Source organism: Chromobacterium alticapitis (assembly GCF_002924365.1).
In the GTDB taxonomy this organism is placed as follows: Bacteria; Pseudomonadota; Gammaproteobacteria; order Burkholderiales; family Chromobacteriaceae; genus Chromobacterium; species Chromobacterium alticapitis.
In genome coordinates, this window is the sequence record NZ_PQWB01000097.1 from 1 (window position 1) to 57,368 (window position 57,368).

A 57,368-nucleotide genomic window follows, 5' to 3' on the forward strand; every position below is an offset into this window, starting at 1 on the left:
GCCTTCTTGGCTACCGGAGCGGAAGCGTCGGCCTTGGCGGCTTGAGCCTTGGAAGCTTCAGCCTTCTTGGCGGCGTGGTGCTTCTTGGCGTGGTGCTTGTGAGCCTTCTTGGCTACCGGAGCGGAAGCGTCGCCCTTGGCGGCTTGGGCCTTGGAAGCTTCAGCCTTCTTGGCGGCGTGGTGCTTCTTGGCAGCGTGCTTGTGAGCCTTCTTGGCTACCGGAGCGGAAGCGTCGGCCTTGGCGGCTTGGGCCTTGGAGGCTTCTACCTTCTTGGCGGCATGCTTCTTCACGCCGGTTTTCCTCACTGCCTTCTTGGCCGGAGCGGAGGCGTCAGCCTTTGCAGCCTGGGCCTTCTGGGCGGAAGCGACGACTTTCTCAGCCTTTTTGGCATGATGGATCTTGGCCGGGGTTTTCTTTTCGGCTTTCTTCGCGGCCGGGGCTACCTTGGCGGCCGGGGCGGAAGCCGGAGCAGCGGATTCGGCGGCGAAACCAGCGGCGGAACTCAGGCCAAATACGGCGGACAGGGCAAGCAGGCTCAGTTTTTTCATGATTCGTCTCCAGATCAGTTGCGGAGGGAATCTCTCCGCCAGGCACCGTGTTTGGTGTTTCCTTGAGGCGTATCCTAGCCTTGCCCCATCCCGCCGTCTGTTAGTCCCATGTAAGGCCGTGTAACGCTACGTACATGCCGCAGGATCAGTCTTTGCGCCGCGCCAGCACAATCTGGTACACGCCGCCGAAAACCGTGCGCTTGCTCCAGTCAAAACGGCCGGCCTCGCGCGCATAGCTGTCTATCCCATTGCGCCACAAGGCCTCGGCGAACGGCTCCAGCACCCGGTTCACCCACTTCAGCAGCCAGCCGATGGGCTGCCAGGCCCGAGGCTTGTGGTAGTCGACGAACATAGCCCGGCCGCCTGGCGCCACCTGGGCCAGCATATTGTCTACGATGGCGGACTTCATGTTTTCCGGCACCTCGTGCAGCAGGAAAAAGCTGCATACCAGGTCCTGCTTCTGCTCCGGCTGATAGCGGGCGGCGTCGGCGCGCACCACCGCGGCCTGGCTGACCGCGGCCAGCTTGCCTTCGGCCAGCTCGATCTGAATCGGCGTGATGTCGGTCAGCGTGAAACGGCCCTCCTCGCCCGCGCGCGCGGCGGCGCGCTGCACCAAGTCGCCGTAGACGTGGGCGACCTGCCATACCTTCTCGCCAGGCTGGATCTCGTCCAGATACGCGCGCATCAGCCGCTGGTCGTTGCCGAACAACAGGGTGCGCACCACCAGCTTGTGATCCAGCAGCCTGGCCTTGCGCGGATTGACGTAGGCCCAGTCGTAGACCTCGGTCATATAGTCCGGAACGTCTTGGTAGTAGGGATCGCCTGTGCTGGCGCGCGTGTGCAGTGTGGTCATGGTGGGTTCCCGGCATGGATGAGTGATGGAGTCAGCTTAGCAAGCGGCGCGGCAAGCCGGCTTGAGCCAGACCAAACCTTGGCCCGGCCACGCGCAAAGCATATTCCATCGTCTTTTTATAGGCTCAAACTGCCTGGTTTGGCCGCCGCCGCCAAGCAAAAGGCCCAGCAGGACGCCGGGCCTGGGTGGATTCTTCCGCAGCCGGGATCAATCGGCCAGGGTCAGCACCACCGGGGTATGGTCGGACGGGCGCTCCCACTTGCGCGGCGCCTTGTCTATCTCGCAGGCGAGCGCGCGCGGTTTGAGCGCATCGCTGACCAGGATGTGGTCGATCCGCACGCCCTTGTTGCGGCGGAACATCATCTGGCGGTAATCCCACCAGCTGTACTGCTTCTCCTCCTGATTGAACAGGCGGAAGCTGTCGGACAGGCCCAGGCCTATCAGACGGCGGAAGGCGTCGCGCTCGGGCGTGCTGCACAGCACTTGCTCATGCCAGCCTTCCGGGTCGTAAACGTCGCGGTCTTCCGGCGCGATGTTGTAGTCGCCCAGCAAGAGCAGGTTCGGATGCGCGGCCAATTCGGCGGCGACGTGCCCTTCCAGCTTGGACAGCCATTCCAGCTTGTACGGGTATTTGGGCGAGTCCACCGCCTCGCCGTTGACGAAGTAGGCGCAAATCGCGCGCACCCCGCCGATGGTGGCGGTGATGACGCGGCGTTGCTCGTCGACATAGCCGGGAATGCCGGACACCACGTCCTCGATTTCCAGCGGCGCCTTGGCCAGGATGGCTACGCCATTGTAGGTTTTCTGGCCGAACCAGACCGCGCGGTAGCCGGCGGCTTCTATCTCAGCCAGCGGGAAGACGTCCTGATCCATCTTCAGCTCTTGCAGGCATAGCACCTCCACGCCGGTATCGGCCAGCCATTGCAGCACCTGCGGCAAGCGGACTTTCAGGGAGTTGACGTTCCAGGTGGCAAAACGCATAGCCGGGCTCTCCAAATGACGGACTAAAGGCCGACACCATAACAGCCGCGCGCGGCGCTGTGCAGGCCCTGGGCAAAAAAAACGCCCCCGCTGCGCGGAGGCGTGGAATAGACACGATATCACTACCCTGATATGCGTCTGGCTCGCTTGCTGCTCCGGAAGACAACCCTGAGCAAAAGATTAGAGCCGGACGATGCCAGGCGAGTTCCAAAGGTTCTAACTATTTTTTACGCGGACTCCGCCGCCATGCCGGAATGGCGCAGCAGGGCGTCGATTTCCGGGTCGCGACCGCGGAAAGCGCGGAACGATTCCAGCGCCGGGCGGCTGCCGCCGACGGCCAGGATTTCGTCCCAGAACTGGCGGCCTACCTGCGGATTGGCGCCGCCGGCCTCCTCGAATGCGGCGTAGGCGTCGGCCGACAGCACTTCCGCCCACTTGTAGCTGTAGTAGCCGGCCGCGTAGCCGCCGCCGAAGATATGGCTGAAGCTGTTGGGGAAGCGGTTGTAGGCCGGCGGACGGTTGACCGCCACCTCGTCGCGCACCTGCTCCAGCAGCGCCAGCCAGTCCACGCTGTCAGGATTGCCGGCGGTGTACAGCTGCATGTCGAACAAGGAAAACTCCAGCTGACGCACCATCTGCATGCCGGACTGGAAGTTCTTGGCGGCGATCATCTTGTCGTACAGCTCGCGCGGCAGCGGCTGGCCGCTTTCGCTATGCGCGGTCATGCCCTGCAGCACGTCCCATTCCCAGCAGAAGTTTTCCATGAATTGGCTCGGCAGCTCCACGGCGTCCCATTCCACGCCGCTGATGCCGGCCACGCCGGCCACCTCGATGCGGGTCAGCAGGTGGTGCAGGCCGTGGCCGCACTCGTGGAACAGGGTGATCACCTCGTCGTGGGTGAAGTAGGCCGGCTTATCGCCCACCGGACGGCTGAAGTTGCACACCAGATAGGCCACCGGGGTCTGCACTTGCTCGCCCTTGCGGCGGCGGCCGCGCACGTCGTCCATCCACGCGCCCGGGCGCTTGCCGTCGCGGGCGTAGAGGTCGAGGTAGAAACCGCCCAGCAGCGCATCGCCCTGGAAGATTTCAAAGTAGCGCACGTCCGGGTGCCAGGCGGCGACGCTGCGCTCGGCGAAGCGCACGCCGTACAGGGTGCCGACCACGCTGAACAGGCCTTGCAACGCCTTGTGCTCGGGGAAGTATTGCTTCACTTCGTGCTCGGAGAAGGCGTAGCGGGCGACGCGCAGCTTCTCGCTGGCATAGCCGATGTCCCAGGCCTGCAGCGCGTCCAGCCCCAGTTCGGCGCGGGCGAAAGCCTCCAGCTCGGCGCGGTCCTGCTCGGCGTAAGGCTTGGCGCGACGGGCCAGGTCGCGCAGGAAGGCTATCACTTGCGCCGGGCTTTCGGCCATTTTGGTGTACAGCGACAGCTCAGCGTAGTCGGCGAAGCCCAACAATTGCGCCTCTTCGGCGGCCAGCTTCAGTTTTTCGCGGATCAGCGGACCGTTGTCCTGTTCGGCCGGGCCGAACTCGGACGCGCGCTTGGCGTTGGCCTCGTACAGCTTCTCGCGCAAGGCGCGGTTGTCGGCGTACTGCAGCACCGGAAACAGCAGCGGGAACTGCAGGCCCAGCTTGTATTTGCCCGGCTGGCCGTCGGCCTCGGCCATCGCGGCGTACATGGCCAGCGTGTCCTCGGGGATGCCGGCCAGCTCGGCTACGTCTTCGATGTACAGGCTGAAGCCGTCGGTGGCGTCCATCACGTGCTGCGAGAACTGGTTGGATAGCTCGGCCAGGCGGCTGGACAGCTCGGCGAAGCGTGCCTTCTGGGCCTCCGGCAGCTCGGCGCCGGCCAGGCGGAAATCGCGCAGGTCGTTTTCGATCACTTTCTTCTGCGCCGCGCTGGCGGCGGCGAAAGCGGGATTGGCCGCCACCGCCTTGAAGCGGGCGAACAGGTCCAGGTTCTGGCCCAGCTCGGTGAAGAAGGCGGAGACACGCGGGATTTCGGCGTTGTACGCCTCGCGCAGGCCCTCGGTATTGCCCACCACGCCGTTCAAATGGCCGACCACGCCCCAAGCGCGGCCCAGCTTCTCGGTCGCGTCGGTCAGCGGCTCCACCACCGCGTCCCAGCTGTCGCCGCTGGCAGCGACCACCGCATCGATGGCCGCGCGGGCATCGGCCAGCAGCGCGTCCAGGGCCGGGGTGATGTGCTCCGGCTGAATGGCGTCGAAGCGCGGCAGATCGGAAAAGTCGAGAAGAGGGTTCTGGCTCATGGCTTCAACGTCCTGTTTAATGGGGCGGATATGATAAAGGAATTTGCGCGCCGCCGCGCGCGGCCGGCACAATGCATGCTTACCGAGATAAGGACGAAACGATGAAAAGCAATATCCGCCAATACGACGGCCACTCCCCAAACATTGCAGAAGGTTGCTACATCGATCCGGCCGCGGTGGTCATCGGCGAGGTGACGCTGGAAAAAGGCGCCTCGGTCTGGCCTTGCGCGGTGGTGCGCGGCGACGTCAACCATATCCATATCGGCGAGAACAGCAATGTGCAGGATCACGCCATGCTGCACGTCAGCCACAAGACGGCGGCCGATCCGGCCGGCGCGCCATTGATCATCGGCAAGCATGTCACCATCGGCCACCACGTGACGCTGCACGGCTGCACCATAGGCGACGAGGTGCTGATAGGCATCGGCAGCATCGTGCTGGACCGCGTAGTGGTGGAGGACCGGGTGCTGGTCGGCGCCGGCAGCCTGGTGCCGCCGGGCAAGCGGCTGGAATCCGGCTATCTGTACCTGGGCAACCCGGTGAAGCAGGCGCGGCCGCTGACCGACAAGGAGCTGGCCTACTTCCGGTATTCCGCCGAGCACTATCTGCGCGTGGCGGACAAGCACAAGGTCAATCTAGAGGACTGAATAATGGAAAACGCGCCGCAAGCCGAAGAACTGGAATACGTGGGTTTCTGGGCCAGGGTATTGGCCAGCCTGGCCGACACCGTGCTCCTGCTGATCGTATCGGCGCCGCTGCTGTGGCTGCTGAGCGGGCGTGAAGCGGCGTCCATCGGCGGCATGCCGGACCTGGCCGAACTGAGCGGCGCCGGCTCGCTGACGGAGCTCCTGGTCAACTACCTTCTGCCGGCCGTCGCCGTCATTCTGTTCTGGATACACAAGAGCGCCACGCCGGGCAAGATGATGCTGGGCGCCAAGGTGGTGGACGCCGACACCGGCGCGCCGTTGACGCCGGGCCAAGCGGCCTTGCGCTACCTGGGCTATTTCGTCTCCATCATCCCGTTCTGCCTGGGCCTGCTGTGGGTGGGCGTGGACGCGCGCAAGCAGGGTTGGCACGACAAACTGGCGCGCACGGTCGTGGTTCGCCGCAAAACCGCGCCGGCCGCGTTCCCTAATCGGCGCTGACGCTTAAGAACTTGTTCACGCGTTCTTAGAGTCCGGCTTTTTTAGACTCGTTGTTCGAGAAACCGCGTCTCCGCTGCGCCCCCAACGCTTCAAGCCTGCCGCCGGGAGGCAGCCCCGAGCGTTTAAACGGCCCTTGCTTGCCCCGGCAATGAAAGCTGTTCAAAACCATGCCGATCATGAATAGGCGCTAAACCGGCCGCAGCGCGGACGCCGCCATCGGCATGTCTCGCTCCGCCGCAACCGGCTGCGGCGAGGGCAACCGGAACCAGGCCATGGCCTGGCCCAGGCCGCCGGCAGACTGCGCCAGTTGCAGCATCAACGGCTCCGCCGCCTCCATCTGGCTTTCGATATCGTGCGCCAGGCTGGCCAGCTCGTGGCCGTGCTGGCGTATGGTGCCGCCGGCGCGGGCCTGCAGCTCGCGCGCGGTGCCGATGTCTTCCATCAAGACGCCCAGCCGGCCCAAGGCGCCGTCCACCAGGCCCAGCGCGGCGTCCAGCGCCTGCTGCGAGGCCTGGCTCTCATGGCTGGCGCTGCCGGCGGCGGCGATGGCCTCGCCCAGCGCGCCCTGAGCGCGCTCCATCTTGCGCAGGCTGTCGAAAATCGCGCTGGTGGCGGTAGCCGTGCTTTCCGACAGCTTGCGCACTTCATCCGCCACCACGGCGAAGCCGCGCCCCGCCTCGCCGGCGCGCGCCGCCTCTATCGCCGCGTTCAGCGCCAGCAAATTGGTCTGCTCCGCCACATCGCGGATCAGCGAACTGATCTGGGACACCGCGCCTACCGCCTCGCTCAATTCACGCATTTCCAGTGTGGCGAAATCGATGCGCTCGGCTAGCTGGCGCATCGATTCGGCATTGCACTCGCCCTGACGCCGCGCCTGGCCGGTCGCCGTGGCCGCGCTGCGCGAGTTGTCCAGCGCCGCCTCGATATGCTGCGCCACCTGCTCCGCGTGATCGGCGATCTGGGCCGCGGCATCGTTGCACAGCCGGCTCTTGCCGGTCTGCTGCTGGCTGGCGTCCGCGCTCTGCCGCGTCAGCAGCTGCAAGCGCTGGCTGTCGCGCAGATTGTTGCCGGCATGCAGCCTCACCTCGTCCAGCAGGCCGGTCAGCCGATCCAGAAAGCGGTTGATGCGCGCAGCGGCGTGCGCCAGTTCATCCTTGCCCTGATCGGGCAGCCTCACCGCCAGATTGCCCTCGCTCAGCGCGTCGGCCGCCTGCGCCATCGCGCTCAGATGGCGCTTCAGGCGACGCGCCATGGTCAGCTGGATCAGCACCACCAAGGCGCTGGCCAGGGCCAACGGCCCCAGGATCAGCGGCGCCAGCCAAGCCAGCGAAGATGCCAGCGCGGCCTTCTCCTGCCGCAGCTCGCCGTCGCGGCGGGCCACTTGGCGGTCTATCTCCGCCGCCAGCGGCGCCAGATCGCTCAGATAGGCCTGCTCCGGGATGGACAGCGCGTCCTGCGGCGCCGTTTCCGCGATGCGGATGGCGCTGCCCAGATTGCGGCCGTATTCCTGCCAATGCCCGCGCAGCGCGCCGGCGAAAGCCTGGCTGTCGCCCGCCGGCAGGCTGGACAGTATCTCGTCTTGCAGCGCGGCCACCTGGCCTTGCGCCTGCTTCAGCCGCGTAGCGGTTTCCGGCAGCAGCGGATCGGCCCGCGAAAAAGACAAGGCGATGGCTTTCAATTGCTGCAGATTGCTGCTCAATTGCTGTAAATGATTGTAATGATCGACGTGGCGGGTGAAGGCGTAAAGCTGCTGGCCGGTGACCGCCATCACCAGCGCCAGACTGGCCAGGGTGAAGGCTATGGTCAGCCACAGGCGTTTGATCAGAGACATGACAGGCGCTGCTTGATGCGGGGAAACGCGGCCAGTTTAGCCCTTGATTGTGACAAAAAGATTGCAGGACATATAAGCAAACCCTGGCATAGAGTATTCACACTGGGTTACAATCCGCCCGCCTCCAGCAGGGGATCAGCGGCGTCCGTCCGCCCCCTGCGGCATGCGCCTCGCGCCCGCCGAACCAGGCCGCGCCCGCCCCCAGCCGGCGCGCATCCGATAAGACCGGGACACCCGGCTCCATGGACAACTCAGGCATGCCGGCCCTGGCGCGCGCGCCAAGCCGAATGTTGCCACTGTCCGTACAACGTAAACGACAGGAGATTCACCCTTGCAACAACAACATACTCGTCACATCGGCCCCGTCGCGCTGATGCTGACCGGTCTTGGCTCCATCATCGGTTCCGGCTGGCTGTTCGGCGCCGCCCACGCCGCGCAGATCGCCGGCCCCGCCGCCATCGTCGCCTGGATAGTCGGCATGGTGATCATTCTTTCCATCGCCCTGAGCTACGCCGAACTGGGCGCCATGTTCCCGGAAACCGGCGGCATGGTGCGCTACGCCCGCTACTCCCATGGTTCCCTGCTCGGCTTCATCGCCGCCTGGGCCAACTGGATCGCCATCGTATCGGTGATTCCGATCGAGGCCGAAGCCTCGGTCCAGTACATGAGCACCTGGCCCTACGCCTGGGCGCAGAACCTGTACCACAATGGCGAATTGAGCACCGTCGGCCTGTCTTTCGCCGCCGTGCTGGTCATCGCCTACTTCCTGCTCAACTACTGGGGCGTGAAGCTGTTCGCCAAGGCCAACAGCGCCATCACCGTGTTCAAGGTGATCGTGCCGGCCGTGACGGTGGGCGCGCTGGTCTACAGCGGCTTCCACTCGGAAAACCTGAACAACCCGGCGCTGGGCGGCTTCGCGCCGTTCGGCTGGGCCAGCGTGATGACCGCGGTGGCCACCAGCGGCATCGTGTTCAGCTTCAACGGCTTCCAGAGCCCGATCAATCTGGCCGGCGAAGCCCGCAATCCGGGCAAGAGCGTGCCCTTCGGCGTGGTCGGCTCCATCCTCTTGGCCGCGGTGATCTACGTCGCGCTGCAAGTGGCCTTCCTCGGCGCCCTATCGCCGGCGGAACTGGCGCACGGCTGGAAGGGCCTGGACTTCAGCTCGCCGTTCGCCCAGCTGGCCATGGCGCTGGGCCTGAACTGGCTGATGATGACTCTGTACTTCGACGCCTTCGTCAGCCCCAGCGGCACCGGCGCCACCTATATGGCGTCCACCTCGCGGATGATCTACGGCATGCAGCGCAACGGCACCATGCCGGCCATCTTCGGCCGCATGCACCCGCTGTACCACATCCCGCGTCCGGCGATGTGGTTCAACCTGGCGGTGTCCTTCGTGTTCCTGTTCTTCTTCCGCGGCTGGGGCACGCTGGCCGCGGTGATTTCGGTGGCGACCGTGATCTCCTACCTGACCGGCCCGATCAGCGCCGCCGCGCTGCGCCGCTGCGCGCCGGAACTGCCGCGCCCGCTGCGTCTGTCCGGCATCGGCGTGATCGCGCCGTTCGCCTTCGTCTGCGCCTCGCTGGTGCTGTACTGGGCGCGCTGGCCGCTGACCGGCCAGATCCTGTTCCTGATCGTGGCCGCGCTGCCGGTTTACATCTGGTACCAGGCCAAGGCCGGCTGGCCGGACTTCAAGCGCGAGCTGAAGGGCGCGATGTGGATGGTGCTCTACCTGCCGGTGATGGCTCTGCTGTCCTGGATAGGCAGCGCCGAGTTCGGCGGCCTCAACATCCTGCCTTACGGCGTGGACATGGCCGTGGTGGCCGCGGCTTCGCTGGGCTTCTACTTCTGGGGCGTCAACAGCGGCTGGTACACCCGCTACCTGCGCGACGAACACGACCCGAAGCTGGTGGAAGCCATGCAGCGCGAAAACGAGCCGGCCGGCAAGCTGGCGCCGCAACGCGGTTAAGCGCTCGCACTCAGCTGGCAACAAAAAAGCCGACCCCAGGGTCGGCTTTTTTGCATGACGGCTGCGGATTCGCTTACAGCGCGGCCAGGGCGGCGGCGTAGTCCGGCTCGTCGGCGATCTCGCCCACCAGCTGGCTGTGCAGCACCTGGTCGTTCGCGTCCAGCACCACCACGGCGCGCGCGGTCAGGCCGGCCAACGGGCCGGAGGCCAGCTTGACGCCATAGGCCTCGGCGAAGCCCGGATTGCGGAAGGTGGACAGGTTCACCACGTTCTCGATGCCTTCCGCGCCGCAGAAGCGCTTCTGCGCGAACGGCAGATCGGCGGAAATGCACAGCACCACGGTGTCGGCCAGCGCGGCGGCCTTCTCGTTGAACTTGCGCACCGAAGTGGCGCAGGTGGGGGTATCCACGCTGGGGAAGATGTTCAGGATCTTGCGCTTGCCGGCGAAGCTCGCCAGCGTCGCCTCGGCCAGATCGCCGCCGGTCAGTTGCAACGCCGGAGCCTGTTCGCCCTTGGCCGGCAGCTTGCCCGCCACTTCCACCGGATTGCCGCGCAGGGTTACGGTTGCCATGTCTTGCTTCCTCGTCTGGGTTGATGATGGCCATAGTGTGGAGCAAAGCCGGCGAAATTCAACCCTGAACCGCGCAGGGTCGAGCCTTGAGAGAAATGACAATGTTCTTGAATTGCCGGCCGATCTGCTCCACTCTGGCGGTATCAACGCCAAGGAAGCCCATATGACCATTCCGCAACGCAACACCCCGTCCCGCCGCGAGTTTCTGCTGGCCGCCGCCGGCACGCTGGCCGCGCTGGCCCTGCCTACGCTCTCGCCGCTAGCCCGCGCCTCGTCCGCCCACGCGCTGCCGCCGCTGCCCTATGCCGACAACGCGCTGGAGCCGGTGATCTCCGCCAGCACCCTAGGCTTCCATTACGGCAAGCACCACAAGGCCTATCTGGACAATCTGAGCAAGCTGACCGCCGGCCGCGACTACGCGGACTTGTCGCTGGAAGACATCATCGTCCGCTCGTCCAAGCAGGCCGGCGACGCCGCCATCTTCAACAACGCCGCCCAGCTGTGGAACCACAGCTTCTACTGGAACAGCCTGCGGCCGCAGGGCGGCGGCACCCCGCCGCAACAGCTGCGCGAAATGATAGAGGCGTCTTTCGGCGGCGTAGACGCCTGCAAGCAGCAGCTGGCCGGCGCGGCCATCTCGCAGTTCGGCAGCGGCTGGGCCTGGCTGGTGCAGGACGGCGACAAATTGCGCGTGGTGAAGACCGGCAACGCCGACAATCCAATTACCGCCGGTTTGACGCCGCTATTGAATGTGGACGTGTGGGAACACGCCTATTATCTGGATTACCAGAACCACCGCGCCGACTACGTCAACGCGGTGCTGGACAAGCTGATCAATTGGGATTTCGCGCAGCAGAATCTGCAAGCCTGAACAGGAGGCGGCCATGCCGACTAGCCCCGTAGACGCGCTGGTTTTCGATGTATTCGGCACCGTGGTGGACTGGCGCGAAGGCGTGGCGCGCGACGGCGCCGCCTTCCTCGCCCGCCATGGCGTCCCGGCCGACGGCCACGCCTTCGCCGATGCCTGGCGCCGCCATTACTCGCCGGCGATGGAGGGCGTGCGCAGCGGCGCGCGTCCCTTCGTGCCGCTGGATACCCTGCACCGGGAAAACCTGCTGGCCATCCTGCCGGCCTTCGGCATAGACCCCGGCACGGTGCCGGAAGACGAGCTGCAATGGCTGATCCGCGCCTGGCACCGGCTGGAGCCATGGCCGGACAGCGTGGAAGGCCTGACCCGGCTGAAAGCGCGGTACATCATCGCGCCGCTCTCCAACGGCAACTTCCGCCTGCTGCTGGACATGGCCAAATACGCCGGACTGCCCTGGGATGCCATCATGGGCGCGGAATTGGCCCAGGCCTACAAACCGCAGCCGCAGGCCTATCTGCGCACCGCGGAACTGCTGGACCTGCCGCCGGAGCGCATCTGCCTGGCGGCGGCGCACAACGGCGACCTGGCCGCCGCGCGCCGCTGCGGCTTCAAAACCGCCTTCATCGCCCGGCCGCGGGAGTTCGGCCCGGACCAGAAAACCGATCTGGCCGCCGAGCAGGATTGGGATTGGGTGGCGGGGGATATCGTCGCGCTGGCTAGCATGCTGGGGGCCTGAGCTGCCTGCCGCATGCTTCCTCATCATCCGCGGGCATGGCCTTCTGCCAACCCGCGCTACGTTTGCGAAACCTTGTAGCGCGGGTTGGCCGCTCAGGCCATACCCGCGATCCATTTAGCGACCCCAGCCCCGCAGCCCTCTGCCATTCTCAGCTCGCCCGCTCCTGCGCCCTGCTCAATCAATCTCCCATGTGGCCGAATCCCCCACGGCCATGGCCCTTGGCCAAACCACGCTACGCCGGCCTTGCCTATGGAAAACGGGGCCGCTGTCGCCGCCCCGTTCTGATTTACGCCTGCTCCCCGCCATCCACCCGCCGCCGCGTCTGCAATATCGGCGGCGCCCAGGTTTCGCCGGGACGCTTCTTGCGCGTGGCCAGGGTCAGCTCGGACGGCGCGAAGATGTTGATGTTGTGGGTGTTGGGCGTGGTGATCAGGTACTGCGCCTCGGTGGCCTTGAGGAAGCCGGCCACGCGGTCGATGTTGAAGATGTCGAGGTGGGCGAACGGTTCGTCGATGAAGACGAAGCCGGACGGGTTGGACTCGTCCATCATCAGGCCGATCAACAGTATCAGCGACTTCATCACCTGCTGGCCGCCGGAGGCCTCGCCATCGTTCATGCCCATCATGCCCTTCTGGTCGAAGTTGAACTTCAACACCAGCCCGGCTTGCGCCAGCACCGTGTCGTCGTTCTCCAGCTTGGGCAGCTCCACTTCCACCTGGATGCCGGCCAGCTCGCCCAGCCGCTTCACGTTCTGGCCGTAAGCGCGCACGGTGGCGCGCAGCTTGCCGATATAGGCGGCGCGCGCCTCGTCGGTCAGTTCGCGCGAACGGTCTACCTCGCCCTGGCGGCGCTGCCGCTCTTTATCCAGCGAAGTCAGGTCCTCCACCAGCTTGTCTTTCAGCGCCAGCACGGAATCGTCCTGTTCCCAGTCGCCGCTTTGCAGTCGCTCTTCCAGGTAGTTCAGCTGATGCTTGGCGTCGGCGGCGGTGTCGAATTCATCCTCCAGCTGCGCCACATGCTCCGGCGCCAGCGCATCGGCCGGCAACCGCTGCGCCCACTCGCGCAGTTCGGCAATCAGCCGCAGCAGCTGGCGGCGCGCCTGCTCCACGTCCTGCAGCTTCTGATTGTATTTGGACAGGCTTTCCATCTCGCGCTGGCAGACGCGGTCGTGCGCCAGCCGCGCGTCGCCGTAGCGCTGGTCGGCGGCGTCCTTGTCGGCGCCAGCATCGGCCAGGGCCGCGCCCTGACGGGCGATCTCGGCCTCCAACTCGGCCTTGCGCGACTCCAGCGCGGCGAATTCGTCGGCGCGGCTGTCCAGCTGGCGTATCGCATCCATGCCGCCCAGATACTCGGCCAGTCCGGCCGCCTCGCGGGTGACGGCCACCAGCCGCTCTTCGTCGGCCAGGATGCGCACGTTCAGCGCCTTCAGCTCGTCGCGCACCGCCAGCAGCCGCGACTGCCGCGCCGCTTCGCCAAACGCGTATTCATGCATGGGCACGCCGATGTGGCGCGCGCCGCGGCGTTCGCGGAAATAGCCGTCGCGGGTGATCCAGTCGCCGTCGGCGTTGGCGCCTTCGTTCGCGTTTTCCACCCGCGCCACGCTGTTCATCTGCCGGTACAGCCATTCCGGCGCGTCGGCGGAGAAACGCACCACCTCCAGCAGGCTGCCCTTGGCGGCACGCGGCGGCGCGGCGCGCTCCGGCACCACAAAGTGGCGATAGCGCAGTTTCTCGCCTATCTTCCACGCCTCGCGGCGGTCGGATTCCTTGTCCAGCAGCACCACGTGGCGGTAGCCGCGCAGCAGGGCTTCCACCGCGCCTTGCCAGTTGGAATCCATCACCTCGACGATATCGGACAGCATGGCATGGCCGATGCCGGCCTCGTCCAGCGCCGCCTTGAACTGGCGCACGTCCTCCGGAGAGCGGCCGCGGCCGATTTCCAGCGCCTGCAGATGTTCCGAGCCTTCCTGGCGCTGCTTTTTCAGCGCGCGCAGGCCGTCTTTCAGCTGGTCCGACTCGGCGCGCAAGGCAGCCAGCTTGTCGGCCAGCAGCGCGGCGTCGGCGCCGTACTCCTTACCGGCCAGAGCCTGTAGACGGTCGCGCTCCTTCAGCTGGCCGGCCACGCCGGCATGCTCGCCCTTGGCCTTCATGAAGGCTTCCTGCACCGCCTGACGCACGGTTTCCGCCGCGGCGCGCGCTTCGCCCGCGCTGACTTCCGCCGCCTTCAGCTTGGCCACCAGATCCAGCGTGTCGGCATGCTCGGCGCGCGCCTGGTTCAGCACGTGGTAGCCGGCGCGGTAGTCGTTCCACTGCTTGCCGAAGGATGCCTTTCCGTCCAGATAGGCCAGCACCGGCAGCGCCTCGTCGCGCAGCCGCTTGATGCCGGTTTGCAGCTGCTTCCATTCCAGATAGCGGTTGGCGCGGTTCTTCATCGCCTCCACCCGCACCTGCAGCGCTTCTTCCTGACGGCTCAGCGCCTCCAGTTCCAGCTCGGTGGCGCGCTGCTCGTCCCGCGCGCGCTGGTAGTTGTCCAGCACGTCCTTGTCGCCGAAGACCTGGAACACCAAGTCCAGCAGCTGGCGCGGGCTGTATTCGGTCAGCTTGTCGGTATCGCCCTGCTCCAGCGCCAACACCTCGCCCACCGCGGCGGTCAGGCCGGCGGCCTCCAGCCGGCGGCGGTATTCCTGCACGCCCAGCCATTGCGCCTGGCCTTCGGCGTGTTCCAGCGCGATGTCGCCGTCCAGGATGGCGTAATGGCGCACCCAGTCTCCGCCCTGCTTCTTGATGCGGCACAGCAGGGTCACGGACTCCGACACGATGGGGAAGAATGGCGTCGGATACAGGCCTCCGCTAGGCCGGCGCGGGTTGTCCACCACGCCGCGCAAGTAGGCGAAGGCCTCTTTGTTGTTGCGCACATAGCGCTTGTAATCGCGCTTGCCGGAGCACTTGATCGCCAGCAGCGTGCGCAGCGCGTCCAGCAGCGTGGTTTTGCCGGAGCCGTTGGGCCCGATGATGGTGACGATCTGCGCGTCCAACGGCACGGTCAGCCGCTGCCAGAAGTCCCAGTGCACCATTTCCACCGATTTCATCTGGAACATCAGCAAGCCTCCCCGTCCGCCGCGTCGTCCGCCGGCAAGTCAAACAGCGGGCCGGCCGATGCGATGTCGTCGTCCGCGCCGGCTTCCATCTCGTCGTCGGCGCGCTTGTTCACCAACCCGTCGCGCCCCTCGCGCCGCAGCAGCACGTCGGCCAACGCGCCCTCGATGATGCGCGGCGCCAGCTGGGCGTAATCTATCATCAGGTCCAGCATCGGCCCCTCGTCCAGCCAGCGGTTGCGGCGCACGACGAAGCCCAGGTTGACCAGCCGGCCCAGATTGGCGCTGAAACGGGTGCGGCCGCCCAAGGCTTTGCCGAAGTCCGCGTACAGCGCGTCCTCGGAAATGCCGGTGGACACCGTCTCGCCCGTTTCCAGCGGTTTCTGCGCGCCGAACATGTCGCTCTGGTTTTCCTTGCCGGCCTCGACGCGGGCGATCTGGCGCTCGCGCTTGGGCAGGATGATCAGCGCCCACAGGATGACCAGCAGCGCCACGCCGTCGCGCGGCAGGCCCAGATTGTTGTTGAGCCAGGCATCTCCCGAACCAAACACCGGCTCGGTCATTTCCGGCAACAAAGCCACGGCGATGTGCTCGGCGTACGGGTTCTCCACCAGGCGCAGGCCGATGGCGGCCAGGCTCTTGTCCAGCTCGGCGCGGAAGATGTCGTCCAGCAGCGCCTTCTTCGCCAGCGCGTCGCCGCGCGGCACCACGCGGTGCGCCAGCAGCCGCGCGGTGAGGGTTTTGATTTCGTGTTCCATATTATTTCTTGGCTTGCGCCACGCTCTGAACCAGCATCAGCGCGGCGGAGGCCGCCAGCGCGGCATCGCGCGGGTCGGCCAGATCCTGATTGAAGCGCGGCAGCAGTTGCCGGTAATGGGCCAGCAACGCTTGCACTTCCGTATTCTCATCGCCGCCAAGGCGGGCTTCCATCCTGGCTACCGTTTCAGCCAGTTCCTGCCGGGTAATCGTCGGCTTCATTTCACCAGCTCCTGTGCCTGGTCGCGCAGCAGGCAGCCCCTCTCCCCAACCCCTCCCCCGCCAGGGGGGGAGGGGCTTTGGGCGGCTATCGATATGCCACGCGCCGCAATACTTATGCGCATAAGCGTCGAACCTCCCCTCTCCCCTCGCGGGATGCGCATAAGCGTCGAACCTCCCCTCTCCCCTCGCGGGATGCGCATAAGCGTCGAACCTCCCCTCTCCCCTCGCGGGAGAGGGGCCGGGGGAGAGGGGGGCGAATGCGAGCATGGCAATCCCGCGTGCATGCATTCAGCTCTTCCCCATCGCCACCAGCCTGGCATCGGACAGCGTCGCCACCTCCGGATGGTCCGGCGCTATCACGCCATCTCCCCCCTGCAGGCTGAACGGCAGCTTGGCCAAGGCGGCGACGATGCTTTGATCATTGCTGGTTTCCGGGTCGCCGATCAGAGACAGCAGTGACAGCCGGTACGCCGTTTCGTTGTAGCTGTCGGCCAACACCGCCTGGCTGATGTGGACGTCCGCCGCGCCGCTCATGCCCAGCTGCAGCAATGCGTCGTACATGTCCTCGGCTTCCATCAATCGTTCCATTTCCGGCGCGTCGGCCAGCGGCGCGGCCTCGCCGCCCGGCAGCACGTGCGCGCCGGCCTTGGCGCGCTCGCGGGCCAGCAACTCGAACTCGGCCATGTCCGCCAGCTCCGGCGTGGACAGGAAGGCCGGCTCCGGGCAGATGGACCATGCGCCGGCCAGCTTGCCGGCCAGCGTGGCCGCGCCCTGGCGGCGCAGCCAGTCGGCGATGTCGGTGGACGTGAGGCCGGAATTGCCCAGGTGCACGCGCTGCGCGGCCAGTTGCGCCAGCCGGCGCTCGAAAGTGCCGGCCAGCGCCAGCATGCGGCTCTGCGCCAGCGCGATGGCCTGGGCCTGGTTCAGCACCGCCAAGCTCAAGCTGTCGTCGCCGGTCAGGCTGCGCACCACCTCGGTGGACTTGGCCACCCAGCGCCACACGGCCTCCAGCCGGTGCTGCGCGGCGCGGATGCGGAATTCGGACTGCGATTCCAGCGCCTCTTCGAATTCGAGGTACAGCTCGTTCAGCCGCGCCAACAAGTGCTTGAGCGCCTCGTCCGACACCTGACCCACCGCCTGGCCGGCCGCCACCTGGCTGGTCAGATAGCCCAGCTCCACGTCGTCGCCGGCGAAATCCACCATGGTGGCCAGGGCAGCCAGCGCCACGCGCGCGCCCTCGGACAGCTGGTAAACGCCGCCGTCGCTGTCGTAGACCAGCAAATCGCCTTCGCGCAAGCGCCCCAGAATGGTGGCCAGTTTGGTATCGTTAAGGTAAGCGAAACGCTGGGCGATTTCCTGCGGCGTCCACATGGGCGCTTCGGCGCGGCCGCCCAGCTCGCGCAGCACCAGGAGGCGCATCAGCACTTCCTCGTCGCCGCCGCGGAACAGCGTGACGAAAACGGACAGATAGCCCCAGGCGCCCTGCAGCCGCGACACGGCCTGCAGCGAGCCGGGCTCGATGCCTGGCTGGAAGAAATCGGACAATGAATCCAAGCGCGCTCCACATACGGAGTGAATCGAAGCGCAGATTGTCCCGACGCCCCGCCGCTTCGTCAACGCGGCGGCGCGTTTTATCCAGACTGCGCGCCCAAGAATAAACCGAGGAGACACCATGCATATCCAACACCACCCGCTGCTCTCGCCCAGCCTGGGCACGCAGCGCGCGCTGACCAGCTTTCACTTCGGCCAGCCTGGCAGCGGCGAAAAAGTCCATATCCAGGCCAGCCTGCACGCCGACGAGCTGCCCGGCATGCTGGTGGCCTGGCACTTGAAGCAGCGGCTGCGCCTGCTGGAAGACCAGGGCGCAATCCGCGGCGAAATCACCGTGCTGCCAGTATCCAACCCGATAGGCTTGGACCAGAACCAAAACGGCCGCCTGCTGGGCCGTTTCGAGCAAATGAGCGGCCAGAACTTCAACCGCCACTACCACCCCATGGCCGAACCGGTGTTCGCCGCGCTGCGCCACCGCCTGGGGCCGGACGCCAAAACCAATACCCGGCTGATCCGCGAGGCGATGCGCGCCGAGCTGGCGCGGCAGCGGCCGCAGACCGAGCTGCAATCGCTGCGTCACACGCTGCACAGCATGGCCTTCGACGCCGACATCATGCTGGACCTGCACTGCGACAGCCGAGCCGATCTTCACCTGTACACCGGCACGCCGCTATGGGACCAGTGCGAGCCGCTGGCGCGCTACCTGGGCGCTTGCGCCAGCCTGCTGGCCGAAGACTCCGGCGACTACCCCTTCGACGAAGCCTGCAGCCAGCCGTGGTGGCAGCTGCGCGAGCTGGCTTCCCGCGCCGGCCTCGCCACGCCGATAGAAATGGCCTGCCTGGCTGTGACGGTGGAGCTGCGCGGCGAATGGGACGTCGACCACGAGTACGCGGCCAAGGACGCCGACGCCATCCTCCACTTCCTGCAGCGCCGCGGCGTGATCAGCGGCGACGCGCCGGCCCTGCCGCCGCTGCGCTACCCGGCCACGCCGCTGGCCGGCTCGGAAGACCTGCTGGCGCCGCACGCCGGCGTAGTGGTGTACCGCGCCGAGCCGGGCAGCCTGCTCAGCCCGGGCGACCTGGTGGCCGACGTGATAGACCCGGTGAACGACGTCGCCAGCCAAGTGTGCACCGAGCACGGCGGCGTGCTGTACGCCACCAGCGACCGCCCCTACGCCACGGCGGGCCTGGGCATCGCGCGCGTGGCCGGCAACACGGCCTACAAGACCGGCAAGCTGCTGACCGCGTAACGGAATTTTCGGCGGCGGCGGCGATCGAAATGATTTTGTCCCGCCCCGCTTATTCCGCATGAAAACATTTGCCCCCCTGCTGCTGTCCCTGTCCCTCCTGCTGCCCGCCGCGGTTTCCGCGTCCTCCGCGCCGGCGGCGGAAGCCGTGTTCGCCGAACTGGCCAGCCAACCCGACTACCAGGCCGCCTGGCTCAGCATGTTGGCCGGCGCCAGGCAAACGCCGGAATGGCTGCGCGAAGCCCGCGCCGTCAGCGCGCCCTACCAGGCCGCATCCATCGGCGGCAAACGCTACCTGGCCGGCGAGATGTGCAAGCCGCATGATTGCGCCAACCACCGCTTCCTCGGCCTGTTCAGCGCGGACAAGCGCCGCGCCATGGGACTGCTGGTGACGGTGGCGGACACGCCGGAGGCGATGGATCACCCCGCCAAACACGCCAGCTACCGCTGGCTGGGCAAGCCGGACAAGGCGCAGCGCGATTATCTGATGAAACAACTGAAACAGGACCCCAACTGGAAATGAAACCGCAAAACCTCATACTCGCCGCGCTGCCGGCGCTGCTGCTGGCCGCCTGCGCGCAAAACCCCGCGCCGCAGCCGCAGGCTGTCGGCATGGCCAATCCGGCCTCGGTCTATTGCGTGAAGCAAGGCGGCAAGCTGCTGCCGCAGAAGGACGCCGCCGGCAACGAATACGCGCTGTGCCAGTTGCCGGACGGCAGGACGGTGGAGGAATGGACGCTGTTCCGCTCGCAACAGCCCGCCGTCAGCGCGTCCTGATCAGTTTATCCACAGCTATCCGCTAGATTTTAAGTTATCCACAATCTTGCGGACGCCGCAAAAAAACAAACCCGCCGGCTGACCGCTCCGGCGGGTTCTGTTCCCCCTTGGCAGGGATACGCTTATTTTAGACTACCGGACAGGAAGGCCTTCAGCCTTTCGCTCTTGGTGTTGCCGAACACCTCGTCCGGATGGCCCTCTTCCTCCACCCGGCCCTGGTGCAGGAACATCACGTGGTTGGACACGTTGCGGGCGAAGCCCATCTCGTGCGTCACCACGATCATGGTGCGGCCTTCCTCGGCCAGCGCCTGCATCACCTTCAGCACTTCGCCCACCAGCTCCGGGTCCAGCGCCGAGGTCGGCTCGTCGAACAGCATCACTTCCGGCTCCATCGCCAGCGCGCGGGCGATGGCCACGCGCTGCTGCTGGCCACCGGACAAGTGCGCCGGATACTTGGCTTGGGCGCGCTCGTCCAGGCCCACCTTGGCCAGGTATTTCTTGGCGCGGGCGACGGCTTCCTCGCGCGCCAGGCCCAGCACATGCACCGGCGCTTCGATAACGTTTTCCAGCACCGTCATGTGGCCCCACAGATTGAAGTGCTGGAACACCATGGCCAGCTTGGTGCGCATGGTTTGCAACTGTTTCTGGTCGGCCGGCACCAGCTCGCCCTGCTTGTTGCGCGACAGGCGGATTTCTTCGCCGTTGAGGGCGATTACGCCGTCGTTCGGCTTCTCCAGGAAGTTGATGCAGCGCAGAAAGGTGCTCTTGCCGGAGCCGGACGAGCCGATGATGCTGATCACGTCGCCGGCCTTGGCCTTCAGCGAGATGCCTTTCAGAACTTCGTGATCGCCGTAGCGCTTGTGAATATTGCTGATGTTCAGCTTGTCCATCTAGATAAATCCCCAGTCTTTCTCAACTCTTGGTCGGGCGCAGGTAAGCCATCCAGCGCGCTTCGGCCTTGCGGAACAGGCCGACCAGAATAAAGGTGATGCTCAGATACAGCAAGGCGGCCAGGCCAAACGCGTTGAAGGAGTCGTAAGTGGCGGCGTTGACGTCGCGCGCGACCTTCAGAATGTCCGGCACCGTAGCGGTAAAGGCCACGGTGGTGGCGTGCAGCATCAGGATCACTTCGTTGCTGTAGGCCGGCAGCGCGCGGCGCAGCGCCGACGGAATGATGACGCGGCGGTACAGCGTGAACTTGCTCATGCCGTAGGCGCGGCCCGCCTCGATCTCGCCGTACGGCGTGGCCTTGATCGCGCCGGCGAAGATTTCCGTAGTGTAGGCGCAGGTGTTCAGCGCGAACGCCAGGATGGTGCAGTTGTAGCCTTCGCGGAAGAAGTGGTTCAAGAAGCCCACTTCGCGCACCACGTCCAGGCTGTACATGCCGCTGTAGAAGAACAACAGTTGCACGTACAGCGGCGTGCCGCGGAACACATAGGTATACAGCCACACCGGGCGCGACAGCCACTTGATCTTGGAAACGCGGGCCACCGCCAGCGGTATGGACACCACGAAGCCGAAGCTGATCGACAGCACCAGGAGCCACATGGTAACAGCCAGGCCCGACAGGTGATAGCCGTCGCTCCACAGGAAGGTCTTCCAGAATTGCTGGATGATGTCGATCATAGCTCCGCCTCCCTCACACCCATCGAATAGCGGCGCTCCAGCCACATCAACACGAAATTGGACACGGTGGTCAGCAAGAGGTAGATCGCCCCCGCCACCAGCGTGAAGAAGAAGACTTTATACGTACTCTTGCCCGCGTCGACCGACGCCTTCACCACATCGGCCAGGCCGATGATGGACACCAGGGCGGTGGCTTTCAGCATCACCTGCCAGTTATTGGAAATGCCCGGCAGCGCGAAGCGCATCATTTGCGGAAACTGCACGCGGTGGAATACCTGCCAGCCGCTCATGCCATAGGCGATGCCGGCCTCGATCTGGCCCTTGGGCACGGACAAAAAGGCGCCGCGCAGCGTCTCGGTGAAATAGGCGCCGTAGATGAAGCCCAGCGTGAAGATGCCGGACACGAACGGGTCCAGATCTATCTGGTCCATATGCAGCGCGTCGGTGATCTTGTTCATGCCGATCTGCAAGCTGTAGAAAATCAGCAGCATCAGCACCAGATCGGGCACGCCGCGCACCAAAGTGGTGTAAACGGTGGAAATCCCGCCCAGCACGGGATTGTGCGAAAGCTTGGCGCCCGCGCCCACCAGACCGATGACGAAGGCGAGCAGCAGCGACAGCACCGACAGCTCCAGCGTCACCAGGGTCCCCTGCCAAATGATGGGACCGAATCCTTCCAGAAACATGATGTTCCCCTTGTCGAGCGGCCGCTTCCTTCAGCTTATATTGCCGAATGGAAAACGGCCCTCCAGATCACTGCGCCCCGGCGAAGCGGGGCGCGTCACGACTGTAGACGGGCAGCAGCGCCGCCCGCCCGCTGGCGGCATCAGCCGCCGTACACGTCGAAGGAGAAGTATTTTTTCTCGATCTTCTTGTAGGTGCCGTCTTTCAGCATGCCGGCGATCGCCTTGTCGATGGCGGCCTTCAGATCGGCGTCGTCCTTGCGCAGGCCGATGCCGGCGCCTTCGCCCAGGGTTTGCGGATCCACCAGGTCCTTGCCGGCGAAGGCGAAGCCCTTGCCTTCAGGCTTCTTCAGGAAGCCCATGTCGGCCTGCACCGCATCCTGCAGCGAGGCGTCCAGGCGGCCCGCGGTCAGGTCGGCCAGCACCAGGGTCTGGTTCTGGTACGGAACCACTTCCACGCCGGCCGGCGCCCAGTGCTTCTTGGCGTAGGACTCCTGGATGGTGCCCTGCTCCACGCCCACGCGCTTGCCCTTCAGCGAAGCCGGAGTCGGCATCAGGCCGGAACCCGCCTTGGCCACCATGCGGGTCGGCGTGTTGAACAGCTTGGCGGAGAAGGCGATTTCCTTCATCCGCGCTTCGGTCATGGACATGGACGACAGCACGCCGTCGAACTTCTTGGCCTTCAAGGCCGGGATCATGCCGTCAAAGTCGTTTTCCACCCAAACACACTTGGCCTTCATGCGTTTGCAAATCTCGTTGCCCAGGTCGATGTCGAAACCCACCACCTGGCCATTCGGCGCCTTGTATTCAAACGGCGCGTAACTGGCGTCCACGCCGAAACGTACTTCCTTCCAATCCTTGGCGTAAGCGCCCACGGATGCGGCCATCAGGCCCACGGCCAGCGCAGCAAGTGCCTTCTTCATGTGATTCTCCTCATCAAAGCAATGCGAACTCTTGTTTCATTGTCCGGCGCAAGCGCCAGTCATTTGTCACCCAGGCGCCCCCGCGCCCGGAACGGAACTGCAAACTGCCCATGATTTCGGCCGCGCCCGCTGAGGGCTGGCTGAACCCATGTTATATGGTTAGAGCAATTTGTCTAGCAAGCTGGTTTTTCTCGCCATGCCACGATCATTTCCGCGCCATATGACGCTACGGTTAGCAGATTCCATGCCACGTCAGCGTTGCCAATTGCAGTCCGTTTGGCTTTTTTGCCTGAGGACAAAATACAACATCCAATCCAACCACCTGAGGAGTAACGACCTTGATCGGGATTGGTGTACAAGATTGCGACAAAAATGAGCGAAAATCGGCCAAATCCATGAATTTTGCCCAACTTGAATAAAAAAACGGGCTGGATATGCCTCCAGCCCGCCATTTACCACATGAAGATGACAGTATCGTTACTTATCGTCCGCGCTCGCCGCCGGCGCTTCCGGCGCGATCAGCTTCTGCTTGGCCGCCGCCGCCTGTTGCTGCAAAGCCTCGGCCTCCTTGCGCGCCTCGGCCCGCACCACATCCAGATAGGACATGATGGCGAAGGTCAGTTCGCGGGTGCCTTCATGGTTCAGCGCGGAAATGCTGAACACGCGCGGCGCCTTGACGTCGAAGCCGAAGGAATCGTCCGGCTGCGCCTGCGGCCAGCCGTAAGCGTTCAGGAAGGCCGATACGGTCAGTTCCCGCTCATCCTCCGGCAGCATGTCCACCTTGTTCAACACCAGCCAGCGCGGCTTGCTGTACAGCTCCTCGTCGTACTTCTTCAGCTCTTCGACGATGGCGCGCGCCTCGCGCACCGGATCCACGTCCGCGTCGAACGGGGCGATGTCCACCACATGCAGCAGCAAGCCAGTGCGCTGCAAGTGCTTGAGGAAGCGATGGCCCAGGCCGGCGCCTTCGGCCGCGCCTTCGATCAGGCCCGGAATGTCGGCGACAACGAAGCTGCGGGTGTCGTCCATGCGCACCACACCCAGATTGGGGTGCAACGTGGTGAAGGGATAGTCCGCCACCTTGGGACGCGCGGCAGACACCGCGCGGATGAAGGTGGACTTACCGGCATTGGGCATGCCGAGCAAGCCCACGTCCGCCAGCACCTTCAGCTCCAGGCGCAGCGTGCGCTGATCGCCCTGCTCGCCCGGCGTGCACTGGCGCGGCGCGCGGTTGGTGGACGACTTGAAGTGGATGTTGCCCAGGCCGCCCTTGCCGCCCTTGGCGATCATGATGCGCTGGCCGTGGTGAGTCAGGTCCGCCACCACCTCGCCGGTGTCGGCGTCATGGATCACGGTGCCTACCGGCATCTTCAGCTCGATGTCGTCGCCGCCCTTGCCGTAGCAGTCCGCGCCGCGGCCGCGCTCGCCATGCTGCGCCAGGTACTTCTTGACGAAACGGTACTCAACCAGCGTATTGACGTTCTCGTCTGCCACCGCGAACACGCTGCCGCCCTTGCCGCCGTCGCCGCCGTCCGGGCCGCCGAAAGGCACGAATTTTTCGCGGCGGAAGCTGGCCACGCCGTTGCCGCCGCGCCCAGCCATCACTTCGATCCGAGCTTCATCGATGAACTTCATTGCACTTTACCTCTGTCTTGCGAGGAGTCAGGCGTCAGGGTTGGCCATGCCAGCCCTCACGCCTTGCCCCTCGGTATGAAAAAAGCCCTATCGAAGGATAGGGCTTTCTCGGATGCTGGAAAGCGAATTATTCGCCGTCAACACCGGTGTACGGAATCACGTTAACGGTCTTGCGCTGTTGCGCGCCCTTAACGGTGAATTCAACGTAGCCATCAACCTTGGCGAACAAGGTGTGATCCTTGCCCTGACCAACGTTTTCACCAGCGTGGAAGCGGGTGCCGCGCTGACGCACGATGATGGAACCAGCCGGAATCAGTTCGCTGCCGTAAACCTTAACGCCCAAGCGTTTGGCTTCGGAGTCACGACCGTTGCGGGAGCTACCGCCTGCTTTTTTGTGTGCCATGACTGTTTATCCTTACTTCGAAATCGCGTCGATGCGGATTTCGGTGTAGTTCTGACGATGACCCTGGTGTTTCTGGTAGTGCTTACGACGACGCATCTTGAAGATGCGGATCTTGTCGCCACGACCGTGGGAAACAACGGTAGCCTTAACAGTGGCGCCAGCAATCATCGGCGCGCCAACCACAACCTGTTCACCGTCAGCAATCATCAGCACTTCTTCAAGTACGATCTGGCTGTCGACGTCTGCAGGTATCTGTTCTACTTTGAGTTTTTCACCGATGGCAACCTTGTACTGCTTGCCGCCGGTTTTTATGACCGCATACATTCGCATGAGCTCCTGATAAATGAATCCCTCGCTAATACGCAAGGGAGCCAGAGACTATACCGAGCCCACAACAACATGTCAATGATTTCATCGACTTATGCCGCAGTCACAGCGGCATGGCGGCTGTGGCGGCTTTTCTGGTAAGATTCGGCTCTTTGGCGTACCCATCGCAACGATTAAACTGGTTGAAAACGTGTCCACCCCGCTTTTCCGAACCCTGATAGCAGATGACATGCAGACGGTAGACCGCGTCATTCGCGACCGCCTGCACTCCGACGTCGTACTGATCCGCCAAGTGGCGGAATACATCATTAGCGCCGGCGGCAAGCGCTTGCGCCCGGTGCTGACCCTGCTGTCGGGCCGCGCGCTGGGCTACCAGGGCGAGCACCTGTTTGAGCTCGCCGCGATGATAGAGTTCATCCACACCGCCACCCTGCTGCACGACGACGTGGTGGACGAGTCCGACCTGCGCCGCGGCCGCAAAACCGCCAACGCGCTGTTCGGCAACGCCGCCAGCGTCCTGGTGGGCGACTTCCTCTACACCCGCGCCTTCCAGATGATGGTCACCACGCGCAGCATGGACATCCTGGAAGTGATGGCCGAAGCCACCAACATCATCGCCGAAGGCGAAGTGCTGCAACTCCTGAACATCGGCAACACCGACGTCAGCGAGGACGATTACCTCAAGGTGATCCAGTACAAGACGGCCAAGCTGTTTGAAGCCGCCGCCCGCGTGGGCGCGCTGATCTCCGGCGCCGCGCCGGAACAGGTCAAGGCCATGGCCGACTACGGCATGTACCTGGGCACCGCCTTCCAGATCATCGACGACGTGCTGGACTACAGCGGCGACGCCGAAACCATAGGCAAGAGCCTGGGCGACGACCTGGCCGAGGGCAAACCGACGCTGCCGCTGATCTATACCATGCGCAATGGCAGCCCAGAGGCGGCCACGCTGGTGCGCGACGCGCTGGAACACGCCAACCGCGACCGTTTCCACGACGTTTTGAATGCGGTACAATCCTGCGGCGCGCTGGAATATGCCAAGAATGAAGCCGTGAAAATGGCCGAACAGGCCATTGCCTCCTTGCAGAACATTCCCGAATCGGAAACCCGCCAGGCCCTGATAGAGCTGGCCCGCCTGTCGGTGGACCGCAGCGCCTAAGCGCCCCAGTTTCTCAAAGTGTCTCCGTAGTTAAATGGATATAACGGCCCCCTCCTAAGGGGCAGTTACAGGTTCGATTCCTGTCGGGGGCACCACCCACACTTCCAAAGCAGTCCGAGAAAGTCCAAAAACCCGCGCCAAATAAGGCTTTGCGGTTTTTTTAGGCTATGTCCCAATAATGTGTTGCAAGGGACGCCCCACCGCCTCCTGCAAGCAGTGGCAAGGCTGAATGGTTTGCTGATAGCGCTCCAGCATCCGTCGCCACCCCAGATAGTGCTCAAGGTATTTGGTGGCAACCCCGTGGAATCGCGCCATCCAAAGTTTCAAGCGGCTATGGTAGGCATTCACATGCTGAATATGGAACGCCCCCTCGCGTACCCGCTGTCCCGCCTTGGCATGCACGACTTGATGGGTGATGCCATGTTGCTTGGCAAAGGTCGAGTACACGGCAGCACCGTCCGAACACTGGATGGCATCGCTATCCACCAAGGGTGGCTAAAGCCGCTGCCACATGAGCGCCATTGAGCCTCTTCAGCTTGAAGTCCGCCGTATGCCCCTCTCGGTCCCGCATCACCATGATGGGAATCTGATCCGGCCCGGTTCCCCGGGTTTGGCCAACGCCACCCCGCTGGCGCGACACGCGTGGGAGGTGTCGCTGCCCTTTGAATGATTCCAGAATGCATCTTGGTTTCCACCAGGCTGCGGCGATGGTAGCCGCTCCAACGTTTCCAGATCGCCCTGCCTAGTCGCTTGGTCGCCCGCAGAATCTCGTTCCGAGCCAGCACACCCAGCGAGTTTCCTTTCCATGGTTTCGCATTCTTGCGTGTCGGAATGCACCCGATCGCGCCCCGTGCGGCAATCGCCTCATGGCACGCCTTGGTATCAAAAGCGCCATCCCCACTCACGCAGGCTATCGGCTCATCGGCCGGAATTTTCGCCAATAGCGAAGGCAGCATTTGCGCATCGCCCTGGCGGTTGTCGGTCACCTCAATGACGCGAATTTGCGGGTTTCCGCATCGATGCCCAGATGCACCTTGCGCCATTGCCGGCGATATTCCGCGCCATGTTTCTTGGTTATCGCTGAACGAATCTAAAGATTCGCACGCAGCCCACTCGCCTTCGCCCAGCATCTTGATGCCTGTGCTATCCACCAGCAGATGCAGCGCGCCTGAACTTTTCTGATAGGGAATTTGGACCTGCAGCGACTGCTGTCGCCTGGACAGCGTGCTGTAGTCGGGGACGCGCCAGCCCAAGCCCGCCAACTTGAGCAGGCTTTGGATGAAACCGATGGTCTACCGCAAAGGCAGTCCAAACAGGTTCTTGATGGTGAGACAGAACTGAATAGCCACATCGCTATAGGTCTGTGTCCGTCCGCGCTTGCCCCGTGGAGTCGCCTGCCATGACATGCTCGTGTCCAGCCAGACGGACAGAGAGCCGCGTTGGATCAGGGCGCGATTGTAGGCATTCCAGTTGGTCGTTCGGTAGCGTTTTGGAGCGGGCTTGGTCATGCCACTATCTTACCAAGCCGCGGTGGGGGAGGGTTTGTGCAACCGCGCCGCCTCCGGACAAAACGCTTTACCTGCTGATGCACCCGGATGTGCGCCGCGCGCCCAGGGTGTGCGCGCTGGCGGACTTCATCATTGACGCCCTGCCCGGCGCGCTGGCGTAAACCCGCTCAGCGCCACGCGCCCCAAAACAGCCACAGCACGATGGGGCCGCCCAGCAACAGCCATTTCAGCAAGTAGTAAGTGAAGCGGCTCTGCGCCTTGATCTTCTTGCCGAACAGACGCACTTGCTGGATATAGCGGAAGGCGCGGTTCAAGCCGCCGGTGCGGTCTCCCTCCTGGTTCGGCGAATTAGCCGCCCCCACCAGTACGCGGCTGACGATGCGGTTGATCCAGCGAGCCGGGGCGAACCACATCGGCCGCTCGATATCGCAGAACAGGATGATGCGGTTCTGGTCCGTGGTGTTTTCGGCGTAGTGCAGATAGGTTTCGTCGAAAATCACCGCCTCGCCGTCGCGCCAGCTGTACTTCTCGCCATCCACATCAATGTAGCAGCCTTCATCGTTGGGCGTAATCAGGCCCAGGTGATAACGCACCGAACCGGCGAATGGATCGCGGTGGCGCACCAGCCGGCTGCCCGGCGGCAGCGCGGTGAACATCGCCGCCTTGATATGGGGGAACTGCTTCAGCAACTGAGTGGTGTAGGGGCACAACGCCTGCGCCGAAGCATGGTCCTGGCCGTACCACTTCAGGTAGAAACGCTTCCAGCCAGTCTTGAAGAAAGAGTTGAAGCCCAGGTCGTCATACTTGTCCGAGGCCTTGATGTTGCCGCGGTCGTACAAGGCCGCCGCCTCCTCGCGGATTCTCTCCCAGTTGGCGGTCAGCGCCTGCAGTTCCGGGAAGCGCTCCAGCGGCAGGTATGGCTTGGGCGGCACCTTGGAGAACAGGTACATGAAGCAGTTGATCGGCGCCATGATGGTGGAGTGGTCGCTCAACTGGCGCCAGAAGCCCAGCCGCACCCGGCCGCGCAAATGGACATAGGCGGTGGACAGGATGAACACCGCGACGATGGTCAGTTTGAAGTAAGGCATCCTCTCTCCTTTCACTGGCTTGGCGACGCCGCCGCAACAAGCTTCAAGAAGCCAGACTATAACCGCGCGCCTACCGCGCGGCCAAGCTGGCCATAAGCCCGCCTTGGGACGAAATCCATGACAAAGCCCCGGAGCTTTCGCCGCCGGGGCTGGGTGAGGCCTAAGGCCCGATCAGAACAGCTGGTCTTTGACGTTTTCCACGGCATCCTGCGCCGCCGGCTTGGCGCTGTCGTCCGCCGGCGCGCTGGAGTCGTCTCCGCCGCCCGGCACGCTGCCGCTGTTGTCGATATGCAGCTCCGGATTGGTCTTCTGGAATTCCTCGTAATAATACTCGTCGCCGCCGCGCTGGCCGGCGCCCGGTTTCACCACCATGCCCTGCGGCATCGGCAGGTCCACTTCCGGCTGTCCCTTGAGCGCGTTGCCCATGTAATTGATCCAGATGGGCAGCGCGGCAGTGCCGCCGTAACCGTAGCGGCCCAGCGAGCGCGGCTGGTCGAAGCCCACCCAGGTAGCCGCCACCAGATTCGGGTTGTAGCCGACGAACCAGGCATCCTTCCAGTCCGAGGTGGTGCCAGTCTTGCCGGACAGGTCGCTGCGGCCCAGGCTCATGGCGCGGAAGCCGGTGCCGTAGCGCACCACATCCCCCATCATGGAGCGCAGGATGAAGGCATTGCGCGGATCAATGGCCTGTTGCGCGTTTTGGCCCGCCACCGTGGGCACGGTCTTGGCCAGTACGCGGCCGGACGGGTCTTCGATGCGATCTATGAAGTAGCCCTTGGTCCGATAGCCGCCATTGGCGAATACCGAGTAGCCCTCCGCCATCTGCAGCGGCGTCACCGAGCCGGCGCCCAGCGCCATTGGCAGGTAGGCGGGATGCTGCTTGGCCGAGAAGCCGAAACGCTGGATGTATTGCTGGGCGTAATCGGTGCCTATGGCCATCAGCACGCGCACCGACACCAGGTTCTTGGAACGAGTCAGCCCCTGGCGCAGCGTGATCAGGCCGGAGAATTTGCCGTCGTCGTTCTTAGGCTCCCACATCTGGCCGTTGACGCCGGGCACCGACAGCGGCGCGTCGTTGATCATGGTGGACGGCGTGATGCCGCGCTCGATGCCGGCCGAGTAAATGAAGGGCTTGAACGAGGAGCCGGGCTGGCGCCAGGCCTGGGTCACGTGGTTGAAGCTGCGGCGGTTGAAATCGAAGCCGCCCACCAGCGATTTGATGGCGCCGGTGCGGGTGTCCAGCGACACAAAAGCGCCTTCCACTTCGGGCATCTGCACGATTTCCCAATAACCTTTGGGATTAGCCTGGACGCGAATCACCGCGCCGCGGCGGATCTGCAGCGGCTGCGCGGCCTTGCCGCTCAGCGCGCGGCGCGCGAAATCCAGCCCCGGCCCCTTGATCGCCGCCGTCTTGCCGCCGCGCATATAGGCCTGCACCTCGCCCGGCTCGGCGGACAGCACGATGGCCGGCAGCATGTTGCCGCTGTCGCGCAGCTCGCCCATGGCCTCATCCAGCGCCTCGATCGCGTCCTCGCCATTGCCGGAAGGCAGGTCCAGATAGCGTTCCGGACCGCGGTAGCCGGTCTTGCGGTCATAGTCCACCAGGCCCGCCCGCAGCGCGTCGTAAGCCCACTGCTGGTGACGGCTGTCTATGGTGGTGTACACCTTGAAGCCTTCGGTGTAGGCCGCCTCCTTGTAACGTTCGTACATTGCCTGACGTACCATTTCCGCAACATACTGGCCGGGCTGGCTGGTATCCGCGGCCTGGGTGGCTAGGCGCAGCGGCTCGGCCAGCGCTTCTTGGTACTGCGCCTCGGTGATGAAGTTCAGCTCGCGCATGCGGCGCAGCACATACTGCTGACGCAGCTTGGCGCGCTCGGGGTTGACCACTGGATTGTAGGCGGAGGGCGCCTTGGGCAGACCCGCCAACATCGCCATCTGGGCGACGCTGAGTTCGCTCACCGACTTGCCGTAATAGGCCTGCGCCGCCGCGCCGAAACCATAGGCGCGCTGGCCCAGATAAATCTGGTTGAAATACAGTTCGAGAATCTGGTCCTTGCTCAGCGTGTGCTCGATCTTGAAAGCCAGCAGCGCTTCGTTGAACTTGCGCGTGAAAGTTTTCTCGCTGGACAGGAAGAAGTTGCGCGCCACCTGCATGGTGATGGTGCTGGCGCCGGAACGGGTGTGGCCGGATACCAGATTGCCGACCGCGGCGCGCAGGATGCCGAGGTAATCGATGCCGCTGTGCTGGTAGAATCGCTCGTCTTCCGCGGCCAGCACCGCTTGCTTCATCAGCTGCGGCACTTCGTGAATGCGCAGGAAGGAACGGCGCTCCTCGCCGAATTCGCCCAGCACCTGGTTATCGGCGGAATAAACGCGCAAGGGGATTTTCGGACGGTAATCCGTGATGACATCAAGGCTTTGCAAGCGAGGGTAGGTTATGATGACGGCAATGGCTAGCGCGCCCGCCAGCAATACCACACCACCTAGAAACGCACCCGCCATGATTGCAAGAAATCGTCTGAGCATATTTACGATGGGCTTTCATTGGAAAGCGGATTATAACGTCTTGTGAATGCCAACAAGACAAACAATAGCGGCAACAGTTCGAAAAACTGTTGCGGCAGAGCGGATCGAGGCGAAGATGTTATTGGAAAAATTGCAGTTCGGGCTGCCTTGGCTCGAACACCTGGGTTTGGGGAAAGCCCATAATTCGCCCATGCTGGGCCTGGACATCAGCAGCACCGCCGTCAAGCTGGTCGAGCTGTCGCGCAATGGCAAAAACTGCCAGGTGGAGCGCTACGTGATCGAATCGCTGCCCAAGGACGCCGTCAACGACGGCAACCTCGTGGATATCGAAGGCATCGCCGAAGCGATACGCCGCGCCTGGAAACGGCTGGGCAGCCCGATCCGCAACGTGGCCCTATCCATCCCGACCACCATGGCCATTTATAAAAAGTTGCTGGTGCCGGTCAGCCAGACCGTGGATCTCGACGAAATCATCGAAAACGAGGCCCATCAGAGCATCCCCTTCCCGCTGGAGGAAGTCAATCTGGACTACCAGGTGCTGGGGCCGTCGGCCTCCAGCATAGACGATCTGGAAGTGCTGCTGTGCGCGGCGCGCAAGGAGAAGGTGGAGGAACGCGTGGCCGTGGTGGAAATGGCAGGCCTACGCGCCCAGGTGGTGGACGTGGAGTCCTTCGCCATGATGACTGCCTTCGAGCAGATCCAGCAGCAGCTGCCGGACCACGGCATGAACCAGACCTTCGCCCTGTTCGATATCGGCGCCACCCGCATCCACTGCAACATCATCCGCAATGGCCAGCAGATCTACTATCGCGAGCAGATGTTCGGCGGCCATCAACTGACGCGCGACATCCAGCGCCGCTACAATATCAGCTTCGAGGAGGCCGAGGCCAGCAAGCGCAGCATGGCGCTGCCGGACGGCTACGAGTCCGAACTGATGCATCCCTTCATCGATTCGCTGGCCCAGGAAGTCCAGCGCGCGCTGCAATTCTTCTACACCACGGTCAGCGTGTCGCAATACCTTCGCGTGGACTACATCCTGCTGGCCGGCGGCTGCAGCATGCTGCCGGGCCTGGACGACGCGGTGGCCGGCCGCACCCAGATCAGCACGATGATCGCCAACCCTTTCACCACCATGGTACAGTCCGGCTCCATCCGGCTGAAGGAATTGTTGATGGACGCACCGTCGCTGCTGATTGCCTGCGGATTGGCGCTCAGGAGGTTCGACTGAATGATACGGATCAATCTCCTTCCCCACCGCGAACAGAAAAAAGCGGCGCATCGGCTGCGTTTCCAATTATTCGCCGGCGCCACCTGCGCCGGCGCGCTGCTGCTGCTGGGCGCCGCCTACCTTCTGATGGGACATCAATTGTCTGAGCAGCAGCAACGCAACCAATTCCTGCAGGGCGAAATCTCCAAGCTGGACGGCCAGATCAAGAATATCGGCAAGCTGAAAAAGCAGCGCGACGACCTGTTGGCGCGCAAGCAGCTGGTGGAGCGGCTGCAAGAAGGCCGCAACGGCGCGGTGCACCTGTTCGATCAGCTGGTTCGGCAAACACCGGACGGCGTCTATCTGAAATCATTCAAGCAAAATGGCAATCAGGTGGTGCTGACCGGCAACGCCCAATCCGGTGCCCGCGTATCCAACTTCATGCGCCAGCTTGGCCAGTCGGAAACCTTCGACTCGCCGGTGCTGGTTGAGGTCACGTCCAGCACCGCCAGCAATCAGCGCGTCAACGCCTTCACGCTGAACGCCAGCCTGCGCCAAGCGCCGCCAAACACGCAACTCGCGGGCGGCAAACCCGCCGGAGCCAAGCCATGACGCTGGACGAATTACGCACGCTGGACCCCAAGGATATCTCCAACTGGCCGCGGCAGGCCCAAGGTCTGGCCCTGGCCGCGCTGCTGTCCGTGCTGCTGGGCCTGGGCTACTTCTTCCTGCTGGGCGATCAACTGGACCAGTTGAACCAGGCCAAACAACAGGAGCAACTGCTGAAGCAGACCTTTGTCGACAAGAAACGCCAGGCCGTCAACCTCGACGCGCTGGAACAGCAGCTCAAGGAAATCGACGCCTCTTTCGGCGCGCTGCTGAAACAGCTGCCAACCAAATCGGACATGGACACCCTGCTGACTGAAATCAATCAGGCCGGCATAGGCCGCGGCCTGCAGTTCGAACTGTTCAAACCGGGCACGGAAATCCGCTCGGCCGAGATGGCGGAAGTGCCCATCACCATCCGCCTGTCAGGCACGTATAACGACCTGGCCGCCTTCGTCAACGACGTGGCCCAGCTGTCTCGCATCGTCACCATCAGCGACATCAGCCTCACGCCAGCCACCACCGGCAACCGGCTGACCATGGACGCCACCGCGCGCACCTACCGCGCGCTGGAGCCCGGCGAGCGCACCGGCCTGCCGGCTCAGAAGTAAGGGCGCCCGCGATGATGAAAATACTGACGCTGATCCTGCCCGCGCTGTTGCTGAGCGGCTGCGGCGGCAACAATGACGACGACCTGCGGGCCTGGATAGCCTCCAACAGCCAGGGACTGCGCGGCCAGATCGAGCCGCTGCCGCAGGTGCAGGCCTATAAGCCGTTCACCTACCAGGCTTATGACCTGCAGGATCCGTTCAATCCGCAGAAGCTGGAAGCCGGCCGCAACCGCAACGCCGCCAACGCGCCAGACCTGAAGCGTCCGCGCGAGGCGCTGGAGAACTACGATCTGGACAAGCTGGCCATGGTCGGCACGCTGCAACGCGCCGGCAAAACCTTTGCGCTGATCCGCACGCCGGAGGGCGCGATCTACCGCATTCAACCCGGCAACTACATCGGCCTCAATTACGGCAAGGTTCTCGCCATAGATGAAGGCGAAGTGAAGCTGGCGGAAACGGTGGAAGATCTGAATGGAGAATGGGTGCAGCGCGACAGCAGCCTGCGCCTGGCAGAACAAGGGCAGAACAAATGAACAAGAAATCCATCGCCCTGCTGGGCGGCCTGGCGATGACACTGGCGGCCGTCCGCGCCTTGGCCGGTCCGGCCATCACGGCCATAGACGCCAGCAAAGTGGACGGCGACCTGCAAACGGTGCTGATCACCTTCGATGGTCCGGCGGTAAAGCCCAATAGCTTCGCGATGTCCAACCCGCCGCGCATCGCGCTGGACTTCGCCGGCGCCGAGGTCAAGCTGGCCAAGCCGTCCATCAATGTGGACAGCCCGCTGTTGAAATCCGCCATCGCCGTGGAGGCCCCCGGCCGCTCGCGGCTCATCCTCAACCTGGGCCGGCTCGCCTCCTACCGCAGCCAACTGAAAGACAACAAGCTGCTGCTGACGCTGGACGGCTCGATGTCGCCCAGCCAGGGCGCCACCCCGGTCGAGTTGGCTGCGACAGCCGGCGCGGCGCAGCAGGCGGTGGCGCAAATCGCTTCCGCGGCCAACCCCGCCGCGCTGGATTTCCGGCGCGGCAAGAACGGCGAAGGCCGCATCGAGCTGACCCTGCCCAGCCCCAATACGCCGGTGGACGTCCGCCGCGACGGCAAAAATCTGGCGGTGGACATCATAGGCGCCACCCTGCCCCGGCAGCAGGTGCGCCGGCTGGACGTCACCGACTTCGGCACGCCGGTGGCCAAGGTCGACGCCAGCAATCTGGGCAACAACATCCGCATTCAGATTCAACCACAGGGCGACTGGGACTACTCGTCCTATCAAACCGACGGCAAGATGGTGGTGGAAGTGAGGCGCCCCGCCGCCGACCTGGCAGCCGCGGACAACAGCAAGCCCGTGTACAAGGGCGACAAGCTGTCGCTGAACTTCCAGAACATCGAAGTGCGCACCGTGCTGCAGGTGATCGCGGAGTTCACCGGCCTCAATATCGTCACCAGCGACTCGGTCAGCGGCAATATCACGCTGCGGCTCAAGGACGTGCCGTGGGACCAGGCCCTGGACCTGATCCTGCAAACCAAGGGCCTGGACCAGCGCCGCAACGGCACCATCATCCAGATCGCCCCGCGCGACGAATTGCTGGCCCGCGACAAGCAAATGCAGGAGGCCCGCCAGCAAATGGCCACGCTGGAGCCGCTGCGCTCGGAAACCTTCGTGCTGCGCTACCGCTCGGCCGATGATTTCAAGAAAGTGCTGGACGGCGACAACACCTCGGGCAAGAAGGAAAGCATCCTCTCCGACCGCGGCAGCGTGCTGATAGACCCGAAAACCAACACCCTGATCGCCAACGACATCGGCTCGGTGATAGACAAGATCCGCGACATCATCGCCAAGACCGACATCCCGGTGAAGCAGGTGCTGATCGAGGCCCGCATCGTCGAAGCCACCGACAACTGGGAGCGCGATCTCGGCATCAAACTCACCTACGACAGGGTAGATTCCAAAGGGATCATTTCCGGCAACCCGCTGGGCGTCAACGTCAACAACGTCACCAACCTGAACACCAACCAACCTTACGTGATCCAAACCACGCCAGCCGGCGTCAACCTGCCGATCACCAATCCATCCGGCACGCTGTCCGCGCTATACAACGTCGGCCACTCCGTGATCCTGGGCCTGGAGCTACAGGCGATGCAGGCCGAAGACAAGGGCCGCATCATCTCCAGCCCTCGGGTGATGACCTCTGACCGCGAAGAGGCCACCATCGAACAAGGCCAGGAAATTCCATACCAGGAAGCCAGTTCCAGCGGCGCCACTTCGGTATCGTTCAAGAAGGCGGTGCTCAGCCTCAAGGTCAAGCCGCAGATCACGCCGGACAATCGCGTGATAATGGACATTACCGTCAACAAGGATTCGGCCAACTTCCAGCAGACCGTGAACGGCACGCCATCGCTGTCCACCGAGAAGATCATCACCCAGGTGCTTGTCGACAACGGCGGCACCGTGGTGCTTGGCGGCATCTACCAGCAGCAGTTGAACGACGTGGTCAACAAGGTGCCGCTGCTGGGCGATATCCCGGTGCTCGGCGCGCTGTTCCGCAGCACTCAGAAAGTAGACAAGCGTAGCGAATTGCTGATTTTCATCACGCCCAAAGTGATCAACGACCTGATCGCCACAGGCAACTGACGCGGCCAAGACAGAGCTGCCGGCTATCAGCTACAATGCCTGCCATGGAGAAACTGGCAGGCAATTTTTTTCTGGTCGGCCTGATGGGCGCGGGCAAGACCACCGTAGGCCGCGCGCTAGCGCGCCGCACCGGCAAGACGTTCTACGATTCCGACCAGGAGATCGAAGCGCGCACCGGCGTGCGCGTGGCCACCATCTTCGACATTGAAGGCGAGCTGCGCTTCCGCAACCGCGAATCCTGCGTGATCCGCGATCTGGCCCAGCAACGCGACATCGTGCTGGCCACTGGCGGCGGCGCCGTGCTGCGCGAGGAAAATCGCCGCGTGCTGGCCGCCCATGGCACCGTGATCTATCTGCGCGCGGCCATCGACGATCTGCTCGCCCGCACCCTGCACGACAAAAACCGCCCGCTGCTGCAGATCGCCGATCCGCGCGGCAAGCTGGAAAGCCTGTTCAATGAGCGCGATCCGCTATACCGCGAGATCGCCGACATCGTCATCGACACCACCCAACAAAACGTCAATCTGCTGGTCGCCCGCCTGGTAGACCAATTATTGACCCCGCCCCATCCTCGCAAGGAAACCGATTCGTGATCACACTCGACCTGATCCTGCCCGATACCCGATATTCGATACACATTGGCCACGGACTGCTGGAACAGGTCGATCTCTTGCTGCCCCACCTGCCGATTCCCAAAGTCGCCATCGTCAGCAACGAAACCGTCGCCCCGCTCTACCTCGCCCGCCTGCGGCAGGCGCTGGAAGCGCGCGGCGTGCAATGCCTGAGCGTGACGCTGCCGGACGGCGAATCGCACAAGAACTGGCAAACGCTGAACCTGATCTTCGACGCGCTGCTCTCGGGCAACGCCGAGCGCAAGACCACCCTGCTCGCCCTGGGCGGCGGCGTGATCGGCGACATGACCGGCTTCGCCGCCGCCTGCTACCAGCGCGGAGCGCCATTCATCCAGATCCCCACCACTCTGCTCGCCCAGGTAGACTCCTCGGTCGGCGGCAAAACCGCGATCAACCACCCGCTGGGCAAGAACATGATAGGCGCCTTCTATCAGCCCAAGGCCGTCATCGCGGACATGGATCTGCTCGCCACGCTGCCTGACCGCGAGCTGTCCGCCGGCTTGGCCGAAGTCATCAAGTACGGTCTGCTCGGCGACGCCGGCTTCCTCGCCTGGCTGGAAGCCAATATGGCCAAGCTGCGCGCGCGCGACAGCGCGGCCCTGCAATACGCGGTGAAACGCAGCTGCGAAATGAAGGCCGCCATCGTCGCCGAGGACGAGAAAGAAAACGGCGTGCGCGCGCTCTTGAACCTGGGCCACACCTTTGGCCACGCCATCGAGGCTAGCCTGGGCTATGGCGCCTGGCTGCACGGCGAGGCCGTGGCCGCCGGCATGGTGCTGGCCGCGGCGGCCTCAGCCGAACTGGGCTGGCTGAGCCAGGATGCCGTGGACAGGGTGCGCCGTCTGATCGAAGCCGCCGGCCTGCCGACGCGCTCGCCGCGCATGCCGCTCGAGCAATGGCTGGCGCAGATGGCGCATGACAAAAAGGTGGAAGCCGGCACTATACGCTTCGTATTGCTGCGCGAACTGGGCCAGGCCGTGATACAACCTGGCCTGGAAACATCCCTGCTGGAAAGAATTCTGCTGGCAAACAGCTGATTTTTCAGGCTGTTCCGGCGGCTACGGAATTATACGGATTGCGGGCCGCCTTCCCCATCAGAATAATCAACAGACTACATAAGATGTTGTACCACGAGGGGGAGAACAAAATGGACGTCTTTACGGCGCTGGCCAGCAGTTTGGCCATGATGCTTGCCTACTATACGCTGCGCCACTTCTGGCGCCGCCTACGCTACGTCAAGCCCGCGCACCGCGGCATTGACCCCATAGGCGAGGCGGAGGTCTACCTGGCCTACGGCCGCACGCGCGAAGCCGTGCGCGTGCTAAAAGATTCATTACGCGATGATCCGAACAACCTCCATGCCAAAGTCGCATTGCTGCGCGCCTACTCCAGCGCCCGCGACAGCGAAGCCTATGTGTTGCTGGCCCGCGATGTGCAGGCCCAAGTGCAAGGCCAGCCCGTCTGGCGCACCATTCAGGAAAACGGCCGCGAGCTGGCGCCGCAGGAACCCTTGTTCGCCAAGCTGTAACGCTGCAGCAAGAAAAAGGGCCGCGATTCGCGGCCCTTGTCTCATGCAAACTGCCCTCTACTGGGGCTGAAGCTCGCTGAATTGCAGGCTATGCAACTTGGCGTACATGCCGCCGCTCGCCAACAGTTCGCCGTGGCGTCCCTCCTCCACCAAGCGCCCCTGGTGCATCACCACGATCCGATCGGCATTTTCAATAGTGGATAGCCGGTGGGCGATGACGATCGTCGTGCGGTTACGCATCAGATTTTCCAAGGCCGCCTGCACCAACCGTTCCGACTGGGTATCCAATGCCGAGGTCGCTTCGTCCAGAATCAGCAGCGGCGCATTCTTCAGCAAGGCTCGGGCGATCGCCAGCCGCTGACGCTGGCCGCCAGACAGCCTGGCGCCGTTTTCGCCGATCTCGGTATCCAGGCCATCCGGCAAAGCCTCGATGAACTCCAGCGCGTTGGCTGCGCGCGCCGCCTCCACAATCGCCTCCCGCGATGCGTCCTCCCTGCCGTAAGCGATATTGGCCGCCACGGTATCGTTGAACAGCTCCACATGCTGGCTGACCAAAGCAATGTTCGCGCGCAGCTGATCCAGCGGGATCTCGGTCAAAGGCACGCCGTCCAGCAACAGGCGGCCGGCAGCAGGCTCATAAAAGCGCGGCACCAAGCTTGCAAGCGTGGTTTTGCCGCTGCCGGACGAGCCGACCAGCGCCACGGTTTCGCCTGGCTGGATCGCCAGGTCTATGCCGGACAAGGCCGGCCTTTCCACATTCGGATAACTGAAGCTGACGGCATCGAAGCTCAGCTGTCCACGGACCGCGCCAGCAGCGCGCGAACCGTGATCCGGTTCGCCCGGTTCGTCGATAAAGGCGAACACCGACTCAGCCGCAGCCAGGCCGCGCTGCATCGCCTGCGATACGCTGGTAATGCGCTTGACCGGCGCGAACAGACCCAACATGGCTGTCATGAAAGCCATGAACTGGCCGGCAGTCAAGCCACCGTTCTGCGCGCGCATGCCGGCGAAGTACAGAATGGCTGCCAGGGCGCAGGCTATCATCAGCTGGGTCACGCCCGTATTGGCCGAGCTCGCAGCGCTCTGCTTGACCTGATTGCGCCGCAACGCCTCCGCCGCGAAGATGAAGCGTGCCAGTTCGCGTGCCTGGCCGCCATAGACTTTGATCGCGCGCTGGCACTGTATGCTCTCCGCCAGCACTTGCATCATCTGCGCCATATGCTGCTGGTTCTGCTTGGCCAGGCCGCGCAAGCGCTTGCCCACCAGCCTCATGCAATAGCTGACGGCGGGCAGCACCACCAGGCAAATCAGCGTCAGTTGCCAGTCTATATACAACAGCATGCCCAGCAGCCCGAGGGCGGTCACCCCGTCGCGCACCGTCACGGTGATGACATTAAAACCTGCCTCAGTCACCTGATTGACATCATTGGTGATGCGGGACATCAAGCGGCCAGACTGATGCTCGTCGTAATAATGGGCGGGCAACCGCACCAGCTTGGCGAACATCTGCTGGCGCAGCGTCTGCACCAGATGGCCAGTCAGCCAGCTAGCCGTATATTCATTGACAAAGCCGGCCACGCCGCGCATCAGAAACACGCCTACGATGGCCAGTGGCACCCAGGCGATGACATGAGGGTCTTTTTTAACAAAACCGCCATCTATCAAGGGCTGCGTCAAATAGGCAATGGCGGACTCGGTCAAAGCCGCCACGACCATGGACAACATCGACAGCAGCAATATCTTCCAATAGCCCAGCAAATACCCCAGCAAGCGGCGATAAATGGCCCAGTTGTACTGCAAAGATTGCTTCAACTCGCTCTCCAAAAACTATGCGGCAGATGCTCGCAGGCTCAACCAGTCTCGCCCCGAAGCCAAAGCCTTAGCCAGATTCTGGCACAACTCGGCCTTTTGCTTGAACACATCGTTATAGCTGATGTTTCCGATATGGAACCAGGTGTCATCCACCATCTCCACGCTAGCCTGTCCGCCAGAATAAGGGTCCACGACATCCCAAAACTCTCGATTAGCAAAGGCAAGCTGCTCTCGTTTCAAATGGGAGTAGACCGGTTTCCAATTGCGCCCCCCGGTGTCCAGGCCATTGGAAAAGTCATAGAGGAAATTCAAATCACGGCCTGCCACATGCGCATAATCAAATGCGCAATATCCTGCCCATAGCTGCCACGCCCAATCACTGGCATTGATCAGGCCATAAACTGGCTGCTTGCGTAGCGATTTAAAACAAGAACTAGGTAAAACCGGAATCATGTCATGGTCGATGAAGGCAAAAGAAACTGGCTTGATCGCCTTGACCACATTATGGTAGGCCCAGTTCATGGCGAAGCCATGCGATCGATTGACGTGGCGCGTAGGATTTTCCGGCAGCCCAAGATAGGGAACGTCATGCGCCGCACACACTTGGGCGATCCTAGCTCTCATGTCAGTATTGCGGGAATTGTCGAATACGACCAGCTGCATATCGCTAATGTTTTGCCTTGCCATCTGCAATTGCCAATCCAGCGCCCAAGGCTGCTCAAAGGCGACAACAAGGCCTAATCCCTTGTCAAATCCAGCGCAACGTGTCAGAAACGCATCCACACCGTTTACCGATTGATGGACATAATTACGCAGCCAAATATCATTGCGCAACTGTTTGAATGCATCGCTGAGCGGCAACATCTCCAGCCACTCCCTGCCCGCATAAAGAGAAATTTCACGCATATTTAGCTCTATTCATCTATTTTCTGAACTGGCGACGCTGCACGCTGAACACTTCTAGTGCATATTTCAGCCATCAATGCGCCAGCCATAAACAGAAAAAGCTGCAACATATGATCTTTGTTCACACTCTCGATCAACATGCGTCCCAAATAACCTGTTGTCAGCAATATCAGGACCAAGCCCAGTATTTCGTTTTCTTGCACAAAAGCGCGACAACCAAAATGAATAAAAACTACTGCCACGCACAGCCATAGAAAAATGCCTGGCACACCCAGACTTATTCCCCAATCAATAAAGCCGCTGTGGCTATGACCCACACCATTCGGATATCCCACCTCAGTTAGTGCACGAGAGAATGCATCTCTGGAGAATCCATACCCCAGCGGCCGCTCAATAATCAAATCCAAACCGCTATGAATCCAAGCGATGCGCTCATATGCAGAACCATCCACTTGCACACCATCCGTCCTCTTGGGCAAGGGTCCCCGCCGCAACCATGCCTGACTTTCTGTATAATTCCATCCTGCCTTGGCCGAGACGACAAAAACCTGGTTGCGTGGATCTTTTTTATATGAGTACCCCGCGACCCCCCCCACGACAAGTATCACAGAAAGCCCCGTCAGCAACACCTTGGGCCCACTCAATTTATGCTTGGAAAACAATAGATAAACAATAAGCATGGATAGGCTCAAATAAACCATGCCTATCATGCCATTGCGCGCCCCAGCAAACAGACTAACTTGGACCAGCAAGCCTATGCATAGTAACAATACGGAGGGGCGCAACAACCAGCGCTGTCGCCAAGCCCCGCCAAAACACAGCGCCGTGGCGAGGAAAGCCAGCACCGCGTTCAGATAGAACGTCAACTCCAGTTTGGTCTCGGTGGTAAAAGTTTCCATATAGGGCCAAGAGCCCGTCAGCCAATGTTGATATATCGCGTGCCCAAGCTCCGCCGTGGACAGTGCAACACCTGACAGGATGACGGCCTCCAGGATTGATAATGGCAAACGTCGGGAAAACAACAGCATCCCGGCGACGCACCACAGAGCGCCCACCAGCAGCTGACTCTGAATTTCCGACCAAGAGCGCTCCAGCCAGCCCGAGAGGAAATAAGCCTGCAAGATGGCATAGGTCAAAAACAACCCCAGCGCGAACAAGGGCGGATACAAACGCTTGTCCAGCGTGCGAAGCGCGGGCAAGCCCAAGCTCAGCATAAGAAGCAGTAATACGTAACGCAATGCGACCGTATGAGGAACGCTGGCCAGCGTCAAAAATGCCAAGCTCAGCATCAGAGTGAGTACATCTCGCGGCCTCAGCCCAAACCACAACTTCATTTCAATAGCCCTACAACTTTTTGAATCACATCCTGCGCATCGATTGCCTGCATGCACAATGCCTGCCGGCAAGCGCCATCCTGGCGGCCGAAGCGGCGCTCGCATCGACGGGCCCAGGCTACAGGACGATGATGCACGGTCTGTTGGCTGCGGCAGGGAAACCAAGCGGGGCCGGCTCCGACGCAGGGAAAACGAGAGAAGAACCGGCTGCCGCCAAACAGCGTCTCGCTGCCGGGTCCAAACAGCATTAATAAAGGCGTACCCACCACTTTGGCCAGATGCGCGATCCCGGTATCGGGACAGACGCAGGCGCTCGCCCTTGCTAGCACACCTCGCAACTGAACCAGATTGAGATTGCCCGCCATTACCAGATCATCAGCCTGCGGCAAACCCTTCAGCAACGCCTGTTCGCCCGGCCCGCATGACCACAATACGCGCAAGCCGCGCCCGCGAATGGCCGCAGCCACCTCGGACCAGCCTTGCTCCGTCCAATAGCGGGTAGCCGAACTAGCCCCCACATGCAATACCACGTAGCCAGCTTCCGGCAACGGCGGCAATTCGACAGCCGGCAGCGGCCAGTCTTCCAGCCGGAAAGGCTGCGGCGGCTCGCCTTCGATCAGGCGCGGCGCGGTGTCGGTCCAGGCCTCGGCCTCATCGGCGTATGGCACAGCCTGATCCAGCAACCAGTTCTTATAGGCTGGCCGCTCGCCGGCGAAGCCGACAATCCAGCGCGCGCCCAACGCTCTGGCCAAAAAGCTCAAGCGGTTCTCACCCATCAGGTAGGCCATGTCGAAACGCGGTTCGGCGAACAGTCTGCGGATGGAGGTGAAATCACGCGGATGCCAGGGCAGCGCGCGGATGCCGTAAGGCCTGTCCGCATACAGCGGCGCCTGCCCCGGCGGACAAGCCAATACGATGTCAGCCCGGGGAAATTGCTCCCGAGCCTTGGCGAGCAGGCTCGTAGCCATCAAGGCATCGCCAAGCAAGAACTGATGCAGGATCAGCACGCGGCCGACGCGTTCCCGCCGGGGCTGTCTGCGCAGCGGTTGCAGCAGCAGACGGCAAAACAAGGCGGAAAAAATCAATAAACGTCCAGGAAAACGGCCTGGCTTCACGTACTTCTCCTCATGCGGCCAGCAAGCGGCCGTACACTTCCAGCATTCGTCCCACCATCGCAGACTCGGTCAGAGGCAACACGGCGTCCCTCGCCTCGCGTCCCATCTCCGGCCAACGCGGCCGCGCCGCCAGCCAATCGCCCACCAGAGCCTGCCATGCGGCATCATCGCCCGGCCGAGCCAGCCAGCCGGTTCGGCCGCTTCGCAGCAGTTCGCCCGCGCCGCAGCGCGTGCTGGTCAGCACCGGCAGGCCGCAGGCCATCGCCTCGGCCACCACCAGGCCGAACGGCTCGTAGACGGACGGCAGGATGAAGCCATCCGCCATGCCGTAATAGGAGCGGACATCGCTCTGGCTGCCGACGAAAATCACCCGGTCGGCCACGCCCAGCTCGACTGCGAGCTGGCGGTAGCGGTCTTGATGCTTGTCGCCTCCCACCACTACCAGATGCACCGCGGCATGCGGGACGAGCGCGCGCAGGGCCTGCGCCACGCCTTTGCGGGCGAAGCCGGAACCAACATATGCCAGCACCGGCGCGTCGGCGGCGAGGCCAAGCGCGGCTCGCATGTCAGCCCGGCCCGCTCTCGCGTCCTCTGGATTGAAATAAACGCTGTCTATGCCGTTATGGATGACGAAGCAGCGCGACTCGGGCAATCCGGTGTAGCGCATGACGTCCTGCTTGACCATATCGGAGATGCAGATCACGCCGCGGAAATCCGGGTGGCGGTACATGGCCTGCTCGGATCGGCGCATATAGTGGTGGTAAGGATTGCAGGCGATGGCCAGCCGCGCGCGCCAGCCCCCCTGCTCCACCCGCGTCGCCAGCCAGGCCTCGTGCACGCCGTCGTCGGCGCGATAGACATGGCAGCCAGGGATGCGCTCATGCGACTGCACCAGCTCCGCGCCCAGCGCCTGCCAGGCGCGGCGCGCGGCGCGGGCGAAGCTCCAGTCCCGCCACACGCTGCCCAGATAGAACGGATCGACCTGAACGGCCTCTACGCCATCCAGCGCCTCCCAGCGCCGATTCACCAGCACCGGTCGCAGCCAATCGCTGCCGGCCAGCTGGCGGATCACGGCGCTGACGATGCGCTCCGCGCCGCCGGCCGGATTATACTTCTGACGGACGATGGCCAAGCGCTTCATGCGGTCTCCTCCAGCACGGCATCCACGGCGTCCAGCACCTGGCGCACGCTGATCGTCTCCAGACAGGCGCTGCGCCATCCGCCTCCGCAGCCGGCATTGCCGCAGGGCCGGCAGGGCAGGTCCGCGCGGACTACCCGATGCGGCGTCCGCCAAGGGCCCCACTCGATGTCGCCGGAGGGGCCGAACAGCGCCACGCAGGGCGTGCGCATCGCCGAAGCGATGTGCATGGGCACGGAGTCCACGCCGATGTACAGCCTCGCGCCGCCTATCGCAGCCGCCAGTTCCTTCAGGCTCAGTTGGCCGGCCAGGCTGGCAACGGGATATTGCAGGCGTGACTCGATGGCGGCCACCATCGCCAGTTCTTCCTCGCTCGGCGCCGCGGACAAGACCACCCGTTGCCCGCGCGCGCTCAAAGCGTCGATCAGCTCGGCCATGTTCTCCACGGTCCAGCTCTTGAACGACCAGCGCGAGGTAGGATGCACCAGGATATAGGCGCCCGACGCCAGGCCGCGCTCGGCCAACTTGGCCCGCAGCGTCTCTTCCGCATTCGCGCCTGGCACCAAGGTCAGCGCGCGCTGATCTTCGGCCGGATACACGCCGATGCGGCGCAAGGCGTCCAGATGGATTTCTATGGTGTGGCGGCGGTTGCCCGGCACCGTCAGATAGCGGTGGCTGAAGCTTTTCTTGAAGAAGCGGCCATAAGGGCCGCTCGGCCCCACCGCCCAGCGCGGCTTCAACCAGCGCGCCAGCCAGGCGCCCCGATTGTGCTCGGTCAGCGTGATCACCAGATCGTAGCGGCGGGCCCGCAGCCGGGACAGCAGTCCCCACTCCGCGCGCAGTTGGCCAAGCGGCCCCAGCTTCTTCCAGCCGCGGTCTATGGTGTGCAACTGGCAGATGCCGGGATGCAGGCTCAGCATCTCGCGGGTATCGTGATAGACCAGCGCATCGATTTCGGCATGAGGCGCCTGCGCCTGCAGCGCAGAAAACACGGGCGAGGTCAGCAGCACATCGCCATGATGGCGCAATTTGATCACCAGCACGCGGCGAAGCGAGGCAAGGTCGATGGTATCGTTGAGCATTTTTTCATAAAAAGAGCCAGGCAAATGCCCAGCTCAGCATCCAGCTGCCGCAATGGGGGCAGCGATTTCATCAAGGGTCGGACGGAAAAGTCCGCGCCAAGCCGCACTGGCGGACAATACGCTCAATTCGATATTTCAGGCGATTGTTCCGACAGATACAGCAATTTGAGTTGGCGGTAATAGGTGCCCTCAGCATTAGCCACCGCCAGCACGAAGCCCTCCCGACCGTCGAGAAAGCCGCGGCGCACAATATAGGTGCGCAGGAAAGACCAAACGGCCTTGCCTATCACCGCGCCCATGCCGCCCGACCGTTTGCCCTTGGCGTGGCGCTGCCGCGCGCCGGCCGAGGAGTAGCGATTGAGCTTGTCCAGCACATCGTCCAGTCCATCATACGAGTAATGCAGCAAATCGCCGCGCAGCACCGGCGCCGCGCCCGCGAACAACAACTTCTCGTGCACAAGATCGTCCGAAAACGCCGCCATGCCCCGGCGAAACAGGCGCGGCACATGATCCGGCCGCCAGCCGCTGTGATGCATCCAGCGCCCGCAGAAATTGGACAGCCGCGACAGGCTGTATACACCGTCCGATCCATTGCTGACTGTTTCCACGATGGCCGACGCCAGTTCGGGCGTCAGCACCTCATCCGCGTCCAGCGACAATATCCAGTCGGTCTGCAAATACGATACCGCCCGAGCTTTCTGTATGCCGAAGCCCGGCCAATCCAGATGCGAGAACACCTGCGCGCCGAAGCGCTCGGCGATCTCCAGCGTGGCGTCCTGGCTGCCGGAATCCACGATGACGATGTCAGCCGCGATCTCGCGCACCGACGCCAGGCAGTCCGCCAGGTGCGCGGCGGCATTCTTGGTAATGATCGCGATGCCAAGCGAAATCGGCACGATTGGGCCATCCTTTCCGGCGGACCGTTTACCTTGTTGGCGCCGGCCCCGCCATTCCATTGTGCCATTCCACATTGACTCCGGCCGGCCCCATTCAGCCCGGTTCCGTATTCAACAGCAGCAGCAAATCGGCTATTTTATCAGGATCTTCTGATCTAAGCATGCGCGCCGCGACCGGCGCGATTTCATCGAGATGACTGGTCAGCACCTGCTGCTTCACCGCCAGCAGATTGGCCGGATGCATGGAGAACTTGCGCAGGCCCATGCCCAGCAGCAACCGGGTCAGCTTGGCGTCGCCCGCCATCTCGCCGCATACCGAGACCGGCACATTGGCCTTGATGCCGGTCTTGATGGTGTGCAGAATCAGCTTCAGCACCGCGGGGTGGATGGGGTCGTACAGATGGCTGACCGTGTCGTCGTTGCGGTCTATCGCCAGCGTGTACTGGATCAGGTCATTGGTGCCTATGGACAGGAAGTCCACATGCTTGGCCAGGCTGCCGGCCACCAGCGCCGCTGAGGGAATTTCTATCATCGCCCCCACTTCGACGTCGTCGGCATAGCCTATGCCCTCGTCGCGCAGCTCCTCCTTGGCATACTCGAACTGCGCCAGCGCCTGCCTCAGCTCCGGCAGCGAGTTCAGCATGGGGAACAGCACGCGGATCCGGCCATGCACCGAGGCGCGCAGCAGCGCGCGCAACTGGGCGCGGAACATCAGCGGCTCCGCCAGGCACAGCCGGATACCAGTCAGGCCCAGCGCCGGGTTGTCGGCCTGGTTGTGGCCCAGCCACTTCGGACTCTTGTCCGCCCCCAGGTCCATGGTGCGGATGGTGACGGGCATGCCCTTCATCGTCGCCGCCACATGGCGGTAGGCCTCGAACTGTTCGTCCTCGGTCGGCAAGGTGTCGCGGCCCAGAAACAGAAACTCGCTGCGGAACAGGCCGATACCGACCACGCCGGACTCGCGCACCTCTTCCACGTCCTGCGGCCGTTCGATATTGGCCAGCAGCTCGATCACCGTGCCGTCGCGCGTCACCGCGCTGGACTTGCGGATGGACGACAGCTTGCGCCGCGCGCCGCGCCAGGCGCGCAGCCGGCGGCGGTACTCGTTCAGCACCAGATGGTCCGGATTGATGATCACCACGCCCTGCTGGCCGTCGACGATGATCATTTCGTCCTGGCGGATCAGCTCGCGGCCGTGATGCAAGGCGATCACCGACGGCAGATCCAGGCTGCGGCCCAGAATGGCGGTATGCGAGGTGGCGCCGCCGACATCGGTGATGAAGGCGGCGAAGTTGGAATCCTTGAAATAAACCATGTCGGCTGGCGACAGGTCGTGCGCCACCAGGATGTGGTCTTCCACCAGATCTTCCGGCGCCGGCAACTGCGGCGCGTCGCCGTCCAGATTGGTGAAAATGCGCTCGACCACCTGCAGCACGTCGTTCTTGCGCTCGCGCAGGTAGTCTTCCTCGATCGCGTCGAACTGCTCGATCAGATGGTCGCACTGCAGCTTCAACGCCCATTCGGCGTTGCAGCGCTGTTTCTCGATGATCTCGCGCGGCTCGCGCGAGATGGTGACATCGCCCAGCAGCATGATGTGCAGCGACAGGAAAGCGCCCAGCTCCGCCGGCGCGTTCTCCGGGATGCTGCCCCACAGCATCTCCAGCTCCTTGCGCGTGGCTCTCACCGCCTCGTCGAAACGCGTCTTCTCCGCCGGGATCTCGTGATCTTCCAGCAGATAGTGCGCCACATCGTCCATGCTGCGCGAAATCAGGTGGGCCCGACCTATGGCGATGCCCCCGCCTATGGCCACCCCATGCAGGATGATGCTCATTGCCCCTCCCCGGACAGGCCGTGTTGTTGTGTCTTTGCCTGCCGCTATCACCGCGGCTTAAGCCGCGGCCTCCCTGAATGGCCGGGGAAAGCCGGCCCTCCGCTCGCTTGTCACTCCGCTTCGTCGAAGCGATTGTTGATCAGCGCGATCAGCGCCTCCAGCGCCTGCTGCTCGTCCTCGCCGCTGACTTCCAGCTCCACCTTGGCGCCCTTGGCCGCCGCCAGCATCATCACGCCCATGATGCTCTTGCCGTTGACGCGGCGATTGTTGCGGGCGATGAAGATATCGCTCTTGTAACGACTGGCCAGCTGGGTGAACTTGCTGGACGCGCGCGCGTGCAGTCCCAGCTTGTTGATGATTTCCACTTCAGATCGCAGCATTTCCTTCCCCCGGAATAATATAAAGCACGCCTTCCAGTCCGCCGGTGATCGCCTTGCTGACGACGATTTCCAGCGGCTGGCTGCTGTAGCACAGCGCCCGCACCAGCATGGGCAGGTTGACGCCCGCCACCGCCTCCACGCGCCCCGGCCGGATCAGCCGGCTGGCGATATTGGACGGCGTGCCGCCATACATATCGGTCAGCACCACCACGCCATCGCCCTGCTCCAGCCCGTCGACCAGGCTTTGCGCCTCGCCCAGCTTGCGTTCCGGGTCTTCCGTCTTGTCGACGGCCATGACCGCCAGATTATCCGGTTCCCGTCCCAGGATGTGCCTGGCGCAATCCGCCAGGCTCCGCCCCAGGTCTCCATGTGCAATTATCAGAACACCTACCATGCCTCAGTGTCTTCAGAGTTGGCGCGCCGGACGGACCGCCCGCCGCATGATTTTGAGCAAAGCTCGAACGCGCGCGGGCTGCGCCCGCGCATCCGCGAAATCAATCTTCCCGAATTGTAACAGCTGAATTCTCGCTGCGGCGGAACCAGGCCAGCTTGTCGGCCAATTCCACCACTTCGCCCACGATGATCAAGGCCGGCGAGGCGATGCCATGCGAGGCCATCAGACCGGGCAAACTCGATAAAGTGCCGCACACCGTGCGCTGTCTTTCCGTGGTAGCCCATTCCACCGCCGCCGCTGGCGTATCCGCGCCGCGGCCATGCTCGACGAAGGCCTGGCATAGCTCGGCCGCCGTGGACACGCCCATATACACCACCACCGTCTGCTGCGGCCGCGTCAGCGCCTGCCAATCCAAGTCTATGCTGCCATCCTGCTTGTGTCCGGTGACGAAGGTGACGGACTGCGCGTAGTCGCGGTGGGTCAACGGAATGCCGGCGTAGGCCGCCGCGCCGCTGGCCGAGGTGATGCCGGGCACCACTTCGAACGGAATGCTCTGCTCCGCCAGCGTGGCGATCTCCTCGCCCCCGCGGCCAAAGGTGAACGGATCCCCGCCCTTCAGCCGCAACACTCTTTTACCCTGCTTGGCCAAGGTCACCATCAACTGGTTGATGTCATCCTGCGGCAGGGCATGATTGGCGCGCGCCTTGCCCACGTACACGCGCTCGGCGTCGCGCCGCACCAGCTCCAGCAGCTCCGGCGCCACCAGCTTGTCGTACAGCACCACATCCGCCTGCTGCATCAGTCTGAGCGCGCGGAAAGTCAGCAGATCGGGGTTGCCGGGTCCGGCGCCTACCAGATAGACCGCGCCGCGCGGCGCCTCGGCCCCGGCCGCGATGCGTTTTTCCATTTCCGTCCGCGCCGCCGCCTCATCGCCGTTCATCACCATATCGGCCAGCGGCCCCTCCAGCACGGTTTCCCAGAACCGGCGCCGGCTGTCCACGTCCGGGAAGCGCGCCTTCACTGCGTCGCGAAACATCGAGCCGAAGCGCGCCAGGCGGCCGTAACCGGCCGGAATCAGGCTCTCCAGCCGCGCGCGGACTTGGCGCGCCATCACCGGCACGCTGCCGCCGCTGGCCACCGCCACCATCAAAGGCGAGCGGTCGATGACAGCCGGGCTGATGTAGCGCGAGGCCTCGGCGTCGTCCACCACATTGACCAGGATGCCCCTCGCCTCGGCATCCGCCGCCACCTGGCGATTGACCGCGGCGTCATCCGTAGCGGCCACCGCCAGCCGCATGCCGGCCAGCTGTTCCGCCGCGTAACGCGCGCCCAGATGCTTCAGCTCGCCGCGCTCGGCCATTTCCGCCAGTTCCGGCGCCAACTCCGGCGCCGCCACCGTCAGCGCCGCGCCAGCGGCCAGCAACAAGCGCGCCTTGCGCAAAGCCACCTCGCCGCCGCCGACCAGCAGGCAGGGCTGTTGCCTCAGTTTCAGAAAAATCGGAAAAAATTCCATTTCGCGCTCCCGCCTCGCCTGCATCGCCATTATTTGCGTCCAAGCATACTGTATTTGTTGCGTAAATACGACGCTGGCACGGCACGACTGCGCGTGCCGCGCCGGCAAGCCCCCGGTCAATGTCAAAATTCCCGTTTTCCCCTGCGGATGGATTCGTTGCAAAGCTGTTTGATTCCCGTCCTGCGCCGGATCCGCCAGGCTTGGCCGCTATGCGCGCCGCTGACCGCGAACGCCGCGGATGCCTCCCCCGACGCCGGCCTGGCCGGCGCTGGCTGGTTGCTGGCGGCCACCGCCATCGCCCTGTGGCTGTACGGCCTGCTGCGGCAACGCCGCGCGCGCGCCACGCTGCGCGACGCCCGCCTGGGGCTGCTGGAGTTTCGCCTTCCGCAGCAACGGGTGCGCGGCCGCGCGCAATCGCTGCAGCGCTTGCTCGGCATGCCCGCCCATACCCGCGACATGGACTTCGCCCGCTGGCTGAGCCTGCTGCACCCGGAAGACCGCCCCCGCTTCGCCCAATTGCTGGAGTCGCCGCCGCCTCCTGAAGCCAATTCCGAGGTGCGCGTCCGTCATCACAGCGGACATTGGGAATGGCTGGAAATCACCTGGCGCTCCAGTTGGCGCGGCGGCCGCGTGCAAAAGCTGACCGCGCTGTGCCGAGTCGCCACCGCGCGCAAACACCACGAGGCCGCGATGATCCGCCGCGAGCAGCAATTCCGCACCCTGGTGGACAACTCGGAAGACATCGTCGCCCGCTACGACCTGGAGCTGCGCTGCCTGTTCATCAACCGCAGCGTCTCCCGCTATTTCCCGCTCCCGCTGGAAGAGCACCTGGGCAAGACGCCGCGCGAGAAAGGCTGGAGCGAGGAAGCCAGCAGCCGCTTCGAACAGGAATGCCGCCAGCTGATCAACACCTGGGAAGCGCGCAATTTCGAGCTGGAGCTGTACCACGGTCCGCATCGCCATATTTTCGAGATCCGGCTGTTTCCGGAATTCGACAGCGCCGGCATGCTGAAAACCATACTGTCGGTCGACCGCGAGGTCACCGCCAGCCGCCAGGGCGAAAAACTGCTGGCCGAGGAAAACGCGGTGCTGGAAATGATAGCCGGCAACCACCCGCTGCCGCAGACGCTGAACCAGATCTGCCAGATGATGGAGTCGCAGCAGCCCAAGGGCATGTGCAGCATCATGCTGCTGGACGAGGATGGCCAGGCGCTGCGCTTCGCCGCGGGCCTCAGCCTGCCCGCCGCCTACCGCAAACTGATAGACCGCGTGGAAATTGGCCCCAGCGTAGGCTCCTGCGGCACCTCGGCCCACTGGAAGCGCACCATCGTGGTGGACGACATATTGAAAAGCCCCTTGTGGGCGCACTCGCTGGACAAGGTGCAACCGTTCGACCTGCGCGCCTGCTGGTCCACGCCCATTTTCTCCAGCGACCGCCGCCTGCTCGGCACCTTCGCCACCTATTACCGCGAGCCGCGCAGCCCCACCCCAGAAGAATTGGCGCTGGCCCATCGCAGCACCCACATCATCGCCATCGCGCTGCAGCGCCACGGCCACGAGAAGCAGCTGTACCGGCTGGCGACCCAGGACGGGCTGACCGGCTTGAACAACCGCCGCCAGTTCATCGAGCTGGCGGACCGCGAGCTCGAGCGCGGCCGACGCACCCAGGGCCCCTTGTCGGTCATGATGATGGATCTGGACCACTTCAAGCAGATCAACGACCGGCACGGCCACGCCGTGGGCGATACGGTGATCCGCCACTTCGCCGATCTATGCCGCGACGCGCTGCGCGCCAGCGACTTGTGCGGCAGGCTGGGCGGCGAGGAATTCGCCGCGCTGCTGCCTGACACCGCCCTCGCCGAAGCCATGCAAGTGGCGGAACGACTGCGCGCCGCCGTCGCCGCCGCCCGGCTGCCGCTGGACGACGGCGAGCTGTCCTACACCGTCAGCATAGGCGTGGCGCAGCAGCGGCCGGACGAGCAGGACATAGACGAAGTGCTCAGCCGCGCCGACAAGCAGCTCTATCTCGCCAAGCACGAAGGCCGCAACCGCGTCTTCGCCATCGATGCCCCGCCGCCGCCGCGGACGATTTCCGGTTAGAATGGCGCCTTTTTGCAACCCATTCCCGCCGTGAACCGCTGGCATACCCATTACCTCGCCCACCCGCTGTACCGCCCGGTGCGGCGCTTCGTCCCCGCGCTCGCCGATTGGCCCGGCCAGACCGAATACGACGCCCTGCTGGCCGCCGCCCGCGCAGATGGCGCGCCGCTGCCCGATACGTTGCGCTTCGTCTGCGAACTGGAGCCTGAGACATATTATGAGGCGCACATCGGCGCCACCGGCGAGGTGCCCACTCGGCCGCAAAACGGGCACGACTGGTTCAACGCGCTGGCCTGGCTGGCCTGGCCGCAGGCCAAGGCCGCCCTGAACCGACGCCATGTACGGGCGATCGCCCGCGGGGAAATCCAGCGCGGCCCGCTGCGCGACGCGGCCACGCTGCTGGATGAATGCGGCGTGATCGTAGCCACCTCCGATCCGGCCCTGGGGCAGGCGCTGGACGATATGCGCTGGCAAGAACTATTCATCGCGCGCCGCGCCGACTGGGGCCGGCGCATAGACGCCTTCACCTTGGGCCACGCAGTAATGGAGATGGGATTGACGCCGCACCTAGGCTGGTGCGGCAAGGCGCTGATTCTGGAAGTAGCGCCCGACTTCTTCGGACAGGGCGACGCGGCGCGACAGCGCCAACTGGATGACGCACTGGCAGCGCGGCTGGACGACGACGCCTTCCTGCCCCGGCCGCGCGCGCTGTGCCCGCTGCCGCTCCTGGGCATTCCGGGCTGGTGGCCGGACAACGAAAATCCGGCCTTCTACGACAACACCGCCTACTTCTGCCCGACGCGGCGCGCGAAATCCCCCACCGTCTCCGCCTGAAGCCCGGCGGTCAACGGCGCCAGCAGCGCGTCCAACTCCCTCTCCAGCGCGTCGCCGCGCGCGCCGTCCCGTCGATAGACAAACAGCTCGAACAGCTCCGCCAGGCTGATCGCGGCGACCCGCTTCATCAGCACCCAAGCGTCGCCATGGCCCTTCTGCACATAGCCGCGCTGCGCCAGCCGGTCCAACACCAGGCCCAGTTCGTCGTAGCCCACCTTCACCGCCTGCCGCAGCTGCGGCGGCGTGAGCGCCTGGCCGCGCCCTTGCGCCGCGTCCAGCAACAACAAGACTTCCAGCGCATCCAGGAAACGCCGGTGCGGCTCGTTTCGCCTACGCCAGGCCTCGCCGTCCCAGTAGGACAGCGCCGAGGTAAACACCGCGCCGGCCAGCACCACCAGCCACAGGCAGTACACCCATAGCAGAAAAATGGGGATGCTGGCGAAAGCGCCGTACACCAACTGGTAGTTCGCCACCTGGCCGATGTAAAAGCCAAACACGGTCTTGGTGATTTCCAGCAAAACCGAGGTGGCCAGCGCGCCGGCCACCGCGTGGCGGAACGGCACGAAGCGGTTGGGCACGATGCGGTACAGCAGCGACAGCACCAGCGCCGTCAGCACGATGGTGCCGCCCACCTCCACCACATCAGCCAACAGCGGCATGTTCTTTTCAAAGCGGGTGGCCTTGAACAGCCAGCGCCAGGACAACAGGCTGCCGCCCAGCACCAGCGGCCCCAGCGTCAATACCGTCCAGTACACCATGCTCTGCTGCAGCCACGGCCGGCCGCGGCGCACGCCCCAGATCGCGTTGAAGGTGCGCTCGATGGTGGACATCAGCATCAGCGCGGTGACGCCCAGCATCACGATACCGGCGGCGGTGAGTTTTTCCGCGTTGTCGGCGAACTGCCGCATATAAACGGTGATCACCTTGCCGGCGAACTCCGGCACCAGGGTGGACAGCAGCAAAATCTTGAAGCGGGTGCTGTATTCGGAAAACACCGGAAACGCTGAAATCACCGTCAGCGCGATGGTGAACAGGGGCACCAGCGCCAGCAGCGTGGTGAAGGTCAGGCTGCCCGAGACCTGCAGCACGCGCAGGCCGCTCATGCGGCGCGCGAGAAAGCGGGCAAAGCCGAAATAGGGTTCGATACGTTGGACTTGCATGGCGGCAAAGGTAAAGCCAAAGCCGCCGCGAAGCAAGGGAGGCAAGGCAGGCCGCTTTGCCCTATCATGCGGCGATCAAAACGGATACATGAGGCAAGCATGCTAGACATTCTGGTGCTGTATTACAGCCAGCACGGCGCCACTCGCGAACTGGCCCGCCTGATCGCCCGCGGCGTGGACGGCGTGCCCGGCTGCCGCGCGCGCCTGCGCACCGTGCCCAAGATCTCCACGGTATGCGAGGCGGTGGCCCCTGCCATCCCGGAAGACGGCGCGCCCTACGTCGAGCGCCAGGACTTGGTCGATTGCGCCGGCCTGGCCTTGGGCAGCCCCACCCGCTTCGGCAATATGGCGTCGGCGATGAAGTATTTCATCGACGGCACCGGCGGCGAATGGATGCAGGGCACGCTGGCGGGCAAGCCCGCCTGCGTGTTCACCAGCTCGGCGTCCTTGCACGGCGGCCAGGAGTCCACACTGTTGACGATGATGATTCCGCTCTTGCACCACGGCATGGTCATCGCCGGCCTGCCCTACAGCGAAGCGGCGCTGACGGCGACGCAAACCGGCGGCACGCCGTATGGAGTCAGCCATGTGTCGGGCATGGATGACCGGCAGCCGATCAGCGAGCATGAGAAGGCGCTGGCCTTGGCGCAGGGGAGGCGGCTGGGGGAGTTGGCGGTAAAACTGGCTGCAAAATAGGGTGAGCAGTCCCCATCATCCGGCTTTGTTGCATAACTATTTTTTGTGCCACTGCGCAGCAAGAAAGTTAGAGAAAATTGCTGACAAATGTGTGAAATTTCCCACCAAAAATCTGCCATATTTTGGCATGATTTTGAGTTATGCAACAAAGCCTCTTGTAGGGCGGAAGCCCCAACGGGGCGTTCCGCCATCTTTCCTTCGCTGAGATTTGTCCAAATGATTAGGACCAAACCGATTCGCCGACTCCCCCATCAGCGCAAGCCGGCTTCGAAGCCATTCCCAAGGTTTTAAGACGCCCTTTGTTTGAGCGGGGCGACGCTAGCGCCCCGCGAGTTGGGCGGCGCCTTGGGAATGGCTTTGGAGACGGGGTTTCGCGGCGCTGTCGGGGCGGCCTGGGATCGCCAAGGGGCTGGCCGCACAGCCCCTGGCCCGTCCGCCGGGCGGAACCGGCCTCAAACATCATCCGCGAAGCGGATTCCATAGATCGATTAGGAATGTCAGCGCGGACAAGGCCTGCTAGCTTTCGCTCTCCGAATAACCCGGAATCGAACCGACGCGCCCCTCTCCCCAACCCCTCTCCCGCAAGGGGAGAGGGGCTTGCCGGCCCATCGGCTAAGCCGAGCAACAGAAATGGCCCGTCCACCTGGCGCAATGGCGGAACACCCGGCCATGCCGGGTTTTCACCCTACACCCGCTACGACGCCGCCAAAAAACTGCTCGGCGGCGCGCCCAGCTCGCGCTTGAACATGGTGGCGAAGGCGCTGGGACTGGCGTAGCCCAGGTCCAGCGCCACTTTCAACACGCTGTCTCCGCAAGCCAGCCGCTGCAAGGCCAGCATCAGCCGCGCCTGGCGCCGCCACTGGCCGAAGCTCAAACCGGTTTCGCGGCGGAAGCGGCGCTGCAGGGTGCGCGGGTCCAGCGCCAGCTCGCGCGCCCATTCCGCCGCGCCGCGCGCGTCGTCCGGGTGGGCCAGCCAGGCATCGCACAGCTGGCGCAGGGCGATGGAAGACGGATGAGGCAGCGACAGCGGCAAAACCTTGGCGCGGGCTATCTCCTCCAACAACAAGTCCATCACCTTCTCATCGCGCGAGCCCGCCTCGCACGGCACCGCCACCGCAATTGCCGCCACCACCAGTTCGCGCAGCAGCGGAGTCACCTCCAGCACGCAGCACTCCGCAGGCAGGCCTTGCAGCTTGTCCTGCCGCACGTAGATGCTGCGCATGCGCACAGCGCTGACCATGCGCACTTGGTGCCAAGCGCCGATCGGCAGCCAGATGGCGCGCGTCGGCGGCACCACCCATTGGCCGCGCTCGGCGCTGACCAGCATCAGCCCCTCCACCGCGCACAGCAGTTGCGCAGTGGGATGGTGATGACGCGGCGTTTCCAGCCCGGCCGGATAATCGCGCGGCTTGCCCCGCACCGGCTCCAATCCCTGGTCAAACTGGTTCAAATGATCGAAGCTGTTCACAAACGCCTCTTTCAATAAGATAGATGCCCCATTTTGGCAGGACTGACGTGATTGTGCTTGTTAGCATGGCTCCATCCACCGTATCGAGCATCACGCCATGACCACTAGCACCCAGAGCGCCGCGCCGGCGCAGGACACGCGCTTCCGCGTGCTCGGCGCCATCAGCTTCTCGCACTTCCTCAACGACATGCTGCAGTCCT

General features: G+C 63.7%; 53 protein-coding genes, 1 tRNA gene and 2 pseudogenes (1 of these 56 running past the window's edge). 22 read left to right on the forward strand and 34 right to left on the reverse strand.

All coding sequences use genetic code 11. From position 1 onward, the window contains the following. The 4 genes from C2I19_RS17070 to C2I19_RS17085 form a co-directional block, all read right to left on the reverse strand. Positions 1–548, reverse strand: a 548-nt coding sequence (locus C2I19_RS17070) for a hypothetical protein (RefSeq protein ID WP_199181245.1), incomplete at its 3' end; no start/stop codon positions are given. A 145-nt stretch (positions 549–693) separates the two neighbouring features. Beyond that, positions 694–1,401 carry a rhodoquinone biosynthesis methyltransferase RquA gene (rquA, locus tag C2I19_RS17075; protein WP_103903859.1) on the reverse strand — a complete coding sequence of 236 codons (708 nt, stop codon included), beginning with the start codon at positions 1,399–1,401 and terminating at the stop codon, positions 694–696. A gap of 207 nt (positions 1,402–1,608) precedes the next feature. Continuing rightward, complete coding sequence (gene xth, locus C2I19_RS17080; protein ID WP_103903860.1) at positions 1,609–2,382, reverse strand: exodeoxyribonuclease III; 774 nt, start codon at positions 2,380–2,382, stop codon at positions 1,609–1,611. A 227-nt stretch (positions 2,383–2,609) separates the two neighbouring features. Further along, complete coding sequence (locus C2I19_RS17085; RefSeq protein WP_103903861.1) at positions 2,610–4,649, reverse strand: M3 family metallopeptidase; 2,040 nt, start codon at positions 4,647–4,649, stop codon at positions 2,610–2,612. Between the two features lie 101 nt (positions 4,650–4,750). Between C2I19_RS17085 and C2I19_RS17090 the strand changes: the two genes are divergently transcribed. Together C2I19_RS17090 and C2I19_RS17095 are read left to right on the forward strand one after the other, a co-directional pair. Next, positions 4,751–5,296 (forward strand): gamma carbonic anhydrase family protein, encoded by a 546-nt coding sequence (locus C2I19_RS17090; RefSeq protein WP_103903916.1) that lies wholly within the window; start codon positions 4,751–4,753, stop codon positions 5,294–5,296. Between the two features lie 3 nt (positions 5,297–5,299). Then, entirely contained in the window at positions 5,300–5,794 is a 495-nt protein-coding gene (locus C2I19_RS17095) for an RDD family protein (protein WP_103903862.1), read from the forward strand. A gap of 187 nt (positions 5,795–5,981) precedes the next feature. Here C2I19_RS17095 and C2I19_RS17100 read toward each other — a convergent pair whose 3' ends face one another. Then, positions 5,982–7,625, reverse strand: a complete 1,644-nt coding sequence (locus tag C2I19_RS17100) for a methyl-accepting chemotaxis protein (RefSeq protein ID WP_103903863.1) — start codon at positions 7,623–7,625, stop codon at positions 5,982–5,984. Between the two features lie 331 nt (positions 7,626–7,956). On the opposite strand from C2I19_RS17100, the gene C2I19_RS17105 reads away from it, so the two are divergent. Further along, the gene (locus C2I19_RS17105; protein ID WP_103903864.1) at positions 7,957–9,591 is read left to right on the forward strand and encodes an APC family permease; all 1,635 of its coding nucleotides are present in this window, start codon (positions 7,957–7,959) and stop codon (positions 9,589–9,591) included. 73 nt (positions 9,592–9,664) lie between these two features. On the opposite strand, the gene tpx is transcribed toward C2I19_RS17105, so the two are convergent. After that, positions 9,665–10,162: a thiol peroxidase gene (tpx, locus tag C2I19_RS17110; protein ID WP_103903865.1), complete on the reverse strand. Its 498-nt coding sequence runs from the start codon at positions 10,160–10,162 to the stop codon at positions 9,665–9,667. Positions 10,163–10,325: 163 nt separating this feature from the next. Here tpx and C2I19_RS17115 point away from each other — a divergent pair, with 163 nt between their 5' ends. Both C2I19_RS17115 and C2I19_RS17120 read left to right on the forward strand, forming a co-directional pair. Beyond that, positions 10,326–11,033, forward strand: coding sequence for a superoxide dismutase (locus C2I19_RS17115; RefSeq protein ID WP_103903866.1), 708 nt, complete (start codon positions 10,326–10,328; stop codon positions 11,031–11,033). 13 nt (positions 11,034–11,046) lie between these two features. Further along, entirely contained in the window at positions 11,047–11,766 is a 720-nt protein-coding gene (locus C2I19_RS17120; protein ID WP_103903867.1) for a haloacid dehalogenase type II, read from the forward strand. Positions 11,767–12,052: 286 nt separating this feature from the next. On the opposite strand, the gene C2I19_RS17125 is transcribed toward C2I19_RS17120, so the two are convergent. The 4 genes from C2I19_RS17125 to C2I19_RS17140 form a co-directional block, all read right to left on the reverse strand. After that, positions 12,053–14,863 (reverse strand): AAA family ATPase, encoded by a 2,811-nt coding sequence (locus C2I19_RS17125; protein ID WP_103903868.1) that lies wholly within the window; start codon positions 14,861–14,863, stop codon positions 12,053–12,055. Beyond that, positions 14,863–15,618, reverse strand: coding sequence for a hypothetical protein (locus C2I19_RS17130; RefSeq protein WP_103903869.1), 756 nt, complete (start codon positions 15,616–15,618; stop codon positions 14,863–14,865). Before C2I19_RS17130 ends, C2I19_RS17125 begins: the two co-directional genes overlap by 1 nt. Position 15,619: 1 nt before the next feature. Continuing rightward, complete coding sequence (locus C2I19_RS17135; protein ID WP_103903870.1) at positions 15,620–15,838, reverse strand: hypothetical protein; 219 nt, start codon at positions 15,836–15,838, stop codon at positions 15,620–15,622. A gap of 288 nt (positions 15,839–16,126) precedes the next feature. Beyond that, complete coding sequence (locus tag C2I19_RS17140) at positions 16,127–17,392, reverse strand: hypothetical protein (RefSeq protein ID WP_233201249.1); 1,266 nt, start codon at positions 17,390–17,392, stop codon at positions 16,127–16,129. A gap of 118 nt (positions 17,393–17,510) precedes the next feature. On the opposite strand from C2I19_RS17140, the gene C2I19_RS17145 reads away from it, so the two are divergent. Genes C2I19_RS17145 through C2I19_RS17155 form a run of 3 tightly spaced genes read left to right on the forward strand, consistent with a single transcriptional unit; the run spans position 17,511 to position 19,412 of the window. Further along, positions 17,511–18,638 (forward strand): succinylglutamate desuccinylase/aspartoacylase family protein, encoded by a 1,128-nt coding sequence (locus C2I19_RS17145; protein WP_103903871.1) that lies wholly within the window; start codon positions 17,511–17,513, stop codon positions 18,636–18,638. A gap of 58 nt (positions 18,639–18,696) precedes the next feature. Then, the gene (locus tag C2I19_RS17150; protein ID WP_103903872.1) at positions 18,697–19,158 is read left to right on the forward strand and encodes an inhibitor of vertebrate lysozyme family protein; all 462 of its coding nucleotides are present in this window, start codon (positions 18,697–18,699) and stop codon (positions 19,156–19,158) included. Then, positions 19,155–19,412, forward strand: a complete 258-nt coding sequence (locus C2I19_RS17155; protein ID WP_103903873.1) for a putative hemolysin — start codon at positions 19,155–19,157, stop codon at positions 19,410–19,412. Before C2I19_RS17150 ends, C2I19_RS17155 begins: the two co-directional genes overlap by 4 nt. A 122-nt stretch (positions 19,413–19,534) precedes the next feature. On the opposite strand, the gene C2I19_RS17160 is transcribed toward C2I19_RS17155, so the two are convergent. The 7 genes from C2I19_RS17160 to rplU form a co-directional block, all read right to left on the reverse strand. Next, positions 19,535–20,302: an ABC transporter ATP-binding protein gene (locus C2I19_RS17160; protein WP_103903874.1), complete on the reverse strand. Its 768-nt coding sequence runs from the start codon at positions 20,300–20,302 to the stop codon at positions 19,535–19,537. Positions 20,303–20,324: 22 nt separating this feature from the next. Further along, positions 20,325–21,038: an ABC transporter permease gene (locus C2I19_RS17165; RefSeq protein WP_103903875.1), complete on the reverse strand. Its 714-nt coding sequence runs from the start codon at positions 21,036–21,038 to the stop codon at positions 20,325–20,327. Beyond that, the gene (locus tag C2I19_RS17170; protein WP_103903876.1) at positions 21,035–21,724 is read right to left on the reverse strand and encodes an ABC transporter permease; all 690 of its coding nucleotides are present in this window, start codon (positions 21,722–21,724) and stop codon (positions 21,035–21,037) included. Before C2I19_RS17170 ends, C2I19_RS17165 begins: the two co-directional genes overlap by 4 nt. A gap of 140 nt (positions 21,725–21,864) precedes the next feature. After that, complete coding sequence (locus C2I19_RS17175) at positions 21,865–22,644, reverse strand: ABC transporter substrate-binding protein (protein ID WP_103903877.1); 780 nt, start codon at positions 22,642–22,644, stop codon at positions 21,865–21,867. 477 nt (positions 22,645–23,121) lie between these two features. Beyond that, positions 23,122–24,279 carry a GTPase ObgE gene (gene obgE / locus C2I19_RS17180; RefSeq protein WP_103903878.1) on the reverse strand — a complete coding sequence of 386 codons (1,158 nt, stop codon included), beginning with the start codon at positions 24,277–24,279 and terminating at the stop codon, positions 23,122–23,124. 127 nt (positions 24,280–24,406) lie between these two features. Further along, positions 24,407–24,682, reverse strand: coding sequence for a 50S ribosomal protein L27 (gene rpmA / locus C2I19_RS17185; protein ID WP_021476841.1), 276 nt, complete (start codon positions 24,680–24,682; stop codon positions 24,407–24,409). 12 nt (positions 24,683–24,694) lie between these two features. Next, the gene (gene rplU, locus C2I19_RS17190; RefSeq protein WP_021476842.1) at positions 24,695–25,006 is read right to left on the reverse strand and encodes a 50S ribosomal protein L21; all 312 of its coding nucleotides are present in this window, start codon (positions 25,004–25,006) and stop codon (positions 24,695–24,697) included. Positions 25,007–25,187: 181 nt separating this feature from the next. Here rplU and ispB point away from each other — a divergent pair, with 181 nt between their 5' ends. Further along, a complete protein-coding gene (gene ispB / locus C2I19_RS17195) occupies positions 25,188–26,168 on the forward strand; it encodes an octaprenyl diphosphate synthase (RefSeq protein ID WP_103903918.1) in 981 nt (326 codons plus the stop codon). Positions 26,169–26,188: 20 nt separating this feature from the next. Next, positions 26,189–26,263 (forward strand) — tRNA-Arg (locus C2I19_RS17200). A 70-nt stretch (positions 26,264–26,333) separates the two neighbouring features. On the opposite strand, the pseudogene C2I19_RS22570 reads toward C2I19_RS17200, so the two are convergent. The 4 genes and pseudogenes from C2I19_RS22570 to C2I19_RS17220 form a co-directional block, all read right to left on the reverse strand. Further along, positions 26,334–26,844, reverse strand: a pseudogene (locus C2I19_RS22570) (IS1595 family transposase); the annotation flags it as partial. Positions 26,845–26,857: 13 nt separating this feature from the next. Next, positions 26,858–27,676, reverse strand: a pseudogene (locus C2I19_RS17210) (IS5 family transposase); the annotation flags it as partial. Between the two features lie 167 nt (positions 27,677–27,843). After that, on the reverse strand, positions 27,844–28,764 hold the full coding sequence (lpxO, locus tag C2I19_RS17215) for a lipid A hydroxylase LpxO (protein ID WP_103903880.1): 921 nt from the start codon (positions 28,762–28,764) through the stop codon (positions 27,844–27,846). A gap of 171 nt (positions 28,765–28,935) precedes the next feature. Continuing rightward, positions 28,936–31,293, reverse strand: coding sequence for a penicillin-binding protein 1A (locus tag C2I19_RS17220; RefSeq protein WP_103903881.1), 2,358 nt, complete (start codon positions 31,291–31,293; stop codon positions 28,936–28,938). Positions 31,294–31,408: 115 nt separating this feature from the next. Here C2I19_RS17220 and C2I19_RS17225 point away from each other — a divergent pair, with 115 nt between their 5' ends. The 8 genes from C2I19_RS17225 to C2I19_RS17260 all read left to right on the forward strand — a co-directional run bounded on the left by C2I19_RS17225 (position 31,409) and on the right by C2I19_RS17260 (position 38,509). After that, positions 31,409–32,521 carry a pilus assembly protein PilM gene (locus C2I19_RS17225; RefSeq protein WP_103903882.1) on the forward strand — a complete coding sequence of 371 codons (1,113 nt, stop codon included), beginning with the start codon at positions 31,409–31,411 and terminating at the stop codon, positions 32,519–32,521. Continuing rightward, on the forward strand, positions 32,522–33,112 hold the full coding sequence (locus C2I19_RS17230) for a PilN domain-containing protein (protein ID WP_103903883.1): 591 nt from the start codon (positions 32,522–32,524) through the stop codon (positions 33,110–33,112). Then, positions 33,109–33,717 (forward strand): type IV pilus inner membrane component PilO, encoded by a 609-nt coding sequence (locus C2I19_RS17235; RefSeq protein ID WP_103903884.1) that lies wholly within the window; start codon positions 33,109–33,111, stop codon positions 33,715–33,717. Before C2I19_RS17230 ends, C2I19_RS17235 begins: the two co-directional genes overlap by 4 nt. A gap of 11 nt (positions 33,718–33,728) precedes the next feature. Continuing rightward, positions 33,729–34,250: a pilus assembly protein PilP gene (locus C2I19_RS17240; RefSeq protein WP_233201251.1), complete on the forward strand. Its 522-nt coding sequence runs from the start codon at positions 33,729–33,731 to the stop codon at positions 34,248–34,250. After that, positions 34,247–36,349, forward strand: coding sequence for a type IV pilus secretin PilQ (locus tag C2I19_RS17245; RefSeq protein WP_103903885.1), 2,103 nt, complete (start codon positions 34,247–34,249; stop codon positions 36,347–36,349). The genes C2I19_RS17240 and C2I19_RS17245 overlap by 4 nt, the downstream gene beginning before the upstream one ends. A 35-nt stretch (positions 36,350–36,384) precedes the next feature. Then, complete coding sequence (gene aroK, locus C2I19_RS17250; protein ID WP_103903886.1) at positions 36,385–36,942, forward strand: shikimate kinase AroK; 558 nt, start codon at positions 36,385–36,387, stop codon at positions 36,940–36,942. Continuing rightward, positions 36,939–38,018 (forward strand): 3-dehydroquinate synthase, encoded by a 1,080-nt coding sequence (aroB, locus tag C2I19_RS17255; RefSeq protein WP_103903887.1) that lies wholly within the window; start codon positions 36,939–36,941, stop codon positions 38,016–38,018. Before aroK ends, aroB begins: the two co-directional genes overlap by 4 nt. A 110-nt stretch (positions 38,019–38,128) precedes the next feature. Further along, entirely contained in the window at positions 38,129–38,509 is a 381-nt protein-coding gene (locus tag C2I19_RS17260; RefSeq protein WP_233201252.1) for a type IV pilus assembly protein FimV, read from the forward strand. A gap of 57 nt (positions 38,510–38,566) precedes the next feature. Here the strand turns inward: C2I19_RS17260 and msbA are convergent, their stop codons facing one another. From msbA to cysG, 11 genes are all read right to left on the reverse strand, one after another. Further along, entirely contained in the window at positions 38,567–40,321 is a 1,755-nt protein-coding gene (gene msbA, locus C2I19_RS17265; protein WP_199181246.1) for a lipid A export permease/ATP-binding protein MsbA, read from the reverse strand. 15 nt (positions 40,322–40,336) lie between these two features. Continuing rightward, positions 40,337–41,227: a hypothetical protein gene (locus tag C2I19_RS17270; RefSeq protein WP_103903889.1), complete on the reverse strand. Its 891-nt coding sequence runs from the start codon at positions 41,225–41,227 to the stop codon at positions 40,337–40,339. Between the two features lie 8 nt (positions 41,228–41,235). Further along, on the reverse strand, positions 41,236–42,561 hold the full coding sequence (locus C2I19_RS17275; RefSeq protein ID WP_158253749.1) for an O-antigen ligase family protein: 1,326 nt from the start codon (positions 42,559–42,561) through the stop codon (positions 41,236–41,238). Beyond that, positions 42,558–43,676: a glycosyltransferase family 9 protein gene (locus C2I19_RS17280; RefSeq protein WP_103903891.1), complete on the reverse strand. Its 1,119-nt coding sequence runs from the start codon at positions 43,674–43,676 to the stop codon at positions 42,558–42,560. Before C2I19_RS17280 ends, C2I19_RS17275 begins: the two co-directional genes overlap by 4 nt. A 10-nt stretch (positions 43,677–43,686) precedes the next feature. Further along, complete coding sequence (locus C2I19_RS17285; protein ID WP_103903892.1) at positions 43,687–44,817, reverse strand: glycosyltransferase family 4 protein; 1,131 nt, start codon at positions 44,815–44,817, stop codon at positions 43,687–43,689. Then, on the reverse strand, positions 44,814–45,896 hold the full coding sequence (gene rfaQ, locus C2I19_RS17290) for a putative lipopolysaccharide heptosyltransferase III (protein WP_103903893.1): 1,083 nt from the start codon (positions 45,894–45,896) through the stop codon (positions 44,814–44,816). Before rfaQ ends, C2I19_RS17285 begins: the two co-directional genes overlap by 4 nt. 122 nt (positions 45,897–46,018) lie before the next feature. Further along, on the reverse strand, positions 46,019–46,792 hold the full coding sequence (locus C2I19_RS17295; RefSeq protein WP_233201253.1) for a glycosyltransferase family 2 protein: 774 nt from the start codon (positions 46,790–46,792) through the stop codon (positions 46,019–46,021). A gap of 94 nt (positions 46,793–46,886) precedes the next feature. Beyond that, positions 46,887–48,623 (reverse strand): phosphoenolpyruvate--protein phosphotransferase, encoded by a 1,737-nt coding sequence (gene ptsP / locus C2I19_RS17300; protein WP_103903894.1) that lies wholly within the window; start codon positions 48,621–48,623, stop codon positions 46,887–46,889. 110 nt (positions 48,624–48,733) lie between these two features. Next, positions 48,734–49,003, reverse strand: coding sequence for an HPr family phosphocarrier protein (locus C2I19_RS17305; protein ID WP_103903895.1), 270 nt, complete (start codon positions 49,001–49,003; stop codon positions 48,734–48,736). Further along, positions 48,990–49,397 (reverse strand): PTS sugar transporter subunit IIA, encoded by a 408-nt coding sequence (locus tag C2I19_RS17310; protein WP_103903896.1) that lies wholly within the window; start codon positions 49,395–49,397, stop codon positions 48,990–48,992. The genes C2I19_RS17305 and C2I19_RS17310 overlap by 14 nt, the downstream gene beginning before the upstream one ends. A gap of 100 nt (positions 49,398–49,497) precedes the next feature. Then, the gene (cysG, locus tag C2I19_RS17315; protein WP_103903897.1) at positions 49,498–50,910 is read right to left on the reverse strand and encodes a siroheme synthase CysG; all 1,413 of its coding nucleotides are present in this window, start codon (positions 50,908–50,910) and stop codon (positions 49,498–49,500) included. A gap of 168 nt (positions 50,911–51,078) precedes the next feature. On the opposite strand from cysG, the gene C2I19_RS17320 reads away from it, so the two are divergent. Then, positions 51,079–53,010, forward strand: a complete 1,932-nt coding sequence (locus C2I19_RS17320) for a sensor domain-containing diguanylate cyclase (RefSeq protein WP_158253750.1) — start codon at positions 51,079–51,081, stop codon at positions 53,008–53,010. Between the two features lie 12 nt (positions 53,011–53,022). After that, a complete protein-coding gene (locus C2I19_RS17325; protein WP_233201254.1) occupies positions 53,023–53,844 on the forward strand; it encodes a DUF3025 domain-containing protein in 822 nt (273 codons plus the stop codon). On the opposite strand, the gene C2I19_RS17330 is transcribed toward C2I19_RS17325, so the two are convergent. Beyond that, positions 53,796–55,004, reverse strand: coding sequence for a YihY family inner membrane protein (locus tag C2I19_RS17330; protein ID WP_103903922.1), 1,209 nt, complete (start codon positions 55,002–55,004; stop codon positions 53,796–53,798). The genes C2I19_RS17325 and C2I19_RS17330 overlap by 49 nt on opposite strands. A gap of 99 nt (positions 55,005–55,103) precedes the next feature. Between C2I19_RS17330 and wrbA the strand changes: the two genes are divergently transcribed. Then, a complete protein-coding gene (gene wrbA, locus C2I19_RS17335) occupies positions 55,104–55,700 on the forward strand; it encodes an NAD(P)H:quinone oxidoreductase (protein WP_103903900.1) in 597 nt (198 codons plus the stop codon). A 694-nt stretch (positions 55,701–56,394) separates the two neighbouring features. On the opposite strand, the gene C2I19_RS17340 is transcribed toward wrbA, so the two are convergent. After that, entirely contained in the window at positions 56,395–57,168 is a 774-nt protein-coding gene (locus C2I19_RS17340) for an AraC family transcriptional regulator (protein WP_103903901.1), read from the reverse strand. A 97-nt stretch (positions 57,169–57,265) separates the two neighbouring features. On the opposite strand from C2I19_RS17340, the gene C2I19_RS17345 reads away from it, so the two are divergent. Beyond that, positions 57,266–57,368: the 5' portion of an MFS transporter gene (locus C2I19_RS17345; RefSeq protein WP_103903902.1), read on the forward strand. The gene runs 1,097 nt beyond the window's last position; 103 of the gene's 1,200 nt are visible here — the first part of the coding sequence; the start codon lies at positions 57,266–57,268; its stop codon lies beyond the right edge, outside the window.

Coding starts and splice junctions, on each gene's coding strand:
- obgE (WP_103903878.1), bottom strand. CDS start 24,279: ATGAAGTTCATCGATGAAGCTCGGATCGAAGTGATGGCTGGGCGCGGC.
- C2I19_RS17330 (WP_103903922.1), bottom strand. CDS start 55,004: ATGCAAGTCCAACGTATCGAACCCTATTTCGGCTTTGCCCGCTTTCTC.
- C2I19_RS17220 (WP_103903881.1), bottom strand. CDS start 31,293: ATGCTCAGACGATTTCTTGCAATCATGGCGGGTGCGTTTCTAGGTGGT.
- C2I19_RS17170 (WP_103903876.1), bottom strand. CDS start 21,724: ATGTTTCTGGAAGGATTCGGTCCCATCATTTGGCAGGGGACCCTGGTG.
- C2I19_RS17095 (WP_103903862.1), top strand. CDS start 5,300: ATGGAAAACGCGCCGCAAGCCGAAGAACTGGAATACGTGGGTTTCTGG.
- C2I19_RS17145 (WP_103903871.1), top strand. CDS start 17,511: ATGCATATCCAACACCACCCGCTGCTCTCGCCCAGCCTGGGCACGCAG.
- C2I19_RS17100 (WP_103903863.1), bottom strand. CDS start 7,625: ATGTCTCTGATCAAACGCCTGTGGCTGACCATAGCCTTCACCCTGGCC.
- C2I19_RS17305 (WP_103903895.1), bottom strand. CDS start 49,003: ATGCTGCGATCTGAAGTGGAAATCATCAACAAGCTGGGACTGCACGCG.
- C2I19_RS17130 (WP_103903869.1), bottom strand. CDS start 15,618: ATGGAACACGAAATCAAAACCCTCACCGCGCGGCTGCTGGCGCACCGC.
- C2I19_RS17150 (WP_103903872.1), top strand. CDS start 18,697: ATGAAAACATTTGCCCCCCTGCTGCTGTCCCTGTCCCTCCTGCTGCCC.
- rfaQ (WP_103903893.1), bottom strand. CDS start 45,896: ATGCTCAACGATACCATCGACCTTGCCTCGCTTCGCCGCGTGCTGGTG.
- aroK (WP_103903886.1), top strand. CDS start 36,385: ATGCCTGCCATGGAGAAACTGGCAGGCAATTTTTTTCTGGTCGGCCTG.
- C2I19_RS17155 (WP_103903873.1), top strand. CDS start 19,155: ATGAAACCGCAAAACCTCATACTCGCCGCGCTGCCGGCGCTGCTGCTG.
- cysG (WP_103903897.1), bottom strand. CDS start 50,910: ATGGAATTTTTTCCGATTTTTCTGAAACTGAGGCAACAGCCCTGCCTG.
- C2I19_RS17120 (WP_103903867.1), top strand. CDS start 11,047: ATGCCGACTAGCCCCGTAGACGCGCTGGTTTTCGATGTATTCGGCACC.
- rpmA (WP_021476841.1), bottom strand. CDS start 24,682: ATGGCACACAAAAAAGCAGGCGGTAGCTCCCGCAACGGTCGTGACTCC.
- C2I19_RS17135 (WP_103903870.1), bottom strand. CDS start 15,838: ATGAAGCCGACGATTACCCGGCAGGAACTGGCTGAAACGGTAGCCAGG.
- tpx (WP_103903865.1), bottom strand. CDS start 10,162: ATGGCAACCGTAACCCTGCGCGGCAATCCGGTGGAAGTGGCGGGCAAG.
- C2I19_RS17260 (WP_233201252.1), top strand. CDS start 38,129: ATGGACGTCTTTACGGCGCTGGCCAGCAGTTTGGCCATGATGCTTGCC.
- C2I19_RS17125 (WP_103903868.1), bottom strand. CDS start 14,863: ATGTTCCAGATGAAATCGGTGGAAATGGTGCACTGGGACTTCTGGCAG.
- C2I19_RS17115 (WP_103903866.1), top strand. CDS start 10,326: ATGACCATTCCGCAACGCAACACCCCGTCCCGCCGCGAGTTTCTGCTG.
- C2I19_RS17275 (WP_158253749.1), bottom strand. CDS start 42,561: ATGAAGTTGTGGTTTGGGCTGAGGCCGCGAGATGTACTCACTCTGATG.
- C2I19_RS17090 (WP_103903916.1), top strand. CDS start 4,751: ATGAAAAGCAATATCCGCCAATACGACGGCCACTCCCCAAACATTGCA.
- C2I19_RS17245 (WP_103903885.1), top strand. CDS start 34,247: ATGAACAAGAAATCCATCGCCCTGCTGGGCGGCCTGGCGATGACACTG.
- xth (WP_103903860.1), bottom strand. CDS start 2,382: ATGCGTTTTGCCACCTGGAACGTCAACTCCCTGAAAGTCCGCTTGCCG.
- C2I19_RS17235 (WP_103903884.1), top strand. CDS start 33,109: ATGACGCTGGACGAATTACGCACGCTGGACCCCAAGGATATCTCCAAC.
- C2I19_RS17175 (WP_103903877.1), bottom strand. CDS start 22,644: ATGAAGAAGGCACTTGCTGCGCTGGCCGTGGGCCTGATGGCCGCATCC.
- wrbA (WP_103903900.1), top strand. CDS start 55,104: ATGCTAGACATTCTGGTGCTGTATTACAGCCAGCACGGCGCCACTCGC.
- rquA (WP_103903859.1), bottom strand. CDS start 1,401: ATGACCACACTGCACACGCGCGCCAGCACAGGCGATCCCTACTACCAA.
- C2I19_RS17160 (WP_103903874.1), bottom strand. CDS start 20,302: ATGGACAAGCTGAACATCAGCAATATTCACAAGCGCTACGGCGATCAC.
- C2I19_RS17165 (WP_103903875.1), bottom strand. CDS start 21,038: ATGATCGACATCATCCAGCAATTCTGGAAGACCTTCCTGTGGAGCGAC.
- lpxO (WP_103903880.1), bottom strand. CDS start 28,764: ATGCCTTACTTCAAACTGACCATCGTCGCGGTGTTCATCCTGTCCACC.
- C2I19_RS17240 (WP_233201251.1), top strand. CDS start 33,729: ATGATGAAAATACTGACGCTGATCCTGCCCGCGCTGTTGCTGAGCGGC.
- ptsP (WP_103903894.1), bottom strand. CDS start 48,623: ATGAGCATCATCCTGCATGGGGTGGCCATAGGCGGGGGCATCGCCATA.
- C2I19_RS17310 (WP_103903896.1), bottom strand. CDS start 49,397: ATGGTAGGTGTTCTGATAATTGCACATGGAGACCTGGGGCGGAGCCTG.
- C2I19_RS17225 (WP_103903882.1), top strand. CDS start 31,409: ATGTTATTGGAAAAATTGCAGTTCGGGCTGCCTTGGCTCGAACACCTG.
- C2I19_RS17230 (WP_103903883.1), top strand. CDS start 32,522: ATGATACGGATCAATCTCCTTCCCCACCGCGAACAGAAAAAAGCGGCG.
- C2I19_RS17270 (WP_103903889.1), bottom strand. CDS start 41,227: ATGCGTGAAATTTCTCTTTATGCGGGCAGGGAGTGGCTGGAGATGTTG.
- rplU (WP_021476842.1), bottom strand. CDS start 25,006: ATGTATGCGGTCATAAAAACCGGCGGCAAGCAGTACAAGGTTGCCATC.
- C2I19_RS17085 (WP_103903861.1), bottom strand. CDS start 4,649: ATGAGCCAGAACCCTCTTCTCGACTTTTCCGATCTGCCGCGCTTCGAC.
- C2I19_RS17285 (WP_103903892.1), bottom strand. CDS start 44,817: ATGAAGCGCTTGGCCATCGTCCGTCAGAAGTATAATCCGGCCGGCGGC.